Origin of the sequence: Micromonospora echinospora (assembly GCF_014203425.1) — a bacterium.
Lineage (GTDB): Bacteria > Actinomycetota > Actinomycetes > Mycobacteriales > Micromonosporaceae > Micromonospora > Micromonospora echinospora_A.
Map to the genome: position 1 here is coordinate 6,000,375 of NZ_JACHJC010000001.1, position 54,397 is coordinate 6,054,771.

At 73.5% G+C, this 54,397-nt stretch carries 60 protein-coding genes, 1 pseudogene and 1 riboswitch (1 of these 62 running past the window's edge); of the genes and pseudogenes, 33 read left to right on the forward strand and 28 right to left on the reverse strand.

Annotated features, from left to right (window positions below; translation table 11 throughout):
- Window positions 1-149, reverse strand: the start of a protein-coding gene (locus FHU28_RS26845; RefSeq protein ID WP_184687255.1) for a DUF3145 domain-containing protein. It extends 343 nt beyond the left edge of the window; the window shows 149 of its 492 coding nt (coding positions 1-149); its start codon is at window positions 147-149; its stop codon lies off the left edge, out of view.
- 330 nt (window positions 150-479) lie between these two features.
- Here FHU28_RS26845 and FHU28_RS26850 point away from each other — a divergent pair, with 330 nt between their 5' ends.
- Entirely contained in the window at window positions 480-809 is a 330-nt protein-coding gene (locus tag FHU28_RS26850) for a hypothetical protein (RefSeq protein WP_026268296.1), read from the forward strand.
- A 37-nt stretch (window positions 810-846) separates the two neighbouring features.
- Here the strand turns inward: FHU28_RS26850 and FHU28_RS26855 are convergent, their stop codons facing one another.
- On the reverse strand, window positions 847-1,476 hold the full coding sequence (locus FHU28_RS26855) for a carbonic anhydrase (protein WP_184687257.1): 630 nt from the start codon (window positions 1,474-1,476) through the stop codon (window positions 847-849).
- Window positions 1,477-1,625: 149 nt separating this feature from the next.
- On the opposite strand from FHU28_RS26855, the gene FHU28_RS26860 reads away from it, so the two are divergent.
- From FHU28_RS26860 to FHU28_RS26875, 4 genes are all read left to right on the forward strand, one after another.
- Window positions 1,626-2,531: an alpha/beta fold hydrolase gene (locus FHU28_RS26860; protein ID WP_184689955.1), complete on the forward strand. Its 906-nt coding sequence runs from the start codon at window positions 1,626-1,628 to the stop codon at window positions 2,529-2,531.
- 124 nt (window positions 2,532-2,655) lie between these two features.
- Entirely contained in the window at window positions 2,656-4,773 is a 2,118-nt protein-coding gene (locus tag FHU28_RS26865) for a HelD family protein (protein ID WP_184687260.1), read from the forward strand.
- Window positions 4,774-4,867: 94 nt separating this feature from the next.
- Entirely contained in the window at window positions 4,868-5,782 is a 915-nt protein-coding gene (locus FHU28_RS26870) for a cation diffusion facilitator family transporter (protein ID WP_073831277.1), read from the forward strand.
- A gap of 143 nt (window positions 5,783-5,925) precedes the next feature.
- Window positions 5,926-6,058: riboswitch (cyclic di-AMP (ydaO/yuaA leader) on the forward strand.
- Between the two features lie 4 nt (window positions 6,059-6,062).
- Window positions 6,063-7,139, forward strand: coding sequence for a coiled-coil domain-containing protein (locus FHU28_RS26875; protein ID WP_184687262.1), 1,077 nt, complete (start codon window positions 6,063-6,065; stop codon window positions 7,137-7,139).
- Here the strand turns inward: FHU28_RS26875 and FHU28_RS26880 are convergent.
- Both FHU28_RS26880 and FHU28_RS26885 read right to left on the reverse strand, forming a co-directional pair.
- Window positions 7,136-7,672 carry an SRPBCC family protein gene (locus FHU28_RS26880; RefSeq protein ID WP_260413124.1) on the reverse strand — a complete coding sequence of 179 codons (537 nt, stop codon included), beginning with the start codon at window positions 7,670-7,672 and terminating at the stop codon, window positions 7,136-7,138. The genes FHU28_RS26875 and FHU28_RS26880 overlap by 4 nt on opposite strands.
- Before the next feature lie 41 nt (window positions 7,673-7,713).
- Window positions 7,714-8,073, reverse strand: a complete 360-nt coding sequence (locus FHU28_RS26885; RefSeq protein ID WP_013475611.1) for an STAS domain-containing protein — start codon at window positions 8,071-8,073, stop codon at window positions 7,714-7,716.
- 433 nt (window positions 8,074-8,506) lie between these two features.
- On the opposite strand from FHU28_RS26885, the gene FHU28_RS26890 reads away from it, so the two are divergent.
- The 4 genes from FHU28_RS26890 (at window position 8,507) to FHU28_RS26905 (ending at window position 10,864) form a co-directional block, all read left to right on the forward strand.
- A complete protein-coding gene (locus FHU28_RS26890) occupies window positions 8,507-8,911 on the forward strand; it encodes a hypothetical protein (protein ID WP_030503623.1) in 405 nt (134 codons plus the stop codon).
- 173 nt (window positions 8,912-9,084) lie between these two features.
- Window positions 9,085-9,759, forward strand: coding sequence for a BON domain-containing protein (locus tag FHU28_RS26895; protein WP_184687264.1), 675 nt, complete (start codon window positions 9,085-9,087; stop codon window positions 9,757-9,759).
- Window positions 9,760-9,818: 59 nt separating this feature from the next.
- The gene (locus FHU28_RS26900) at window positions 9,819-10,313 is read left to right on the forward strand and encodes a redoxin domain-containing protein (RefSeq protein ID WP_184687266.1); all 495 of its coding nucleotides are present in this window, start codon (window positions 9,819-9,821) and stop codon (window positions 10,311-10,313) included.
- Entirely contained in the window at window positions 10,313-10,864 is a 552-nt protein-coding gene (locus tag FHU28_RS26905; RefSeq protein WP_184687268.1) for a DsbA family protein, read from the forward strand. The genes FHU28_RS26900 and FHU28_RS26905 overlap by 1 nt, the downstream gene beginning before the upstream one ends.
- A gap of 1 nt (window position 10,865) precedes the next feature.
- Here the strand turns inward: FHU28_RS26905 and FHU28_RS26910 are convergent, their stop codons facing one another.
- Window positions 10,866-13,637 carry a helix-turn-helix transcriptional regulator gene (locus FHU28_RS26910; RefSeq protein WP_184687269.1) on the reverse strand — a complete coding sequence of 924 codons (2,772 nt, stop codon included), beginning with the start codon at window positions 13,635-13,637 and terminating at the stop codon, window positions 10,866-10,868.
- A 160-nt stretch (window positions 13,638-13,797) separates the two neighbouring features.
- On the opposite strand from FHU28_RS26910, the gene FHU28_RS26915 reads away from it, so the two are divergent.
- The 5 genes from FHU28_RS26915 (at window position 13,798) to serS (ending at window position 19,432) form a co-directional block, all read left to right on the forward strand.
- Window positions 13,798-14,223 (forward strand): hypothetical protein, encoded by a 426-nt coding sequence (locus tag FHU28_RS26915; RefSeq protein WP_184687271.1) that lies wholly within the window; start codon window positions 13,798-13,800, stop codon window positions 14,221-14,223.
- Window positions 14,220-15,356 (forward strand): alcohol dehydrogenase catalytic domain-containing protein, encoded by a 1,137-nt coding sequence (locus FHU28_RS26920; protein WP_184687273.1) that lies wholly within the window; start codon window positions 14,220-14,222, stop codon window positions 15,354-15,356. Before FHU28_RS26915 ends, FHU28_RS26920 begins: the two co-directional genes overlap by 4 nt.
- A gap of 31 nt (window positions 15,357-15,387) precedes the next feature.
- Window positions 15,388-16,563, forward strand: coding sequence for a saccharopine dehydrogenase family protein (locus FHU28_RS26925; protein WP_184687275.1), 1,176 nt, complete (start codon window positions 15,388-15,390; stop codon window positions 16,561-16,563).
- A 31-nt stretch (window positions 16,564-16,594) separates the two neighbouring features.
- Window positions 16,595-17,716, forward strand: a complete 1,122-nt coding sequence (locus tag FHU28_RS26930) for a DNA polymerase III subunit beta family protein (RefSeq protein WP_184687277.1) — start codon at window positions 16,595-16,597, stop codon at window positions 17,714-17,716.
- A 432-nt stretch (window positions 17,717-18,148) separates the two neighbouring features.
- A complete protein-coding gene (gene serS, locus FHU28_RS26935; RefSeq protein ID WP_116507786.1) occupies window positions 18,149-19,432 on the forward strand; it encodes a serine--tRNA ligase in 1,284 nt (427 codons plus the stop codon).
- On the opposite strand, the gene FHU28_RS26940 is transcribed toward serS, so the two are convergent.
- Genes FHU28_RS26940 through FHU28_RS26955 form a run of 4 tightly spaced genes read right to left on the reverse strand, consistent with a single transcriptional unit; the run spans window position 19,419 to window position 24,162 of the window.
- Complete coding sequence (locus FHU28_RS26940) at window positions 19,419-20,390, reverse strand: cytochrome c biogenesis CcdA family protein (RefSeq protein WP_184687278.1); 972 nt, start codon at window positions 20,388-20,390, stop codon at window positions 19,419-19,421. The two genes, serS and FHU28_RS26940, sit on opposite strands and share 14 nt — an antisense overlap.
- Window positions 20,387-20,980 (reverse strand): TlpA family protein disulfide reductase, encoded by a 594-nt coding sequence (locus tag FHU28_RS26945; protein WP_184687280.1) that lies wholly within the window; start codon window positions 20,978-20,980, stop codon window positions 20,387-20,389. The genes FHU28_RS26940 and FHU28_RS26945 overlap by 4 nt, the downstream gene beginning before the upstream one ends.
- Window positions 20,981-21,001: 21 nt before the next feature.
- Window positions 21,002-22,465 (reverse strand): NADH-quinone oxidoreductase subunit NuoF family protein, encoded by a 1,464-nt coding sequence (locus FHU28_RS26950; RefSeq protein WP_184687282.1) that lies wholly within the window; start codon window positions 22,463-22,465, stop codon window positions 21,002-21,004.
- A complete protein-coding gene (locus FHU28_RS26955; RefSeq protein WP_184687284.1) occupies window positions 22,462-24,162 on the reverse strand; it encodes a ferric reductase-like transmembrane domain-containing protein in 1,701 nt (566 codons plus the stop codon). Before FHU28_RS26955 ends, FHU28_RS26950 begins: the two co-directional genes overlap by 4 nt.
- Before the next feature lie 292 nt (window positions 24,163-24,454).
- Between FHU28_RS26955 and FHU28_RS26960 the strand changes: the two genes are divergently transcribed.
- Together FHU28_RS26960 and FHU28_RS26965 are read left to right on the forward strand one after the other, a co-directional pair.
- Window positions 24,455-25,900, forward strand: a complete 1,446-nt coding sequence (locus tag FHU28_RS26960; RefSeq protein ID WP_184687286.1) for an alpha-amylase — start codon at window positions 24,455-24,457, stop codon at window positions 25,898-25,900.
- Window positions 25,901-25,973: 73 nt separating this feature from the next.
- Window positions 25,974-26,864, forward strand: a complete 891-nt coding sequence (locus tag FHU28_RS26965) for a L,D-transpeptidase (protein WP_184687287.1) — start codon at window positions 25,974-25,976, stop codon at window positions 26,862-26,864.
- A 7-nt stretch (window positions 26,865-26,871) separates the two neighbouring features.
- Here FHU28_RS26965 and FHU28_RS26970 read toward each other — a convergent pair whose 3' ends face one another.
- The 4 genes from FHU28_RS26970 to FHU28_RS26985 are packed head-to-tail and all read right to left on the reverse strand — an operon-like array spanning window position 26,872 to window position 30,376.
- Window positions 26,872-27,492: a response regulator transcription factor gene (locus FHU28_RS26970; protein ID WP_184687289.1), complete on the reverse strand. Its 621-nt coding sequence runs from the start codon at window positions 27,490-27,492 to the stop codon at window positions 26,872-26,874.
- A complete protein-coding gene (locus tag FHU28_RS33140) occupies window positions 27,489-28,640 on the reverse strand; it encodes a sensor histidine kinase (RefSeq protein WP_184687291.1) in 1,152 nt (383 codons plus the stop codon). The genes FHU28_RS26970 and FHU28_RS33140 overlap by 4 nt, the downstream gene beginning before the upstream one ends.
- A 21-nt stretch (window positions 28,641-28,661) precedes the next feature.
- The gene (locus FHU28_RS26980; RefSeq protein ID WP_184687293.1) at window positions 28,662-29,462 is read right to left on the reverse strand and encodes an ABC transporter permease; all 801 of its coding nucleotides are present in this window, start codon (window positions 29,460-29,462) and stop codon (window positions 28,662-28,664) included.
- A gap of 23 nt (window positions 29,463-29,485) precedes the next feature.
- Window positions 29,486-30,376, reverse strand: a complete 891-nt coding sequence (locus tag FHU28_RS26985; RefSeq protein ID WP_184687295.1) for an ABC transporter ATP-binding protein — start codon at window positions 30,374-30,376, stop codon at window positions 29,486-29,488.
- Window positions 30,377-30,487: 111 nt separating this feature from the next.
- Between FHU28_RS26985 and FHU28_RS26990 the strand changes: the two genes are divergently transcribed.
- The 3 genes from FHU28_RS26990 to FHU28_RS27000 all read left to right on the forward strand — a co-directional run bounded on the left by FHU28_RS26990 (window position 30,488) and on the right by FHU28_RS27000 (window position 32,059).
- Window positions 30,488-31,339 (forward strand): alpha/beta hydrolase, encoded by an 852-nt coding sequence (locus FHU28_RS26990; RefSeq protein ID WP_184687297.1) that lies wholly within the window; start codon window positions 30,488-30,490, stop codon window positions 31,337-31,339.
- A 94-nt stretch (window positions 31,340-31,433) separates the two neighbouring features.
- Window positions 31,434-31,643, forward strand: a complete 210-nt coding sequence (locus tag FHU28_RS26995; RefSeq protein WP_043329142.1) for a type II toxin-antitoxin system VapB family antitoxin — start codon at window positions 31,434-31,436, stop codon at window positions 31,641-31,643.
- On the forward strand, window positions 31,640-32,059 hold the full coding sequence (locus FHU28_RS27000) for a PIN domain nuclease (RefSeq protein WP_184687299.1): 420 nt from the start codon (window positions 31,640-31,642) through the stop codon (window positions 32,057-32,059). Before FHU28_RS26995 ends, FHU28_RS27000 begins: the two co-directional genes overlap by 4 nt.
- A gap of 68 nt (window positions 32,060-32,127) precedes the next feature.
- Here the strand turns inward: FHU28_RS27000 and FHU28_RS27005 are convergent, their stop codons facing one another.
- The 3 genes from FHU28_RS27005 to FHU28_RS27015 form a co-directional block, all read right to left on the reverse strand.
- Entirely contained in the window at window positions 32,128-32,280 is a 153-nt protein-coding gene (locus FHU28_RS27005; protein ID WP_184687301.1) for a hypothetical protein, read from the reverse strand.
- Between the two features lie 62 nt (window positions 32,281-32,342).
- Window positions 32,343-32,582 (reverse strand): hypothetical protein, encoded by a 240-nt coding sequence (locus tag FHU28_RS27010; protein ID WP_221454573.1) that lies wholly within the window; start codon window positions 32,580-32,582, stop codon window positions 32,343-32,345.
- A gap of 11 nt (window positions 32,583-32,593) precedes the next feature.
- A complete protein-coding gene (locus FHU28_RS27015; protein ID WP_184687305.1) occupies window positions 32,594-32,908 on the reverse strand; it encodes a DivIVA domain-containing protein in 315 nt (104 codons plus the stop codon).
- Window positions 32,909-33,274: 366 nt separating this feature from the next.
- On the opposite strand from FHU28_RS27015, the gene FHU28_RS27020 reads away from it, so the two are divergent.
- From FHU28_RS27020 to FHU28_RS27040, 5 genes and pseudogenes are all read left to right on the forward strand, one after another.
- Window positions 33,275-34,153, forward strand: coding sequence for a helix-turn-helix domain-containing protein (locus tag FHU28_RS27020; RefSeq protein ID WP_184687308.1), 879 nt, complete (start codon window positions 33,275-33,277; stop codon window positions 34,151-34,153).
- Window positions 34,146-34,346 (forward strand): DUF397 domain-containing protein, encoded by a 201-nt coding sequence (locus FHU28_RS27025; RefSeq protein WP_184687311.1) that lies wholly within the window; start codon window positions 34,146-34,148, stop codon window positions 34,344-34,346. Before FHU28_RS27020 ends, FHU28_RS27025 begins: the two co-directional genes overlap by 8 nt.
- A 38-nt stretch (window positions 34,347-34,384) precedes the next feature.
- Window positions 34,385-34,546, forward strand: a pseudogene (locus FHU28_RS27030) (Scr1 family TA system antitoxin-like transcriptional regulator); the annotation flags it as partial.
- A 34-nt stretch (window positions 34,547-34,580) separates the two neighbouring features.
- Complete coding sequence (locus tag FHU28_RS27035) at window positions 34,581-34,787, forward strand: DUF397 domain-containing protein (protein WP_184687314.1); 207 nt, start codon at window positions 34,581-34,583, stop codon at window positions 34,785-34,787.
- Window positions 34,788-34,870: 83 nt separating this feature from the next.
- Window positions 34,871-36,010 (forward strand): site-2 protease family protein, encoded by a 1,140-nt coding sequence (locus FHU28_RS27040; RefSeq protein ID WP_184687317.1) that lies wholly within the window; start codon window positions 34,871-34,873, stop codon window positions 36,008-36,010.
- Between the two features lie 2 nt (window positions 36,011-36,012).
- Here FHU28_RS27040 and FHU28_RS27045 read toward each other — a convergent pair whose 3' ends face one another.
- Window positions 36,013-37,239 carry an FAD-binding protein gene (locus tag FHU28_RS27045; RefSeq protein WP_184687320.1) on the reverse strand — a complete coding sequence of 409 codons (1,227 nt, stop codon included), beginning with the start codon at window positions 37,237-37,239 and terminating at the stop codon, window positions 36,013-36,015.
- 67 nt (window positions 37,240-37,306) lie between these two features.
- On the opposite strand from FHU28_RS27045, the gene FHU28_RS27050 reads away from it, so the two are divergent.
- On the forward strand, window positions 37,307-37,678 hold the full coding sequence (locus FHU28_RS27050; RefSeq protein ID WP_184687323.1) for a hypothetical protein: 372 nt from the start codon (window positions 37,307-37,309) through the stop codon (window positions 37,676-37,678).
- Window positions 37,679-38,027: 349 nt separating this feature from the next.
- Here FHU28_RS27050 and FHU28_RS27055 read toward each other — a convergent pair whose 3' ends face one another.
- Window positions 38,028-38,957 carry an LLM class F420-dependent oxidoreductase gene (locus tag FHU28_RS27055; RefSeq protein WP_184687325.1) on the reverse strand — a complete coding sequence of 310 codons (930 nt, stop codon included), beginning with the start codon at window positions 38,955-38,957 and terminating at the stop codon, window positions 38,028-38,030.
- Window positions 38,958-39,044: 87 nt separating this feature from the next.
- Between FHU28_RS27055 and FHU28_RS27060 the strand changes: the two genes are divergently transcribed.
- Window positions 39,045-39,353 (forward strand): ArsR/SmtB family transcription factor, encoded by a 309-nt coding sequence (locus FHU28_RS27060; protein WP_184687328.1) that lies wholly within the window; start codon window positions 39,045-39,047, stop codon window positions 39,351-39,353.
- A 3-nt stretch (window positions 39,354-39,356) separates the two neighbouring features.
- The gene (locus FHU28_RS27065) at window positions 39,357-39,878 is read left to right on the forward strand and encodes an SRPBCC family protein (protein WP_184687331.1); all 522 of its coding nucleotides are present in this window, start codon (window positions 39,357-39,359) and stop codon (window positions 39,876-39,878) included.
- A gap of 9 nt (window positions 39,879-39,887) precedes the next feature.
- On the opposite strand, the gene FHU28_RS27070 is transcribed toward FHU28_RS27065, so the two are convergent.
- Window positions 39,888-40,271: a hypothetical protein gene (locus FHU28_RS27070; protein WP_043329122.1), complete on the reverse strand. Its 384-nt coding sequence runs from the start codon at window positions 40,269-40,271 to the stop codon at window positions 39,888-39,890.
- A 127-nt stretch (window positions 40,272-40,398) separates the two neighbouring features.
- Between FHU28_RS27070 and FHU28_RS27075 the strand changes: the two genes are divergently transcribed.
- Both FHU28_RS27075 and FHU28_RS27080 read left to right on the forward strand, forming a co-directional pair.
- Window positions 40,399-41,355: an ATP-binding cassette domain-containing protein gene (locus tag FHU28_RS27075; protein ID WP_184687333.1), complete on the forward strand. Its 957-nt coding sequence runs from the start codon at window positions 40,399-40,401 to the stop codon at window positions 41,353-41,355.
- Window positions 41,352-42,176, forward strand: a complete 825-nt coding sequence (locus FHU28_RS27080) for an ABC transporter permease (RefSeq protein ID WP_184687335.1) — start codon at window positions 41,352-41,354, stop codon at window positions 42,174-42,176. The genes FHU28_RS27075 and FHU28_RS27080 overlap by 4 nt, the downstream gene beginning before the upstream one ends.
- Before the next feature lie 16 nt (window positions 42,177-42,192).
- Here the strand turns inward: FHU28_RS27080 and FHU28_RS27085 are convergent, their stop codons facing one another.
- Window positions 42,193-43,020, reverse strand: a complete 828-nt coding sequence (locus tag FHU28_RS27085; RefSeq protein ID WP_184687337.1) for a tetratricopeptide repeat protein — start codon at window positions 43,018-43,020, stop codon at window positions 42,193-42,195.
- Window positions 42,968-45,343 carry an AfsR/SARP family transcriptional regulator gene (locus FHU28_RS27090; RefSeq protein WP_184687339.1) on the reverse strand — a complete coding sequence of 792 codons (2,376 nt, stop codon included), beginning with the start codon at window positions 45,341-45,343 and terminating at the stop codon, window positions 42,968-42,970. Before FHU28_RS27090 ends, FHU28_RS27085 begins: the two co-directional genes overlap by 53 nt.
- Before the next feature lie 47 nt (window positions 45,344-45,390).
- Here FHU28_RS27090 and FHU28_RS27095 point away from each other — a divergent pair, with 47 nt between their 5' ends.
- Window positions 45,391-46,083: a hypothetical protein gene (locus tag FHU28_RS27095; RefSeq protein WP_370013352.1), complete on the forward strand. Its 693-nt coding sequence runs from the start codon at window positions 45,391-45,393 to the stop codon at window positions 46,081-46,083.
- 23 nt (window positions 46,084-46,106) lie between these two features.
- Here FHU28_RS27095 and FHU28_RS27100 read toward each other — a convergent pair whose 3' ends face one another.
- Window positions 46,107-46,877 (reverse strand): GNAT family N-acetyltransferase, encoded by a 771-nt coding sequence (locus FHU28_RS27100; RefSeq protein WP_184687341.1) that lies wholly within the window; start codon window positions 46,875-46,877, stop codon window positions 46,107-46,109.
- Window positions 46,878-47,034: 157 nt separating this feature from the next.
- Between FHU28_RS27100 and FHU28_RS27105 the strand changes: the two genes are divergently transcribed.
- The gene (locus tag FHU28_RS27105; RefSeq protein WP_116507828.1) at window positions 47,035-47,502 is read left to right on the forward strand and encodes an SRPBCC family protein; all 468 of its coding nucleotides are present in this window, start codon (window positions 47,035-47,037) and stop codon (window positions 47,500-47,502) included.
- Window positions 47,503-47,626: 124 nt separating this feature from the next.
- On the opposite strand, the gene FHU28_RS27110 is transcribed toward FHU28_RS27105, so the two are convergent.
- Window positions 47,627-48,211, reverse strand: a complete 585-nt coding sequence (locus tag FHU28_RS27110) for a GNAT family N-acetyltransferase (protein WP_116507830.1) — start codon at window positions 48,209-48,211, stop codon at window positions 47,627-47,629.
- Between the two features lie 108 nt (window positions 48,212-48,319).
- On the opposite strand from FHU28_RS27110, the gene FHU28_RS27115 reads away from it, so the two are divergent.
- A complete protein-coding gene (locus tag FHU28_RS27115; RefSeq protein WP_184687343.1) occupies window positions 48,320-48,754 on the forward strand; it encodes a hypothetical protein in 435 nt (144 codons plus the stop codon).
- Between the two features lie 143 nt (window positions 48,755-48,897).
- On the opposite strand, the gene FHU28_RS27120 is transcribed toward FHU28_RS27115, so the two are convergent.
- Window positions 48,898-49,488, reverse strand: coding sequence for a hypothetical protein (locus tag FHU28_RS27120; protein ID WP_260413128.1), 591 nt, complete (start codon window positions 49,486-49,488; stop codon window positions 48,898-48,900).
- Window positions 49,485-49,991 (reverse strand): SigE family RNA polymerase sigma factor, encoded by a 507-nt coding sequence (locus tag FHU28_RS27125; RefSeq protein WP_184687345.1) that lies wholly within the window; start codon window positions 49,989-49,991, stop codon window positions 49,485-49,487. Before FHU28_RS27125 ends, FHU28_RS27120 begins: the two co-directional genes overlap by 4 nt.
- A 108-nt stretch (window positions 49,992-50,099) precedes the next feature.
- On the opposite strand from FHU28_RS27125, the gene FHU28_RS27130 reads away from it, so the two are divergent.
- Window positions 50,100-50,891: an AAC(3) family N-acetyltransferase gene (locus FHU28_RS27130; RefSeq protein WP_116507838.1), complete on the forward strand. Its 792-nt coding sequence runs from the start codon at window positions 50,100-50,102 to the stop codon at window positions 50,889-50,891.
- A 51-nt stretch (window positions 50,892-50,942) separates the two neighbouring features.
- Here FHU28_RS27130 and FHU28_RS27135 read toward each other — a convergent pair whose 3' ends face one another.
- Genes FHU28_RS27135 through FHU28_RS27145 form a run of 3 tightly spaced genes read right to left on the reverse strand, consistent with a single transcriptional unit; the run spans window position 50,943 to window position 53,379 of the window.
- On the reverse strand, window positions 50,943-52,010 hold the full coding sequence (locus FHU28_RS27135) for a hypothetical protein (protein ID WP_152037853.1): 1,068 nt from the start codon (window positions 52,008-52,010) through the stop codon (window positions 50,943-50,945).
- Window positions 51,977-53,041 carry a S1 family peptidase gene (locus tag FHU28_RS27140; RefSeq protein ID WP_184687347.1) on the reverse strand — a complete coding sequence of 355 codons (1,065 nt, stop codon included), beginning with the start codon at window positions 53,039-53,041 and terminating at the stop codon, window positions 51,977-51,979. The genes FHU28_RS27135 and FHU28_RS27140 overlap by 34 nt, the downstream gene beginning before the upstream one ends.
- A complete protein-coding gene (locus tag FHU28_RS27145; protein ID WP_152037854.1) occupies window positions 53,038-53,379 on the reverse strand; it encodes a CU044_2847 family protein in 342 nt (113 codons plus the stop codon). The genes FHU28_RS27140 and FHU28_RS27145 overlap by 4 nt, the downstream gene beginning before the upstream one ends.
- Between the last annotated feature and the right edge of the window lie 1,018 nt (window positions 53,380-54,397).

Below are 54,397 nucleotides of genomic sequence, written 5' to 3' on the forward strand. Positions count from 1 at the left end.
CACTCGGCGCGACGAGCGCCCGGATCGGCGGGCTGCGCCGTCCAGTGCAGGTTGACCGGCGCGGCGAGGACGCGCGCGATCGCCCACTCGACGTGCGAGCACACGGCGAGCGGGGTCGAGTGGACGTATACGACGCCACGCGTTGGCACGGTGACCTCCCGGTGAGCCGAGGTGCGTCTTCCCCTACGACCTCGTCCTACCAAGTGGTACCTGGCACCCATGATGACTCGTGTGGCTGGTGGTGCGCCAGCGAATCGGAAAATTCGCCAGGGCCCGGCGGCGGGAAATACCCGGGCGGCTGACCCGGTTGTGCCCTCTGACGCCGCGATGACCAGCCAGGTGTCGTGGTCGTGTACAGTTCTCTGGGCGGTTCTCTGTGCCGCCGTACATCTTCGCGGGCCGGCGCTCAACCCGGGCGTCACTCGCACAGCCCCCGGACGGCCTTCCGTCCCCACCGTACGTCTGCAAGGAGTACCTCCGTGGCGAGCAACACCTCTAAGACCGCGCGCGCGTCCGTCCGGGCCGGCCAGGCTGGCCAGGGTGGCGCCCTCAGCGTGCTGGGCGAGTTCAAGTACCTGATCCCGCTCAACGGCGGCAAGCACGCCTACGTGCGCAACCTGACCAACGGCAAGACCGCGCACCTGCGCACCGACTCCGAGGCCTTCGTCGAGGAGATCCGCGTGCTGGCCGCCGCCGGCCACGCCGCCAAGATCCGCGCCGAGATCAACGGCCTGGCCGCGTCCTACCCGGACCACGGCTGGGACGCCACCGAGAAGCGCCTGGTCGAGGCCGGCGTCTTCGAGGGCTGAGCGCCCTCACCCGCACCACCGAAACCGCCCGCCGGGATCACCCCGGCGGGCGGTTTCGCGTCTGCTCCTGCGGCAGCAGCGTCACCTCGCCCGTGGCCAGGTCGTAGAGCGCGCCCTCCACTGCCAGCTCACCGGCGTCCACCGGCCCGGCCAGCCGGTCGTCGCAGCGCAGCGCTGCCACGGTGCGCCGGACGTGGCGGCGGATCGCCAGCGGATGCGCGTCCGGTTCGTCCACGCCGACGTCGGTGACCGCCGGGGCGATCCGGTCGACCACGTACGCCAGGTCGCCGCCGGGGTGCCGCCCGGTGCGCAGCGCCTCGACCGCCGAGCCGACCGCACCGCAGCGCTCATGGCCCAGCACCATCACCAGGCGTACGCCGAGCTGCCCCACCACGTACTCGATCGAGCCGCGTACGGCCCGGTCGAGCACGTGCGCCCCGGTACGGATCACGCAGATCGAACCGAACGTCTGGTCGAAGATCGCCTCCAACGGCACGCGCGAGTCGATACAGCCCAGCACCACCGCGTACGGCTGCTGGTCGCCGGAGGCCACGGCGGCGGCAGCGGTGACGTCGTGCCCGTGCACCGGCTGGCCGCTGACGAAGCGACGGTTGCCGGCGAGCAACTCGGCCAGCGCGGCGCGCGGGCTGCGGGCGGCGGACGGCATGCCCCCAGCCTGGTCACCGATCCGGCCGCCGTGGGGCCGGACGCGAATCTTCTCCCCGCCCCGGTTGCCGTGGTGTCATGACGGGTAACGCCGGTGTCACCGCCGGGACACCCGGTGGGCGCAAACCGGACGGCTCGGGGGTGGACGACATGGAACTGCGGCTTCCGGACGGCGTACGCCTGCACGTGACAGTCACCGGTCCGGTCGACGCCGAGGTCACTCTGGTGATGCTGCACGGCTGGACGCTCGACGGGCGCAGCTGGCACCGCCAGGTCGCCGACATGCGGGAGCGGTTCGGCGACCGGGTCCGCCTGGTCACCTACGACGCGCGCGGCCACGGCCGGTCGAGCTGCATGGCGCTGCGTGACGCCACGCTGGCCCAGCTCGGCGACGACCTCGCCGCGGTGGTCGACGAGATCGCCCCGTCCGGGCCAATCGTGCTGGTCGGGCACTCGATGGGCGGTATGACGGTGATGGAGTACGCCCACCGACACCCCGACCGGTTCGCCGCGCGTACCGCCGGGCTGGTCTTCGTCTCGACCACCGCCGAGGGGCACACGCACACCGTCTACGGCCTCTCCCCCCGCATCACCCGGCTGATCCGGCTCGCCGAGACCACCGGCGCCGGGGTGCTGGCCCGGTGCGGCGGCTGGCGGCCACCGCACGCGCTGCTGCGCGCGCTGCGCCCGAGCATCCGCTGGATGCTGTTCGGCGACCGCTGCGACCCGGCGGACATCCGGCTGGTCACCTCGGCGGTGGCCCGCGCCACGCTGCGCTCGATCGGCGGGTTCCGCGCCTCGATCGGGGCGCAGCACCGGCTGGAGACGCTCGCCGCGCTCGGCGGGCTGCCCGCCGCCGCGCTGGTCGGGGACCGGGACCGGCTCACCCCGCCGCCGTGCGCCGAGTCGATCGCGGCGGCGCTGCCCACCACGGAGCTGACCGTGTGCCCGGGCGCCGGCCACATGCTGATGATGGAGCGCCCGGACCAGGTGAACGACGCCGTGGCCGGGGTGCTGGACCGGGTGCTGACCGGCCGCCCGACGACCCGCCTCTGAGCGTCTCCCGCTCCCGAACGGCACTGACGTACGCCACGCGGACGGCATGCCCCGGCGCTGCGGTTGCCGAGGGCCCGTACCCTCATTCAGCCCGTCGTGCCGTCCGACCACAGGAGCGCCCGCGTTGACCGACCAGACCACGCTGGACCGGGAGATCGCCTCCGAGCAGCGCCACCTCGACCGGGTGTACGCCCGGCTGGCCGAACTGCGCCGGTCGGCGGCCGACGCCGAGCGGGAGGGCTACCAGCTGGCCCGGGTCGGCAACTTCGGCGCGCTGGTCGAGCGGGACGCGATGGTCTTCCACGCCGCTCAGCGCCGGCACGTGCTCGACGCCGAGCACGAGGGACTGGTGTTCGGGCGGCTGGACCTGCGTACCGGGCAGGTGCTGCACGTCGGGCGCCTGGGTGTGCGGGGGGTGGACGCGGAGACGCTGGTGGTGGACTGGCGGGCCCCGGCTGCCGCCGCGTTCTACCAGGCAACGCCCGCCGAGCCGCGCGGCGTGGTGCGCCGGCGCACGATCCAGTCGGCCTCGGAAAAGGTCACCCGGATCGAGGACGACCTGCTGGACCCGGAGGCCGCGCCGCCGGAGATGGCGGTGGTCGGCGACGGGGCGCTGCTGGCCACGCTGTCCCGGGCCACCGGCCGGGGCATGCGGGACATCGTCGCCACCATCCAGCGCGAGCAGGACGAGGCGATCCGCTCCCCCGGCAACGGCGTCACGATCGTCTCCGGCGGCCCGGGGACGGGCAAGACGGCGGTGGCGTTGCACCGGGCCGCGTACCTGCTCTATTCCGACCGGGCCCGGTACGCCGGCGGCGGCATCCTGGTGGTCGGCCCGTCCGGCGTGTTCGTCGAGTACATCGCCTCGGTGCTGCCCTCGCTGGGCGAGGAGACCGCCACGCTGCGCTCGCTCGGCTCGCTGTTCCCGGGCCTGTCGGCGTCCCGGACCGACCCGCCGGACGTGGCGGCGGTGAAGGGCTCGCTGCGGATGCGCCGGGTGCTGGAGCGCGCGGTACGCGACGCGGTGCCGGACTCCCCGGCCGAGCTGCGCCTGCTGTACCGGGGTGAGCTGCTGCGCCTGGAGCGTCCCGCGCTGGACGCGATCCGGGACCGGACGCTGGCCCGGGGCGCGCGCCGCAACGAGGTACGCCGGGCGGCGTTCGACGCGGTGCTCGCCGCGCTCTACGCGCAGGCCCGCACGCTGCGGGTGGGCCGGCTGCCGGAGCAGCCCGCGTTCGAGGACGAGATCATCGAGCGGCCGGAGTTCCGCGAGTTCCTCAAGGCGTGGTGGCCACGGCTGCACCCACGGCACGTGCTGGACTGGCTGGCCCGCCCGGACCGGCTGCGCCGCTACGCCGGGGGGATCCTCTCCTCGGCCGAGATCCGGCTGCTCGGGCAGGCGTACCGCACGCTCGCGACCGACGGGCTGACGGTGGCGGACATCGCGCTGCTGGACGAGCTGGACGCGCTGCTGGGCAAGCCGGTGCAGCGGGCCCGGCCCAAGCGCGACCCGTACCAGCTCGCCGGTGGCGTGCGCGAGCTGAGCACGTACGCCGATCGGCAGCGCGCCGCCCGGGCGGCGGCCCGGGAGCGGCCGGCCGACTACCGCGACTACGCCCACGTGGTGGTGGACGAGGCGCAGGACGTCTCGCCGATGCAGTGGCGGATGGTCGGCCGGCGCGGGCGACTGGCCTCCTGGACCGTGGTCGGCGACCCGGCGCAGACGGCCTGGACCGGCGACCCGCAGGAGCTGGACCGGGCCCGGGACCAGGCGCTGGGCCGGCGCAAGCGGCACCGCTACGAGCTGACCACCAACTACCGCAACTCGGCGGAGATCTTCGCGGTGGCGGCGGCGGAGATCCGCCGGCTCTACCCGGATCTGCCGCTGCCCGACGCGGTCCGGTCCACCGGCGTGCTGCCGGTCGAGCGCGTGGTGCCCGCCGCCGAGTTGCCGGCGGCCACCGTCGAGGCGGCCGAGGCGCTGCTCGGACAGGTGGAGGGCACGGTCGGCGTGATCACACCGGTGCCGCGCCGGGACGAGGTGGCCGGCTGGCTGGGCGCGCGCGGCGCGGGCCGGCTCCAGGTGGTGACCAGCCTCCAGGCCAAGGGCATGGAGTACGACGGCGTGGTGCTGGTGGCGCCGAGCGAGATCCGGGCCGATCCCGGGTCGGGCGTGCGCACGCTCTACGTGGCGCTGTCCCGGGCGACCCAGCGCCTCACCACGCTCGACCCGGTGGGGTGAGGAGCCGCGCCGGCACCACCCACAGTTCACTTGCATACATAGCGATGTGAACATACATTGGGCCCGGCCGGTACGCGGCAGGAAGGGTGTTGGCGTGGGCGCAGGTCATGACCACAGCGGCGCGGTGGCCAACGCGGCACACCGCCACCGCGGCCGCCTCTGGGCCGCGTTCGCGCTGCTCGCCGTCCTGATGGTGGTCGAGGCGGTGGCCGCCTTCACCACCGGCTCGCTCGCCCTGCTCTCCGATGCCGGGCACATGTTCACCGACGTGCTCGGCATCGGCATGGCCCTCGCGGCGATCACCGCCACCCGGCGCGCCGGCACCGACCCGCAGCGCACGTTCGGCCTCTACCGGCTGGAGGTGCTAGCCGCACTCGCCAACGCCGTGCTGCTCGGCGCCGTCGCGGTCTACGTCCTGGTCGAGGCGGTACGCCGCTTCGGCGAGCCGCCGGAGGTGCTCGCCGGCCCGATGCTCGTGGTGGCGGTGCTCGGCCTGCTCGCCAACATCGTCGCCTTCGCGCTGCTGCGGGCCGGGTCGAAGGAGAGCATCAACCTGCGCGGCGCGTACCTGGAGGTGCTCGGCGACCTGCTCGGCTCGCTCGGCGTGATCGCCGCGGCGCTGGTCATCGCGGTCACCGACTGGTGGTGGGCGGACCCCCTGGTCGCCGTCGGGATCGGCCTGTTCATCCTGCCGCGCACCTGGCGGCTCGGCCGGGCCGCGGTGCGCATCCTGGTGCAGGCAGCGCCGGAGCACCTGCAGGTGACCGCCGTGCACGACCGGCTGGCCGCGGTCCCCGGCGTGGCCGAGGTGCACGACCTGCACGTCTGGACGCTCACCTCCGGGATGGAGGTGGCCTCGGCGCACCTGACCACCGACCCGGGCGTCGACCCCGGCGGGGTCCTTGCCGCCGCGCGGGCCGCGCTGCACGAGGACTTCTCCATCGATCACGCCACGTTGCAGGTCGAACCCGGAGCGTCCGCGGGCGTGTGCGGAAAGACCGAGTGGTGATTAGGACAGACTTAAATCACTGCGGCTGCTGTACAGTAATGTCGGTTTTGCCCCATCATGCGGCACCACGCATCGGAGCCGCGCCCGGGCAGCGCCGGTAGGCTCGGTCGCGGCCGCAGCCTCCGGCGCCACCGGCGCAGGTGGGGTGGCCGTCGCCTAATCGCCCGAAGGGGGCGAGCCGGGGAACCACGTACGTGGGGTGCATCCGCGTCAGCGGTAGGGATCTTCCGTCCCGAACCCGTCAGCTAACCCGGTCGGCGGTTGACGGAAGGACATGTGAATGCCCCCAGTGGCACCTGTACGACGGACGGCCGCCCGATTGGCGGCCCTGCTCGTCGCGACGCTGACTCTCGGCGTCGCGACCGTTCCGGCCTCCCCCGCCTCGGCGGCGCCCCGGACCGCCCTGCTCGCCGCCGCACCCGGCGACGACGAAGGCGGCACGCCGGAGCTGCGCGCCCAACTCGACGCGGCCAGCAAGGGCTGGCTGGAGGCGAAGGCCGCGCTGAACCAGTCGGTGAACCGCCAGAAGCAGCTGAACGACCAGCTCAAGACGGTCGGTGTCGAACTGGCCGCACGCGACGCCAAGGTCGGCGAGATCGCCGGGGTGGCGTACCGCGCCGGCCGCCTCGGCACCGCCGCGGCGCTGCTCGACAGCAGCAGCCCGGCGGGCTTCATGGACCGGGCCGCCACCCTGGAACAGGTCGCCGCGCACGAGGACCGCACGGTGCGCGACCTGATCGCCACCCGCGACGAGGCCACCCGCACCCGGGCCGCGCTCGACGCCGAGATCCGCGAGCAACGCAAGCAGGTCGCGGTGATGGGCAAGCGCAAGGAGCAGGCCGAGCGCGCGCTCGAAGTGGCGAACGACAGGGCGTCACGCAGCAGCAGTGGCGGCGGCGGCGGCGTCCAGGGCACCTCCAACAAGAACGCGAAGCCGGCGCCGCGCAACTCGGACGGCTCATGGCCCGCGGAGTCGTGCAGCGTCAACGACCCGACCCCGGCCAACGGCTGCATCACCCCGCGGACGCTGCACGCGCTACAGCAGGCCAAGGCGGCCGGCTTCACCCGGTACGTCTCGTGCCACCGGCCCAGCGGCTCGGGCGAGCACCCGAAGGGGCGGGCCTGCGACTTCGCCGCCCAGAAGAACGGCTTCGGGGGCGTGGCCACCGGCGGTGACCGGACGTACGGCAACAACCTGGCCGCGTACTTCGTGCGCAACGCCGACCCGCTCGCCGTGCTCTACGTGATCTGGTTCAAGCAGATCTGGCTGCCCAGCAGCGGGTGGAAGGCGTACAGCGGCGGCAACGGCGATCCGTCCAGCGACCACACCAACCACGTGCACCTGTCGGTGTACTAGCGCGCTCCCGGGGGGCCGGCCGGATCGGGCCGGCCCTCCAGCGTCGCGCCGAGACGGGCCGCCAGGCTCAGGTGAGCCGCCCGGGCCTGACGGAACGCGTACCCGAACAGCGGCGCCGGCGCGGTCAGCGTGATCTCCACGTCGATGCGCACGGTGCCGTCGGGCTCGTCGCGCAGCCGGGTGTGGTTGCGCACCGTCGTCGCCGGCTGCTGCCGGGCCACCGTGACCACCTCGTCCTCGCTCGCGACCAGCACGTCCGCCTGGTACGTGACCGGGAAGTGCAGCGGGCCCAGTTGCAGCCGGTCGGTGATCGCGTAGCTGGCCAGCGCGCCCGGCCGGGCCGGCAGTTGCCGGACCCGGACGATCAGCGGATGCAGCTCGCCCTGGCGACTGAGGTCACCCAGCAGGGCCACCGCGTCGGCCCGGCCGCACCGGGCCTGCACGGTGTAGCTGAAGCTGTCGCTGCTCTGCAAGCGGGCCCCCTCGCCGTCGTACGTCGCGACGATCGTCCCGTACGGACGCCGGACTGGCAACGGGTAGAAGGTCCCCTGGCCGGAGGGGGTGTGAGCGGCGCTCAGGCGCCGGGCAGCACCTCGGGGGTGTCGTCGGCGAACCACGGTTCGGGAGCGCCGAAGAGGCCGAGCAGGCCGGTCACCCAGAGCTGCCGGTGCACGAACCGGCTCGGCTCGGTGACCACCAGCTTGACGCCGCTGACCTCGCAGGTCTGGAAGCCGGCGACCATGGCGCTGATGCCGACCGAGTCGATGAACGTGACGAGCCGCATGTTCAGCTCGATGCGTGCGGGACGGCCCTTCGCGAGCACCTCGGCGATCGCTTCCCGCACCTCGTACGCGGTGTCGACGTCGATCTCCCCACGGGGCGCGATCTGGACGACACCACCCGGCCGCACCGACTTCACGATCGACAGGCTCACGCGAGCACCTCCACTCGCCCTTGACGGGCGCCTCATCAGTACGCGGGCCGCGACCGAGAGTATTCCTCCAACGGCTCGGTCGCCACCCCCCGGGATGAGCAATTCGCGAACTGGGCACACCTGGGCGCACCCAATCCGGACCTCCGGGTTCCAGTTTCCCCTTCGACGCGGGCCACGACCGGCCGTACGGCCGGTCGGACCCGTCGATCCGCCGACCAGGGTAGCGGGCGCGCGCACTTCGCGACGACACCCCGCTCTCGGCGCGTTCGGGTGGTTCGTCCCGGTTTGAAAGCCTGCTAGCCGCCCGCGCCCCACTGTGGGTTTGCCGCCGCCGCGCGCGGGGCACTGCCCGGGGGAGTCAACCCGTGACGCGCCGGATGGACACCGGAGTCCGAAGTGGCCGCCGGCCTTCGGCACCCGAGGAGGTAGAACGATGTTCGGATCCAACCTGCTGGACCGCCGGGGCAAGGCCGAGCGGGTCGCCGACCAGGCGTGGCAGCACCTGCTCTCCGCGGCCGGCTCCGCCGGTGACAGCGTGCGCGACGCCACCCGCGCCGCCCGCCGCAACTCCTCCGGCTTCGCCGACGACGCCACCGACCTGGTCGGCTCCGCCGCCGAGGAGGCGCGCCGGCGTGCCACGCTCGCCTTCGACGCGCTGGCCGGGCGTCGGCCCGCGCTGCCCTGGACGCTGCTGATCGCGGCGGCGCTCGCGGGCGCGGCGATCGGCTGGGCCGCCGGCACCGCCGCGCGCGCCGCGGGCAGCCGCGACCGCGCCGCGGACGAGATCGAGTTCGTGGACGTGGACCGTCCGAACTCCCCGGCCGGCCTGGACGGCTGAACCGCACCCGACCGGCACGGTGGCCGCTCCCGGTACTCCCGGGGGCGGCCACCGTGTTTGCGTGGTGCGCTCCCCCTCACCCGGACCGGGTGAGGGTCGGTCACCCGGGACACGCGCAGGATCGCGGGTGCGGGACCCGTGCCCGCGCCGCCGTCGACGGGAGGGAGAGCCGGATGGCCACCGACACGATCACGCGTACCGACCGGGACATCCAGTCCGCGGTGCTCGACGAACTGACCTGGGAACCCCGGGTCGGCCCCGACGAGATCGGGGTGACTGTCACCGAGGGCGTGGTGACGCTGACCGGCAGGGTGGACAGCTACGCCAAGAAGTGGGCCGCCGAGCGGGCCGCGCACCGGGCCGCCCGGGTCCGCGCGGTCGCCAACGACCTCTTCGTCCAGATCGCCACCGCCGCCGGGCGGGAGGACCCGGAGATCGCCGTAGCGGCCGTACGGGCGCTGGAGTGGGACGCCTTCGTGCCGGTCGAGGCGCTGCAGGTGACAGTCTCCGACGGCTGGGTCACGCTGCACGGCGACGTCGAGTGGGAGTACCAGCGGCGCGCCGCCGAACGGTCGGTCGCCCGGCTCACCGGCGTACGCGGGGTGAGCAACGGGATCGCCGTGCGCCCGGCGGTACGCGCCGACGGGCACGACCTGGCCGAGCGGATCGTGGACGCGCTCGCGCGCAACGCCGCCACCGAGGCCGAGACCGTCGACGTCCGGGTGCACGGCGACACGGTGCTGCTGGGCGGGCAGGTCCAGTCGGCCGGCGAACGCGCGGACATCGAGCGGGTGGTGTGGAACGCCCCCGGCATCCGGGAGGTGCACAACCACCTCGTCGTGCGCTGAGCCGAACCACCCCGCCCGGGTGAGCCCGCCTCACCCGGGCGCCGGCCATTGTGGGAGGCATGAGTGATCCGAACGGGCTGATCACACCCGGGCGGGCCGCCCCCGGCTTCACGCTGCCGGCGGCGCCGGACGGGCGACAGGTGGGTCCCGGGCAGTTCCGGGGCCGTCCGGTGGTGCTGGCCTTCTATCCCGCCGACTGGTCACCGGTCTGCGGCGAGCAGATGGCCCTCTACCAGGCGGCCCTGCCCGAGCTGGAGCGGTACGACGCGGTGCTGCTGGGCATCTCGGTGGACAGCGTCGACTCGCACCGGGCGTTCGCCGAGAGCCAGGGCATCCGCTTCCCGTTGCTCGCCGACTTCGAGCCCAAGGGCGAGGTGTCGCGCCGATACGGCGCGTACGCGCCGCGTGGGCAGTCCGACCGGGCGCTCGTGGTCGTCGACCCGGACGGCCGGGTGGCCTGGAGCCACCTGTCCCCGCCCGAGGTGAACCCGGGCGTGGACGGCATCCTCGACGCCCTGGAGCGGCTCAACTCGGATCGGCGGGTGAACGCCTGATGACCACGCCACTTCAGGTCACCACCGCGCGGCTGCGGACCTCGGTGACCGACAGCGACCACGTCCGCGGGCCGGTGGACGCGCCGGTCACGATCGTCGAGTACGGCGACTTCCAGTGCCGGTTCTGCGGCGCCGCGTACCCGAACCTCACCGAGGTGCTGCGCCAGCGGGCCGACGTGGTGCGCCTGGCGTACCGGCACTTTCCGATCGCCAACATCCACCCGCACGCGGAGAGCGCGGCGGAGACCGCCGAGGCGGCCGCCGCCCGGGGCCGGTTCTGGGAGATGTACGACTGGCTCTTCCAGCACCAGGACCAGCTCGACCCGGTGCACCTGTCGCTCGGCGTCGAGCAGATCGGACTGTCGCCGGACGAGATCGCCGCGGAGGTCGGCCGGCAGGAGTACGCCGACCGGGTCCGGCGGGACTTCGTCGACGGCATCCGCAGCGGCGTCAACGGCACCCCGACCCTGTTCGTCAACGGCGTCCGCCACGACGGCGGTTACGACGTTGCCGAACTGCTGACCGTGGTGGACGCCGCCGCCGACGTCTGAGTCAGATCAACCGCAGCTCGCGCGCCCGCCGGACGGCGTCCCGCCGGCGGGTCGCGTCGAGCTTGCGGTAGATGTTGCGCACGTGCGTCTTGACGGTGTTCACCGACAGCGACAGCTCGGCGGCGATCTCCACGTTGGACAGGATGCTCTGCAGGTACCGCAGGATGGTCAGCTCCCGCTCGGTGAGCGGCTCGTCCAGCCCGCGCGCCGGACCGTCCGCCGCCCCGGCGACCGGCTGTGCGTCCGCGCCCCGGACCAGCTCGCTCACCGTCGCCCAGTACGCGGTGCCGGAGTCCAGGTGCGCGGCCAGCAGGTCCCGTACCCCCGGGTCCGCCCGGGTGAAGACGCGCCGGAAGCCGTCCGGCTCGGCGAGCGCCAGCACCTCCTCCAGCACCCGCCCGGCCCGCCGGGCGTCCCCGGCCCCGCCGGCCAGCGCCGCGTCGAGCAGCCCGGCGGCCAGCCGTACCGGCAACGGCCAGTCCGCCGCGCCGGGCCCGGCCCAGTCGGGCACCGCCCGTTCGGCCGCGCGGGCGTCACCGGCACGCAGCAGCAACCGGGCGGACGCCAGCGCCGGCGCCGGCCCGTCGCCAGTGGCGTCGAGCAGCGCCCGGGCGCCGTCGGCGTCACCCGTCACCGCGCGTACCTGGGCCTCCTCGGCGGCCAGCCACCCGCCCAGCTCCGGGCCGGGCGCCACCGCCCGCGCCCCGGCGAGCGTGCGCAGCGCGCCGCCCGGGTCGTCGTTGTCGGTCAGCAGCCCGGCCCGGCAGAGCGCGGCCAGCGCCGCGCCCCCCGGCTCCGCGGCGGCCGGCCCGGCCAGCGCCAGGTGGGCCGCGGCCTCCGCCGGCCGGTCCCGATGCCAGGCCACGAGCGCCAGCGCCAGGTACGCGTAGCCGCAGTCCGACCGGGCCGACCAGCCCTGACAGGCCGGCATCGCCAGCGCCTCCCCGGCGAGTTCCTCGGCCGCCCGCAACGCGCCCTGGGCCGCCTCCAGCGCCGCCGAGCGGCTGACGCAGAGCAGCTCGGTCCGCGGCCGGCCGGCCCGGCGTGCCGCCTCCCGCGCCTCGGCGAACCGGGTACGGGCCACCGGCAGCTCCCCCTCGGCCAGCGCGACCAGCCCGTGCGCGGCGCCCGCCACCGCGCGTACGTCGTCGCGCTCGGCCGACCCGGCACGCGGATCGGCGGCGGCGTCGGCGGCCGGGCCGGAAGCGGTGGCGAGCAGGCGGTCGGCAGCCTCGCGTACCGCCTCGTGGTTCCCGCCGAGGCGGGCCAGACTCAACTCCAGGGCGGCGGCCAGCCGGCGGAACCGGTCGCGGCGCGGCGCGGGCAGGTCGTCGGCGTGGGCCAGCGCGCGCCGCAGCTGCCCGTCGGCGGCGGCCGGATCACCGGCGTACGCCCGCTCCGCCGCGGCGGCCAGCGCCAGCTCGGGATCGCGGCGGACCGCGTTCGCCGGCGGCTCGGGCGGGGGCGCCGCGGCCGTCGGCTCGTCCGGTGCCAGCTCCGGCCAGCGGCTGATCAGCAGCTCGGTGGCGGCGGTCCACTCGCCGGCGGTCAGCGCGTGCCGCACCGCCTCGGCCGGCCGGTCGTGGGCGGCGTACCAGTCCGCCGCCCGCCGGTGCAGCTCGCGCACCTCGTCGGCGGGCAGCCGGCCCAGTTCGTCCCGGAGCACGTCGGCCAGGAGCGGATGCGGCCGGTACCACTGCGGGTTGCCGCCGTCCTGGTGGAGGAAGCCGCCCTCCCGGGCCGCCTCGGCGAGCACCTGCCCGGCGTCGGCCCGCCCGGTCAGCACGGCGGCGAGGTCGGCGCGGACCGCGACGGCCACCGCCACGCGGCGCAGGACGTCACGGGTCGCCGGGCCCAGCGGCGCGAGCACCTCGTCCCGCAGGTACGCGGCGACGTCCGGCTGGTCACCGCCGAACCGGTCCACCGCGCGGGCCGGATCGGTCCCGTCGGCCAGCGCGAGCGCGGCGAAGCGCAGCCCGGCGGCCCAGCCGGCGGTGCGCTCGGCCAGCCGGGGCACCGCCGGGGCGGGCACCGGAACGCCGTGCGCGACCAGCAGGTCGGCGACCTCGTCGGCGGTGAACGCCAGCTCGTCCGGGCCGATGAGCGTCAGCTCGCCGGCCAGCCGCCAGCGGTGCAGCGCCAGCGGCGGCTCACGCCGCGCGCCGGCCACCAGCCGCAGTCGCCCGTCGGCGTGCTGGAGCAGGAACTCCAGCCCGGACAGGGCCGCCGGGTCGGTGACCCGGTGCAGGTCGTCGAGGACCAGCAGCACCGGCCGTTCCCGCGCGGCCAGCGCGACGGCGAGCGACTCCAGCTGCTCGGGCCGGGGCGGGCCGTCCGGCACCGGTGGCGGTGGTCCCTCGTCCGGGTCCTCGGCGGCGGCCGTACGCAGGGCCGCCGCCAGATAGCCCCAGAGCCGCCGTGTCGTGTCGCCCTCGCCCACCGTCACCCAGGCCGGCGCCGGGCCGTCCCGCTCCGCCCGCGCCCAGGCGGACAACACTGTCGTCTTGCCCCAGCCGGCCGGCGCGAGCACGAGCGTCACCGGCCCGCTCGCGCCCCGCTCCACCCGCTCCACCAGGCGGGGCCGCAGCAGACCCGGCTCGGGTGGCGCCGGTGGCGTCAGGCGGGATGTCAGCAGCGGTGGGCCGCCCGGCAGCGCACCACCGGCCAGGTCGGGTGAATCGATGCCGGCGGTACGCAGATCGGGCGTACCGGTGATCTCCCTGGTGTCGTGCGGCGCGGCCACGAATCGGACCTGGTCGGCCTCTTCCGGCATGCATCCCTCCCCCTGTCGGTGCGGGCAGCGGTTACCCGGACCGGGCCGGTTCACCCCTTCCGGGCGAACCCGGCTCACCCGGCCCCGGCCCACCCTGGAGGCACGCGGGCGGCCGGCCGGGCAGCGCCGGCCGCCCGAGCCCGGGACCTCGGGAGGTCAGGTGGCGCGGATCAGACGGCTCACGGTCGGCGCGCTGGCGCTGGCGGCCGGCGGGGCGCGGAGGCTGGCCGACCGCCTGCCGCAGCGGGCCGCAACGGATCCACGGCCGGGACGGTGGCAGAAGGTGACGGTGGCCGCCGAGCCCGAGCGGGTGCTCCCGGCCGGACGGTGGCCCGAGCCGCTGCGTCGTCTCGACGGGGCGGTCGAGGTGTGGGCCCGCCCGGCGCCCGGCGGTCGCGGCACCGAACTGGCGATCCGTCCGCTGGGCGGGGAGTGCACGCTGCCGGGGTTCGCCGCGCACCTGGTCGGCGACGACCCGGGCCGGTACCTGCGCCACGTGCTGCGGCAGACCAAGCAGCTCCTGGAGACCGGCGAGGTGCTGCGCGCGGACCGCTCGCCGCTGGAGCGGCCGGGGCCGGTGCGATGAGGGCGCTGTGCTGGGCCGGGGCCGACGCGGTGGAGGTGCGCCGCGTCCCGGACCCGGAGCTGCGCAACGCCCAGGACATGATCGTCCGGGTGCGACGCAGCACGACCTGCGGCGCGGACCTGCCGCTCCTGGGCGGGCGGGTGCCCGAGGCGTCCGCCGGGGAGGTGCTCGGACGCGAGTTCCTCGGCGAGGTGGTCGAGGTCGGCCCGGAGGTACGCCGGCACCGGGTCGCCGACCGGGTGGTGGTGGGCGCCGCGGTGGCCTGCGGCGCGTGCTGGTTCTGCCGGCAGGGGCTGCTCGCCTGCTGCGACAACGGCACGAGCGGTGTGACCGCCGAGCCGGAGTGGGGCCAGCCGTCCGCGGGCGGTTTCGGCCGGCCGGCCCGGCTGGGCGGGTTCGCCGGTGGCCACGCCGAGTTCGTCCGGGTGCCGTACGCGGACGTGGGCGCGTTCGCCGTACCGGAGTCGGTGAGCGACGACCGGGCGGTGTTCGCCGCCGACGCCGCGCCGGCCGGCTGGTACGGCGCCGAACTGGGCGAGGTCGCCCAGGGTGACGTGGTGGCGGTGTGGGGCGCGGGCGCTGTCGGTCAGCTCACCGCCGGGGCGGCGGTGGCCCGGGGGGCGGACCGGGTGATCGTGGTCGACGACCGGGACGACCGGCTGCGCATGGTCGCCCGGCACGCCGGGGTGGAGGCGCTCAACCACAGGTACGTGGACGTGCTCGCCGAGCTGCGCGAACGCAGCGGCGGCCGGGGCCCGGACGTGTGCGTCGACGCCTCCGGGATGCCGGCCGAGCCGAGCCGGTGGCCGCTGACCGAGGCGGACGGCGGGGCGGCGCTGCGCGAGGCGGTGCACGCGTGCCGCAAGGGCGGCGTCGTGGTGGTGCTCGACGCCCGGCCCGGTGTGGTGGACCGGTTCCCGCTCGGCGCGCTCACGGACAAGGGCCTCGCCGTCCGCGCCGCCCGGCGGCGGGGCGCGACGGCCATCCCGGAGCTTCTGGCGCGGATGGCCCGCGACGAGCTGGTGACCGAGCATCTGGCCACGCACCGGATGCCGCTGGAGCGGGGCGCCGACGGGTACGCGTTGTTCCGCGACCGGGCCGACGGCTGCGTGCGGGTGGTCTTCACGCCGTGAAGGTGAGCGCCGTGGATGGCACACTCGGCGGATGCGCGCAGACCGTCGGTACGACCTCGTCCTGTTCGGCGCCACCGGCTTCACCGGCGGGCTCACCGCCGAGTACCTGGCCCGGCACGCGCCGGAGCGGCTGCGCTGGGCGCTGGCCGGGCGTAACCCGGACAAGCTGGCCGCGGTGCGGGAGCGGCTCGCCGCGATCGACCCGGCCCTGGCCGAGCTGCCCCTGCTCACCGCCGACGTGACCGACCCGGCGTCGCTGCGGGCGGTGGCCGAGTGCGCCCGGGTGGTGGCCACCACCGTCGGCCCGTACGTGCACCACGGCGAGCCGCTGGTGGCCGCCTGCGCCGCGGCCGGCACCGACTACCTCGACATCACCGGCGAGCCGGAGTTCGTCGACCGGATGTACGTGCGGCACCACGCCGAGGCGGTACGCACCGGGGCACGCCTGGTGCACGCCTGCGGCTTCGACTCGATCCCGCACGACCTGGGCGTCTGGTACACGGTCAAGCAACTGCCGGCCGACGGGCCGATCGCCGTGGACGGCTACGTGCGGGCCGGTGGCCGGTTCTCCGCCGGGACGTACCACTCGGCGCTCACCGCGTTCTCCCGTACCGGTGAGACGAGCCGGGCGGCGCGGGCCCGGCGGGCGATGGAGCCCGGCCCGGACGGGCGCCGGGTCCGCGCGGTGCCGGGCAAGGTCGGCCGGGTACGCGAGTTCGGCCAGTGGGCGGTGCCGCTGCCCACCATCGACCCGCAGGTGGTCCGCCGGTCCGCGGCGGCCCGCCCGGAGTACGGGCCGGACTTCCGCTACCGGCACTTTGCGGCCATGAAGCGGCTGCCCACGGTGCTTGTCGCCGGAGTCGGGCTGGCCGGTGTGATGGGGCTGGTGAAGGTGGCGCCGACGCGGCGCTGGCTGCTCGGGCGGCTCGCCTCCGGGCAGGGGCCGACAGCCGAGCAGCGGGCGAAGTCGTGGTTCCGGGTGCGGTTCGTGGGCACCGGCGGCGGCCGCCGGGTGGTGACCGAGGTGGCCGGCGGCGACCCGGGATACGACGAGACCGCCAAGATGCTCGCGGAGTCGGCGCTCTGCCTGGCCTTCGACGACCTGCCGGAGACCGCCGGGCAGGTCACGCCGGCCGCGGCGATGGGTGACGCGCTGCTGGACCGGCTGGTCCGCGCGGGCATCACGTTCCGCACGCTGCCGGCGTGAGGTTGACCCTCGACCCGGTCGAGGTCACAGGATGACGGCCGTGGAGAGCGAGCTTCGCAGCATCGGCGAACTGGCCCGGGCCAGCGGCTTGACGGTCAGCGCGTTACGGTTCTACGACCGTTCCGGCGTGCTGCCCCCGGCCCGGGTGGACCCGGTGACCGGCTACCGCTGGTACGCCGAGGAGCAGGTGGCCCCGGCCCGCCTGGTGGCCGGGCTGCGCCGGGTGGGGATGCCGCTGACCGGCATCGCCGAGGCGCTGCGGCACCGGCACCGGCCGGCCGAGGTGCACCGCCTGCTGGACGCGCACCTGCGCCGCCTGGAGGACGGCCTGGCCGACGCGCGTCGTGAACTCTCCCGGATCCGCAGCCTGATCGACCCGGAGGAGACCACTGTGACCACCCGCCTCGTGCTGTCCCGCACCGACCTCGCCGCCGCCGTGGACGCCGTACGCTTCGCCGTCGGCGCCGACCCCGCGCTGCCGGTCCTGTCCGGCGTGCTGCTGGAGGTCGCCCTCGACGGGGTGCACCTGTTCGCCACCGACCGGTTCCGGCTCGCCGTGGCCCGGGTCGGCGCCACTGTCGACGGCCCGCCGGTGAGCGTGCTGCTGCCGGTGGCTGCCGTCGACGAGCTGCGGGCGCTGCTGGACGCCGCCGGATCGCTGTCGGGCCTCGACGGCTCGGACGTTGCCGAGGTCGTCGTCACCCCCGACGGGGTGACTGTCACGGTGGCGGGCCGGCCGCTGACCGCCGTCCCGCTGCCGTACGACTTCCCGGACTACCGGCGGCTGCTGCGGGCGCAGCTCGGCGACGCGCCCGCGTACCGGATCCCGTTCGACGGCGCGGCGCTGCGCGCGGCGCTCACCGCCGACGGCGTCCCCGTCTGCCGCCGGGCGCACGAGGGCGTCGAGCACGAGGTGGTGGCGCTCGGCCTGGACGGCCGCGGCGAGCTGCGCCTGGTCGACCCGAACGGCACGGACGGCGCGGACGGCGCGGGTGCGCTCCGGGTGGCGGTGAACCGGGAGTACCTGCTGGACGCGCTGGGGTCCGGCGACGGCCAGCTCGTGCTGGAACTGGACGGCCCGATCACGCCCCTGGCGGTGCGGCGGGCCGACGACGCGGACGCCTTCTCGGTGCTGATGCCGGTACGCCTCTGACGCTCAGCGCTCGCCGGCCTCCCTCCCCCACGCTCCAGCGACAGACATCCGTGACAGTGCGTGACATCACTGCTGCCCCCGCTGCTTCACCCCTTGCGGACTTTGCTCTGCAGCCATCGGCGCGACGCTGACGCTCCGTCGAACGCCGCGTCGGTGGCTGCAGAGCAAAGTCGCCCGAGGGGCAAACCCGCCCGAGAGTGGATCCGTGAGATTGACCAGGTCAGCGCGACCACGAGCGGATGCGGGGCCACGCACGCACCAGAGCGCCGTTACGCACTGTGAGCACATCCGATCGCCAGCACCACCACCACGCACCGTCACCGGAACGGGCCTCGCGGCGGCGGGCTGCGCGGGCCGGGCCGGGGCGGCGAGGGCGCGACGGTAGCATCTGGAGGTCCCACCTGACTGCCTGGACGGAGGCGTACGAGCAGCATGCTCGACATGGAGTTGATCCGGAAGGATCGCGAGGCGGTGGCGACCGCGCTGGCGAAGCGTCTGGATCCCGCCGAGGTCACCCGGGCGCTGGACGACATCCAGCGGCTCGACCAGGAACGACGCGCCCTGATCACGGAGATCGACGCCGAGCGGCAGCGCCGCAAGGCCGAGGCGCGGGCGTACGCGGAGGCGAAACGGTCCGGCGGCACGCCGCAGCCGGTCGCCCCGGAGGCCGAGCGCAAGCAGCTCGCGGAGCTGGAGTCCCAGCTCGACGAGGTGCAGTCCCGGCTCCGCTCGGCGATGAGCGAGCTGCCGAACCTGCCCGCCGACGACGTGGTCGCCGGGGGCAAGGAGGCCAACCGGGTGGTGCGGACGTTCGGCGAGGCGCCCGCCATCGAGAAGGTACGCGACCACGTGGAGCTGAGCCGCGCGCTCGGCCTGGTCGACCACGAGCGGGGCGTGAAGCTCGGCGGCTCGGGCTTCTGGATGTACACCGGTATGGGCGCCCGGCTGGAGTGGGCGCTGGTGAACTGGCTGATCGAGCAGAACATCCAGGCCGGCTACGAGTTCCTGCTCCCGCCGCACCTGCTGCTGGAGAGCGCCGGTTTCGCGGCCGGGCAGTTCCCGAAGTTCCACGACGACGTCTACCACATCGACAAGCAGTCGTCCTCGCGCGGCCAGTTCCTGCTGCCCACGGCGGAGACGGCGATCCTCGGCGCGTACCAGGACGAGATCCTGGAGACGCCGAAGCTGCCGTTGAAGGCGTTCGCGTACACGCCCTGCTATCGCCGTGAGGCGGCCGGTTCGCACTCCGACGAGCGCGGCACGGTGCGCGGCCACCAGTTCAACAAGGTGGAGATCTTCCAGTTCACGCTGCCGGAGCAGGCGGGCGAGGCGCTTGAGGCGATGGTCGGGCACGTCGAGGGCCTGGTCGGCAAGCTCGGTCTGCACTTCCAGACCAGCCTGCTCGCCGCCAGTGACGCCAGCGCCTCGATGAAGAAGACGCTCGACGTCGAGGTCTGGATGCCGAGCACCGGCAAGTACAAGGAGGTGTCGTCGGTCTCCTGGGCCGGTGACTACCAGGCCCGCCGGGCGGCGATCCGCTACCGCGAGCCGGGCGCGAAGCAGACCCGTTTCGTGCACACGCTCAACGGCTCGGCGCTCGCCACCAGCCGCCTGTTCCCGGCCATCCTGGAGCAGCACCAGCAGTCCGACGGCTCGGTGGTGGTCCCGGAGGTCCTGCGCGACAAGCTCGGCACCGACCGCCTCACCCCGCGCTGACCCGCTCCCCCGCCGCCGTCCCCGCCTCTCCCCCGCGATCTTGCACTTGCGGCCCACGAGAAGTCCGGTTCACCCCTTCCGCCCGGGCCCCAACTGCAAGATCGTGGGAGCGAGGGCGGGACGGGCGGGGGTGGGACGGGCGAGGGCGGCGGGTGAGGGGCAGGGCGGCCAGGAGCAGGGCCGCGAGGACCGCGGCGAGCACGGCGGGGCCGGCGGTGTCGAGGGCTCGTACCAGGGTCTGCTGGACCTCGGCGGCGGCGCGGATCACCGGGTCGGTGAAGGCGTCGTACCGGCCCTCGGCGAGGCGCACCTCGTACCAGCCGTACCAGGCGACGTAACCGCCCGCGACCACGAGCACCAGGCCGCTCAGGCGCGGCGCCCACGCGCCCGCGCCGCGCAGTCGCGCCACGACCCGGCCGCGCAGCAGCGCCACGGCGAGCGCGGCCACCCCGACCACGAGCGCCATCCCCAGCGCGTACGCCCCGAACAGCGCCAGCCCGCGCACCGGCGACCCGGCCCGCAGGCTGGTCACCACGATCGCCAGGAACGGCGCGATCGCGCAGCTCAGCGACGTGAGCGCGTACGCCGCGCCGAACAGCACCATCGACGGCCAGGTGCGGGTGAGCCGGGGCGCGGCGCGCAGCGGGCGCGGCGCGGGCAGTCGCCGTCCGGCGAGCAGCCAGCACCCGGCCAGCGTCAGCAGCACGCCGAGCGTGACAGTCAGCCACGGCAGCCGGGGGCGCAGCCAGTCCGCGGCCGGCGCCACGGCCAGCCCGAACGCGCCGAACACCAGCACGTACCCGAGGGTGAGCGCGGCCGTCGCGGTGAGCGCGCGGCCGACCGCGCCGCGCCCGTCGGCCACCAGCAACGACAGGTACGCGGGCAGCATCGCGAAGCCGCACGGGTTGACCGCGCCGAGCATGCCCGCGGTCAGGGCGAGCAGCAGCGCGCCGGTCATCCCCGGGCCAGCGTCTCGACCTGCCGGGTCAGCGCCTCACCGTCCAGGAATCCCTGGTGGACGACCCGGCCGGTTCGGTCCAGGACGACGAACGTGCTCTGCTCGGTCACCTTGAACCGGCGCCACAGCGCGCCCTTCCGGTCGTCGATCTGGGTCGTGCCGGCCAGGTCGAACTCGGTGACGAAGTCCTTCATCGCCTTCTGCTCGCCGAGCCCGGCGACGCCGACGATCGGGACCGTGTCCCGGTAGGCGGGGGCGATCTCGGCCACCGTCCACGCCTGGCTGGCGCAGGTGGCGCACCAGGGCGCCCAGAACCAGAGCAGCACCGGCCGCCCGGCCAGGTCGGCGGCGGAGAACGCCGTACCGTCGAGGGTCTTGCCGGTGAACGACAGCGTGGCCGGCACCGCGGCCGGTGGCGCGGACGTCGGCCCGCCCGGCGTCGCGACCGGGGACGCGATGTCCGACGGCGCGGCGGCCGGGGCCGCGGGGGGCACCGCGCCGGCCTCGGGTCCGGCCGCGCAGGCCGTGGCGGCGGCGAGCGTGGCGGCCAGTACGGCGGCGGTGAGGCGGCTGGCGGCGCGCGGTGGCATCGGCGGCTCCTGGAGTGGTCGCTACTCGGCCCGGACCAGCCGGAGCGCGAGTTCGGGACAGACCTTTACCGCCTTGAGCGCGCCCTCGCGCAGCCACGTCGGCACCGGGGTGGGCGGGAACGCCGGGTATCCGTTGCCGTCGAGCCGGATGAAGTCCGGCACCACGTGCGCGCAGAGCCCGTGCCCGTCGCAGCGGGACCAGTCCAGCGTGAGCTTCTGCGGGTTGGCGTCGGGCGCGCCGGGCAGGCCCATCGTGCCCTTGACCCGCTTGCCGCAGCCCTCGCCGGTGGCGTGCAGCCGCAGGTCGTCGGCGAACACCTCCATGGCGGACAGCGCGAACCGGGCGGTGCCGTCCGGGTGGCTGCACGCGCCGCGTCCCTTGACGTCGCCAGCCGCGGCCCGGACCAGTTCGACCGGGGCGCTGCCGGAGACCGCGAGGTCGACCGAGCGGGCCAGGTCGGGCAGGCCCATCTTGCACGGGCCGCACTGCCCGGCGGACTCGCCGGCCAGGTAGCGCACGACCTGGGCGGCCTCCCCGAGCGGGCAGGTGTCGGCGCCGAGCGGCACGATGATGCCGGCGCCGAGCGTGCCACCCACTGCGGTGAGCCCCTTGCGGGACACCTCGGCCCGGTCCGCCGCCGCCGCGGTGATCCACTTTCCGTGGTAGCCGCCCATCAGGATGCCGGGGCCGGGCGGGACCTCGCACAGGTCGAGGATCTCGCGCAGCGGGGTGCCCGCGGCGCACTCCACCACGGCGGGCCGCTTCGCCGACCCGGTGACGGTGAGCAGCACCGTGCCCGGCTCGTCGTCGGTGCCGAGCGCGGCGTACTCGTACGGGCCGATGCGGGCGGCGACGGCGAGCTGGGAGTACGTCTCGGCGTTCGACAGCAGCGTGGGCAGCCCGCCGACGCCGGAGTCGCTGGAGCGCTTCTTGGTGCCGGGCGGGATGTGCGGAAGGCCGTTGATGCCGTTGACGAGCGCGCCGCCCTCGCCGGAGATGAACCGGTGCGGCACCGTGACGATGGTGGTCGGCACCGGCATCCGCCGTTCCTGCAACGCCTCGGCCAGCGAGGGCCGACCCACGTCGTCGTCGGCGACGCCGATGACGATCTCCTCCGCGTCCAGCGCGAACGCGGCCAGCGCGGCGCCGTCCAGGATCAGGTGCGGGGCGCGAGTGAGCAGCACCTTGTCCTTCCAGCTCGCCGGTTCCCCCTCGGTGGCGTTGACCACCACCACGGCGGAGAGGTCCTGCCGCTCGCAGGACTCCAGCACCGCGCGCAGCTTGCGGGCGAACGGGAAACCCGCGCCGCCCTTGCCCTTGAGGTCGATCGCCTCGGCGAGCCGCAGCAGCGCCGCCGGTTCCATCGGGCCGATCGGGCCGTGCACCTCCTCGTGGGCGAGCAGGTCGAGCCGGCCGAACTCGGCGAAGCCGGCGGTCAGGCGGGGCTCGCCGACGCAGGCTACCGGCGGGACGGTCCGCGTCACCGGGCCTCACCCCGCAGCCCGGCCCAGTACGCCCCGTCGACCGCGTCCGCGTCGGCCCGCTTGCGACGAGACCGGCTGTCCTTGCCGGCCCGCATGGCGCGGCGGGAGGCGAGGTCGACAAGCGTCGGGGTGTCGTCCACGAACGCCTCGTCGGCGTCGTAGCGGGCCGGCGGGCGCCAGTAGTCCGGCTCCTCCGGCACGTCCTCCTCGTCCCGGTAGCGCCGGCCGGACCCGCTGAGCGGCTCCGCCGACATCGGGGTGCCGGAGATCGGCCCGGCCGAGATCGGCTCACCGGAGACCGGGCGGGTCTCCCAGCGGCGCGGGCTGTCCCACGGCTCCTCCGCCTCGTTGCCGACACGCGGCGGCGCGGAGTAGCGGGCCACCTCGGCCGGGCTGGCGTAGCGGCTGCTGTCCGGCGGGGCGGAGTGGCGGCCGCCGGTGTCCGGGGGCGCGGAGTGGCGGCCACCGCTCTCCGGCGGCGCCGAGTAGCGGGCGGCTACGTCCTCGTCGGCCCGGGAGCGGCGACCGGCCCGTTCCTCGTCCAGCCGGGACCGGCGGCTCACCCGCTCCTCCTCGGTCCGGGACCGGCGGCCCGCCGGCTCCTCGCCGGACCGGCGACGACGGCGGGACCGTTCGCCGTCGGACCGGCGTGCCGGCACCAGTTCCTCGTCCCGGTCGAGGAGGACCGGCTCGCGCTCCTCCTCGCGTACCCGGACGGCGACCCGCTCCTCGTCGCGGCGGCGGGCGGCGGCCGCACGGACCGGTTCGCGCAGCGACCCGGGTTCCGGCACCACGGGTACGGCGAACCGCTCGGGGTCGCGCCGCCGGGCGGTGCCGGCCGGCGCGGTCCAGGTGGCGGTCGCCTCGGCCCAGCGGCCCCGGCCGGCGCCGCTGTCCTCCTTGGTGGTGGCCTTCTTGCGGGTGATCGCGGCGAACACGCCGGTCCGCTCCTCGCCCTTGCCGGCCATGGCCTTGTTGAGCGCGGCGGCCTGATGCTGTTCCCGGCTGCGCTTGCCCAGGTGGACGGAGAGCCGCACCATCAGCGCCAGCACCACGGCCAGCACGCAGGCGAGGTAGCTGAGCAGCACCCAGGTCGCCGCGGGCCGGCCGGCGTTGAGGCCGTGCACCAGCGCGAACGGCCAGGACACGTAGGCCATCGAGTGCAGTGCCCGCCAGAACCACTTGGGACCGACTCCGGCGAACCGGACCCGGACGATTCCGGTCCAGAGCACGCCCACCATCAGCAGCGCGGCGACTGTGCCCAGTCCGACGTAGAGGCCGGTGCCGCCGATGAACGGCACCACCGCGTCGGTGGGGCCGGCCCGGCCGATCGCCACCTTGGTGATGACGTGGAAGACCAGTCCGGCCACGCCGAGCACGCCGGTGGCGCGGTGCGCCGACTGGAGCAGCACGCGGTGCCGGATGAGCAGCACCAGGCGGTCGGTGGCGAGCAGGCCCAGCATCACGGTGATGCTGAGCGCGACCAGGGCGACCACCCCGGCGAAGAACTCGGTGAAGAAGAATCCGTACGAGTACATGAGCCCGCCGGCACCGGCCAGCTCCACTCCGGCCCACGCGAGGCCGAGCGCGGAAGCGGTCAGCGCCGCGATCGCGGACTTCGACATGGTCCGGACACCACGGCTGCTGGTGGTGGTCCGGACGGTCGTCGTCTTCTCGTTCTGCTGTGCCCGGGCCATCTGCTCCTCGATCGTCTCACGGCGGCGCCCCCACCGACCGACCCTGCTCCCCACTCAGGTACGGAGCGACGGCGCGGACGGATCACCTCCGGTGGCGAATTTCTCGGCGGGTTTTTCGAACCGTCCGCACCGGACGCGCGTGTAGCGCCTGACGCAACGACGAATGCGCATGCGTTGACAGTCCTTGCAACATTCTCGTAACCTTGCCGCAAAATTTCAGCGCGGGCTGCAAGAAGCCAGCACTGAGACAGGCTCCACTCCCCCGCACCCCCGCACCCCCGCAGGAGTCCTGATGCACCGACGCCGATTCCGCGCCGCGGCGCTCGCCCTGGGCCTGGCCGCGAGCCTGCTCGTCCCGATCACGGCGGCGGCTCCCCCGGCCACCGCCGCCACCCCGGGCGCCAAAAAGGTCATCGTCCAGCTCTTCGAGTGGAACTGGACCTCGGTGGCCGCCGAGTGCACCAGCACGCTGGGCCCGAAGGGCTACGGCTACGTGCAGGTGTCCCCGCCCCAGGAACACGTCAACAGCAGCCAGTGGTGGGTGTCCTACCAGCCGGTCAGCTACCGGATCGAGTCCCGCAAGGGCACCCGCGCGCAGTTCCAGTCCATGGTGAACACGTGCCACGCGGCGGGCGTGAAGGTGATCGTCGACGCCGTGGTCAACCACATGTCCGGCCAGGAGAACGGCGGCACCGGCTGGGCCGGCTCGTCGTACGGCCACTACAACTACCCCGGCGTCTACTCGGCGCAGGACTTCCACTACTGCGGGCGCAACGGCAACAACGACATCGCCAACTACAACGACCGGTACGAGGTGCAGAACTGCGAGCTGGTCAACCTCGCCGACCTCAAGACCGAGTCGGAGTACGTGCGCGGCCGGCTCGCCGCGTACCTCAACGACCTGCTCTCCCTCGGCGTCGACGGTTTCCGGCTGGACGGCAGCAAGCACATGCCGGCCGCCGACATCGCCGCGATCAAGGCCAAGCTGAACCGCAGTGCGTACCTGGTGCAGGAGGTCATCTACGGCGCTGGTGAGCCGATCCAGCCGACCGAGTACACCGGCAACGGTGACGTGCACGAGTTCCGGTACGGCAAGGACCTGGCCCGGCTGTTCAACAACGAGCGGCTGGCGTACCTGAGGAACTTCGGCGAGTCCTGGGGCTACCTGTCGAGCGCGAAGGCGGTGGTCTTCACCGACAACCACGACACCCAGCGCGAGGGCGGCGTGCTCACCTACCGCGACCGCGGCACGTACGCGCTGGCGAACGCGTTCATGCTGGCCTGGCCGTACGGCACGCCGGCGGTGATGTCGAGCTTCACCTACAGCGGCCGGGACCAGGGTCCGCCCGCCGACGGCAGCAACCGGATCACCAACGTCACCTGCTACTCGGGCTGGGAGTGCGAGCACCGCTGGCCGGTCATCGCCAACATGGTCGGCTTCCGTAACGCCACCGAGGGCGCCGGGGTCTCCAACTGGTACGACAACGGCTACCAGCACATCGCGTTCAGCCGTACCGGCAAGGGCTACCTGACGATCAACGACGAGGGCACCGCGGTGAACGGGCGCTCGTACTACACCGGGCTGCCGGCGGGCCGCTACTGCGACGTCGTCCACGGCACGTTCAGCAACGGCTCGTGCAGCGGGCCGGTGATCACCGTGGACTCGTCCGGCTGGTTCGCCGCGAACGTCCCCGCCCACGACGCGATCGCCATCCACATCGGCGCGAAGCTGAGCTGAGCCACCCGCACCGCGAAGCCCCCGTACCCGTAGTACCGGGTACGGGGGCTTCCGGTCAGTTACAGTCAGTTTTGTGCTGTTCGACCGGTTTGCCACGCGCCGGCCTCCCGGCTGGCTGATCGCCGCGCTCGCCGTACCGCTGCTGCTCGTCACCGCGCTGCTGGTCGGCCGCGCGCTCACCGTCACGCCCGCGCGCCCGTCCGCGCCGGTCGCCGCCGCGCCTTCGGCCACGACCGCCGCGCCGAGCCCGTCGCCGTACGAGTCGGTGCCGCCCGCCGCGCCCCCGCCGGACGACCTGCCGGTGGTCACCTACGACCCGGCGCCGCGCGGCTTCCCGCCCGACCCGGACCCGGCCGACACCCGCCCGCTCAGCGAAGGGCTGCGCCCGAACCGGAACGTGGCCGCGTACGACGCGCCGGGCGGCCGTCCGCTGGCCTTCCTCGCGCCGACCATCAGCGGCGTACGGCTCACCGTGCCGATCGTCGAACGCCGCTCCGGCTGGACCGCCGTGCTGCTCCCGTCGGCAAACCGCACCATCGCCTGGCTGCCCTCGGGCGGCTGGACCACTGTGGCGCTGCGCGACCAGATCGTGGTGGAACGGCGCACCCACCGGCTCACCTGGCAGCGGGACGGGCGCGCGATGCGCACCTGGCCGGTCAGCCTCGGCATGTCCGGCCAGCTCACCCCGCTGGGCCGCACGTTCGTGCTGGGCCGCACCCCGCCCCCGGAGGCCGTCTACGGCGGCGTCGACATCTTCGCCCTCGGCGCGATCCCCGACGACCCGGACGCGGTGCCGACCGGCCTGCGCGGGGCCCACATCGGACTGCACAGCTGGCACAACGACGACACGCTCGGCAGGAACGTCACGAACGGCTGCATCCGGCTGACCCGCAGCGCCCAGCGCCTGCTCCTGACCGAGGTCGAGCCGGGCACCGCCTTCGTGGTTGTCGACCGCCTGCCCTGAGTCGGGCTCAGCCCAGCAGCCAGCCGTTCGCCTCGGCCACCCGCACGGCGTCGGCCCGGTTACGGGCGCCGGTCTTGCCGATCGCGGCGGAGAGATGATTGCGAACAGTCCCCTCGGACAGGTGCAACGTCGCCGCCAGCTCGGCCACCGTGCCGCCACCACGCGCCGTACGCAGCACCTCGGTCTCCCGCTCGGTGAGCGGGCTCGGCCCGGTGGCCAGCGTCTCGGCGGCGAGCGCCGGGTCGACCACCCGCAGCCCGGCGTGCACCCGCCGGACCGCGTCGGCGAGCTGCCGGGCCGGGGTGTCCTTGACCACGAAGCCGTTCGCGCCAGCCTCCATCGCCCGGCGCAGGTAGCCGGGACGGCCGAACGTGGTCACCACCAGCACCCGGCAGGACGGCAGCGCGGCCCGCAGCGCGGCGGTGGCGGCCACCCCGTCCAGGCCCGGCATCTCCACGTCGAGCAACGCCAAGTCCGGGCCAGCGCGCAGCGCCTCCGGCACCACCTCGTCGCCGCGGCTCACCTCGGCCACCACCGTCAGGTCCGGCTCCAGCGACAGCAGCGCCGCCAGCGCGCCCCGGACCAGCGCCTGGTCGTCGGCGAGCAGCAGCCTGATCGGCTCGGTCACGGGTGCGTCCCTCCGTCCGGATCCGCCGCAGGCACCGTCACCCGGAGCAGGAAACCACGCCCGTCGTCCGGCCGCGCCACCGTCACCGTCGCGTCCAGCCGCCCGGCCCGCTCGCGCAGCCCGGCCAGCCCGTGCCCGGCCGTGCCCCGCGGGTCCGCCGGCCCTCGGCCGTCGTCGCGTACCTCCACCGCCGACGGTTCCACCCGGATGACGCAGCGCCGCGCGCCGCTGTGCCGCACCACGTTGGTCACCCCCTCACGGACCGCCCAGCCGAACAGCTCGTCGCGGTCCACCGGCAGCGGCGGCACGGACTCCGGCAGCTCCGCGACGACGCCCGCGGCAGCCAGCGCCGACCGGGCGCCGGCCAGTTCGGAGGCCAGATCCACCCCGCGATACGCCCCGACGGTGCCCCGCACGTCGGCCAGCGCCTCCCGGGCCAGCCGCTCGATGTCGGCGATCTCGGTGGCGGCCCGGGCCGGGTCCAGCGGCAGCAGCCGGCCGGCCAGTTCCGCCTTGACCGCCACCACAGTGAGCGAGTGCCCGAGGATGTCGTGCAGGTCCCGGGCGGCGCGGACGCGTTCCTCGGCCACCGCCAGCCGGCGGATCTCCTGCTGCGCGGCCTGGAGTTCGCCGTTGCGCTGGGCCAGCCGGCTCACCCCGAACATGGCGAACGAGGCGAGCAGCACGGCGAAGACCAGCGTGCTCTCGTGCTCCCAGCCGGGCACCAGACGTGCGGTCACCGGCGGCGTCGCCGCGGCGAGCACCACCACGACCAGCGCTTCCGCTGACGGCAGCAGGAACACTGCGGCGGCGGCCACGAACACCAGTGTGGTCAGCCAGTCGCCGCCGGTGCCCGGGATCCCGGCCAGGCCGAGCGCGAGAAGCACGGCGATCAGCAGCCGGGCCCGGCCGGGCGGCACCGGCAGGTTGCGCTGCCGGCGGGCCCGGGCCCACTGGAAGATCAGCACGTACGCCACGGCGAACGCGACGAGCGAGCCGATCCCGACCAGCAGCCGCCACATCTGCGGCTGGTGCAGTGCGGTGGTGAACGGGATGTTGAGGAAGAACAGCCAGACCGCCGCCAGCAGCCAGCCGGTGAACCGCCAGTGGCGGTTCGCCGGCCGGACCGGGCCGGCTGGTGGCGTCACGCCGATCACGCTAGACCTCGCTCAGACCCGTGTGGTGTCGCGGCGGAACAGGCGGGCCGCGCCGAGTACGAAGAACACGGTCCAGGCGGTCACGTTCGCCACCGCCGCCCAGTCCACCCCGGTGCCGGTCAGTGGCGCGCGTGCGAGCTGACCGACCCCGTACACCGGGGTGAACTTGGCGATCTGCTGCATCGCGCCGGGCAGCAGCTCCAGCGGGACGAACAGGCCGCCCAGCATGGCCAGGATGGCCAGCGCCGGGCCCATGAACTGCATGACGTTCTCGGCCGGGGCGAGGTAGCCGACGAACAGCCCGAACGCGGCGAACACGAGCGCACCGATCCAGGCGGTCAGCCCGGACTCGACCCAGACGTGGGCCGGCAGCCGCACCCCGGAGGCGGCGCCGACGGCGAACTCCACGAGTACGCCGAGCAGGCCGAGCACCATCGCGGTGGCCACTTTCGTCGCCACGTACGCGGCGGGGCGCAGCGGGGTGAGCCGCAGTTGCCGGCTCCAGCCGAGCGCGCGTTCGGTGGCGACAGCCGCGCCGGCGCTCGTGGTGGCCACCATCGCCGCGTACACGGCCAGGCTGATCATGATCCAGCCGGTGACCGGCAGCCCGTTGTCGAGCTTCTCGCCGCGCGTGGGCAGCCCGAACAGCAGGAAGAACACGGCCGGCATGACCAGGATGAACAGCAGCGTACGGCGGTTGCGCAGCACCCGGCGGATCTCGATGGCGAGCACCGGCGCGCAGAACCCGCCGAGCGCGGGCGGCCGACGGTCGGCCGCGCGGGCGCCGGTGGTGGACGAGGTCGTGGCGGTCATGGCAGGACTCCCCGAGGGTCGATTCAGGCGGAGGCGGTCAGGGTGAGGAACGCGTCCTCGAGGTTGCGCGAGGTGATCTCCAGGTCCCGGGCGCCGGTGCGGGTCAGCAGGTGCCGGGCCACCACATCGGAGTCCTCGGTGTGCACGAGCACCGCGTCACCGCGTACCTCGACCGACCGCACGCCCGGCAGCGCGGCGAGCGCGGCCTGGTCGGCGCCGGGCAGCGTGGCACGGACCACCCGCCCGGCGGCCAGGTTCTTGATCTCGGCGGTGGTGCCGTCGGCGACCACGCGGCCCTGGCGGATCAGCACGATCCGGTCCGCGTACGCGTCGGCCTCGTCCAGGTAGTGGGTGGCGAACAGGACGGTCCGGCCGGAACGGGCGTCGGCCCGGATCGCCTGCCAGAAGTCGCGCCGGCCCTCGACGTCCATGCCGGTGGTCGGCTCGTCCAGCACCATCAGGTCCGGGTCGGGCAGCAACGCGAGCGCGAACCGCAGGCGCTGCTGCTGACCGCCCGAGCACTTGCCCACCGCACGGTCGGCGATCCCGGCGATGCCGGCGCGCTCCAGCACCTCGGCCACGGGCCGGGTGTGGCCGTAGAAGTGCGCGGTCATCCGTACCGTCTCGGCGACCGTGAGGTCCTTGAGCAGGCCGCCGGTCTGCATCACGGCGGCGACCCGGCCGAGCCGGACGGCGTCGGCCGGTTCGCCGCCGAAGAGGCGGACGGTGCCGGTGTCCGGGCGGGCCAGCCCGAGCAGCATGTCGACGGTGGTGGTCTTGCCGGCGCCGTTGGGGCCGAGGAACGCCACCACCTCACCGGGGGCGATCCGCAGGTCGAGCCCGTCGACGGCGGTCACCGGTCCGAAGGTCTTGGTGAGTCCGGCCAGGTCCACGGCCGGTGCGGAATCGGTCATGTCCCGATGCTCCGGCGTGCGGTGTCCGGTTCCCCGGAGCGGCAGTCACCTTCCGGCCGTGACATTTGTCAGGGCGGAGTGAGGACCGCGGCGGGCGGGGTATGCCGCGGCATGAGCGCACCGACGGGACGGGTCGACACGATCGTGCTCATCCACGGCCTCTGGATGACCTCGCGGAGCTGGGAGCACTGGGCGCAGCGGTACGCCGCACGCGGCTTCCAGGTGCTCACGCCCGCCTGGCCCGGCATGGACCGCGAGGTGGAGGAGCTGCGGGCCGACCCGGCGCCGATCGCCGCCCAGCGGATCGCCGACATCGCCGAGCACTACGCGGCGATCGTCCGGGACCTGCCGCGCCCGCCGATCATCATGGGCCACTCGTTCGGCGGCCTGGTCGCCCAGTTGCTGCTGGACCGGCGCCTCGGCGCCGCAGTGGTCGCCGTGCACCCCGCGCCGGTACGGGGCGTGCTCAAGCTGCCGCCCAGCACGCTGCGGTCCGGGTACTCCATCCTGCACAACCCGGCCAACCGGCACCGCGCCGTGCCGTTCACGCCGGAGGACTTCCGGTACGCCTTCGGCAACACCATCAGCCAGGAGCAGTCCGACGCCGCCTGGGAGCGGTACGCCGTACCGGGCGCCGGGCACGTGCTGTTCGAGGCGGCGTTCGCCAACCTGGACCCGAACTCGGCCAGCGCGATCGACAAGAAGCGCAGCGACCGCGCCCCGCTTCTCATCACCGCGGGCGGCGAGGACCACGTGGTGCCCGCAACCTTGGCCAGCTCGATCGCCAACCTCTACCGGAGTTCGACGGCGCTCACCGGCTACCGGGAGTTCCCCGGCCGGTCGCACTTCGTCGGCGGCGAACCGGGCTGGGAGGAGGAGGCGGACTACGCGCTGGAGTGGGCGGTCGAGGCGGCGAACGAGTTCTCCCCGACAGTGGTCGCCGAGGCCCCTCGACGGCGCTGACCCACCGGGAACCATCCCGCGCTCGTATAGATATCAAGATCTGCCGAACTTGATATCATCGACTCGTTCGACTGGCCGGACGAGGAGGCGCAGAGTGTCCCGAACCATCCTTGACGTCGACGACGACCTCCTGGCCGAGGCCGCCGAGATCCTCGGCACGGGCACCAAGAAGGCCACTGTCAACGCCGCGCTGCAGGAAGTGGTCAACCGGGAGAAGCGCCGGGAGTTCGCCGACTGGCTTAAGAGCGGCGGCCTGCCGGACCTCACCGACCCGCAGCAGGCGTCGAAGCCCGAAGCGGCATGACGCAGGAGCGCTACCTACTCGACAAGTCTGCGCTGGCCAGATGGCCGAAGCCCGCCGTGGCACCCGTCCTGGACGAGTTGTCCGAGCGCGGTCTACTGGCGGTCTGCGGGGCGGTCGAGATCGAGGTGGTGCACAGCGCCCGCTCGGCCAAGGACGCGCAACGCGCCCGATGGCTGCTTCGCGGCTTCGACTGGCTCGCCATGCCGGACGACATCTGGGATCGAGCCATCGACGTGCAGGTGCAGGCGCTGCACAAGGGCAACCACCGGGCGCTCTCGATGGCCGATCTGCTGATCGCCGCCACCGCCGAACGGCATGGCGCAACAGTCCTGCACTACGACGGCGACTTCGACCTGATCACCGCCATCACCGGGCAGCCGACGACGTGGGTCGTCCCGGCCGGAAAGGCCGACTGACCGGCTACGGCCCTCGAGGTCGGGTAGCGCCGCCGCGAGCAGCGCCGCGGTGTCCGGGACGAGCCCGTTCACGCGCCGGCCGCCCCGTCGCCCCCGAACTGGCGCAACCACTCCATGTTCCGGTCGTGCTGCTCGTCGGTGATCGGCGGCTGTTGTGCCAGCCTCCGGCGGGCCCGCTCGACGTCCTCGTCGGTCACCGCGTAACCGACGTTATCGGCCACGGCTCGTGCATACTCCGCTTCCGGTACGGCACGAGCGCGTCCGCCCCTGGTCCGTCGGGTGCTCATCGCGGCCGGAACCGCCGGGAGCACTCACCGTCGTGTCCGGGCCGGAGCAGACACCGCTGTCCACCGGGCAGTAAGCGGTCGCAGAACACCCAGTGGCGAACGTTCTGGTCGTCCTCCGCCGAGACAGTGGTGCCGCCGGGCTCGGTCTGTGGCAGGACGTGCGTCCAGTGCGCCACCACCCGGGCCAGCCGCTGAGCCGAGAGCAGGTCGTTGACGACGACCGGCAGGTGGATCATCCAGCGCTCGGTCACCTGTCGTACCCCCGTTCGTTGCGTGCCCGGGCCTGCTCCGACTGCCAGCGGCGCAGCGCGTTCTTGATCCGGTCGGTCTCCCGGCGGCTCTGCGCCAGCGCGTCGTAGACGGCGGCCAGGTCACCGGCGACGCGGTCGAGGAACTCCCGCACCTCCTGCGGGTCGAGCCCCCGCCGGCCCAGCTGGGTCGTCCGGAAGCTCCGCTCACGGACCTGCCAGGGGCGCAGGGGCTGGTAGGCGGACGAGCGGTAGCAGGTCGATCCGAGGACCGACCGCCGGCGACGCCGGACACGCCGGAGGAAGACGCGCATGACAGGACCTGCCTCTCACCGTCGAGATCGAACCGTGGAAGGGCGGGCCCACCGGCCCGCCCCGCACCGGCGGACCCACCCCGGCACCTGCCACCGCAGCCTTCGACCAGCAGTACGTCAGCAGGGCTCACATGGCCACTGAACAGCGAGAACTCCACAGTGGTCGCAGAGGCAGTGAAGCACTGGACCAATTCAATTGCAACATTGCAATAGCAGCTCGACGATAGCGACCTGGCCGAAGAGAAGTACTCGCTGTGACGTGTCTATTGATTGTGAGACAACACGGCGCTTCAATTGGACGTCCGCTAGTTGAGGAACAACCGCAGTCGGAGGCAGCGCGTGTCACAAGGAGTCACTGGCTCGACGATGTTGCGACGGCAGATCGGCCGCAAGTTCGAGTCACTGCGCAAGTCCGCAGGACTGACGATGGAGCAGGCTGCGGAACGTCTGGACCGAGCACGGGCGACGCTGCATCGGATCGAGAACGGTGCCGAGCACGTCCGCTTCCGGCAGGCAGACGTACAACAGATGCTCGACCTATATGGGGCATCCACCGACGATCGTGAGCTGCTGCTTGCCCTGACGGCAGCCACCAGAGAGAACAAGAACTGGTGGCACGACTACGTCGGCTCGGGCCTACCGCGCTGGTTCCAGCTCTACATCGGGCTTGAAGCTGCCGCATCCAACATCCGGCAGTACGAAGCCGAACTGGTTCCCGGTCTGCTCCAAACACGCGCCTACGCCGAGGAGGTGTTCCGAACGCCTGGCGGCTCGATCGACGCGAAGGACAGCAGCGAGCGGCAGCGGGCGATCCAACTACGCGTCGAACGGCAGGCGCTCCTTACCCGGTTCTCCGCGCCGCAACTCAGCGTGATAATCAACGAGGCCGTATTGCTTCGACGAGTCGGCAGCGCCACGATCATGGCCGAACAGCTCCACCAGATCCTGAAGGCAGCAGAGCTACCCAACGTAACCATCCAAGTTGTGGAATTTTCCGCCGGGCTCCATGCCGGGGCCATGGCGGGAGCCTTCTCGATCTTGGACTTCCCGAAGGACAGCAATGGCAAGGAGGTGGAACCACCGGTGGCTTACCTGGAGGCAGCGACCGGCGCCATCTACCTCGACAAGCCGCACGAAATCGCCGCCTACGACACCATCTGGGCCGACATGACGAGCCGCGCCCTCACCGAGCCCCGATCGAAGAATCTGATCCAGCAAGTCGCAGAGGAGTACTCCCGTGCCTGACCTGACCGGTGCCGTCTGGCGCAAGTCGAGTCGCAGCAACAACGGTGGCAACTGTGTCGAGGTCGCCGACGGCCTGCCCGGCGTCGTGGGGCTACGTGACAGCAAGGACCCCGCCGGCCCGGCCCTCGCCTTCCCGCCTAGCAGTTGGACCGCCTTCATCCGGGCCGTCAAGAACGAGACGCTGGGCCACTGACCGGCCGTCTCGGCTGGTGGCAGGCGTACGACGACGTGCTGCCGGACGATGCGGACCGGCCCGGCCGCACCATCCAGATCCTGACCTTCGGCGCGGACGAGTACGGGTCGATGGGCAGCGCCTTAAGCGTGCTGACCTTCCCCGAGCCGGCCGATCCGGGGGTCGTCTACGTCGAGACCCGCGCGGGTAGCCTCACCCTGGGGGCGATCGACGAGCTATGAGAGGACGGCGCGGGTGGAAGAGGCCAACCAGGCGACGGTGACCTGGCGCAAGAGCACCCGCAGCAACGGCTCCGGCGACTGCGTTGAGGTCGCCGACAACCTGCCCGGCGTGGTCGGACTCCGCGACAGCAAGGACCCCACCGGCCCGGCCCTCGCCTTCGACCAGGCAGCCTGGTCGACCTTCGTCGCGAGCGTCAAACAGCGGTCGTTCCGCCGCTGACGTCCTGACGGCTTCGCCCTGGTGCCCTGTGAGATGCCACCCGGCCCTGGTGTGCGGGTGGGTGTGCCGGGTATGACGGGAACATGAGGGCGAGTTTCCGTCTGGGTCGGATCGCCGGCGTACCGGTCGGCGTCAACTGGAGTGTCCTGGTCATCTTCGTGCTGATCGCGTGGGCGCTGTCGGCGAGCCTGTTCCCCGCCTCGTACCCCGGTCACTCCCCCGTCGCCTACTTCGCGGCCGGTCTGGCCGCCGCTGTGGTCTTCTTTGTCGGCCTGCTCGCCCACGAGGTGGCGCACGCGGTCGTCGCCAAGCGCAACGGCATCGAGGTCGAGGGGATCACGCTCTGGCTGTTCGGCGGCGTCGCCGAGCTGAAGGGCGAGGCGAAGGACCCGGGCGCCGAGCTTCGGATCGCCGGGGTCGGGCCGCTGGTCAGCCTGGTCCTCGGCGTGTTCTTCGCGGCGATCGCGGTGGCCGTCGCCGCAGCGGGTGGGCACGGGCTGCTGCTCGGCGCGCTGGCCTGGCTGGCGGGCATCAACGTGCTGCTGGCGATCTTCAACGTGCTGCCCGCCGCCCCGCTGGACGGCGGGCGGCTGCTGCGCGCGGCGGTCTGGAAGTTCACCGGCGACCGGACGAAGGCGTCGGTGGTGGCGGCCCGCGCGGGCTGGGTGCTCGGCGTCGTGCTGATCGGGCTCGGCCTGTGGCGGTTCCTGACCGGCGCCGGGTTCGGCGGGCTCTGGCTGGCGCTGATCGGCTGGTTCCTGCTCGGCGCCGCCGGCCAGGAGGAACGCGCCGCCCGGATGGGCGACGCGCTGCGCGGCATCCGGGTGGGCGACGTCATGACGCCGCAGCCGCAGACCGCGTCCGGCGACCTCACGGTGGCCGACTTCGTCGACCACTACCTTTTCGCGTACCGGCACTCGGCGCTGCCGCTCACCGTCGACGGCAGGCCGGTCGGTCTGGTCACGCTCGCTCGGGTACGCGGCATCGCGGCGGATCGCCGCGCCTCGACCACGCTGGCCGAGGTGTCCTGCCGGGCCGACGAACTGGTTCTCGCCCGCCCGGACGAGCAGCTCACCGACCTGCTGCCCCGCCTCAACGAGTGCACCGACGGCCGGGCACTCGTGGTGATCGACGACCAGTTGGTCGGCATCGTCTCGCCCAGTGACATCAGCCGGGCGGTCCAGCGCGGCAGTCTGCGCCAGCAGACGCCGGCCGGGCGCTGAGGTCAGTCCCGGGGGAAGTAGCGGTCCATCTCGGCGGTGCGGAACTTCCCCTTCGGGTCGAACTCGCGCAGCAGCGTGGCAAAGTCCTCATGTCGGGGGTACGCGGCGGCGGGATCGCGCTCGAACAGCTTGCCCCAGTGCGGGCGCGGCGCGAACGGGGCGAGCCGCTCCTCCACCTCGGCCAGCACCGGCGCGACGGCCACCGGGTCGCCGATCCAGGTGAAGTGCAGCGCCAGCGAGTCGCGCCGGAAGTTCGGGCTCAACCACAGCTCGTCGGCGGCGATCGTCCGCAGCTCGCAGATCTGGAGCACGGCGGCGATCCGCTCGGCGATCGGGTCGAGCGCGGCGAGCGCCGCCGTCGCGTCGCCGCGGGCGACGTGCCACTCGGACTGCAGTTCGTCGCCGCTGCTCGGGGTGAAGCCGAGCCGGAAGTGCGGCAGCCGCTCGTGCCACGGCCCCGGCTCGCCGAGCTGCGCGGTGCAGTGCTCCGGTGACATGCCGGGCACCGGGTGCCGGGGCGAGTCGGCGGCCACCGTGTCCAGCCAGTCGGCGGGCGGCGGGGCCTGATCGGCGTACTGCTTCACCCACACCTGGTCCAAGCGCTCCGAGCGCCACGAGGTGAAGACGCTGACGCTGTACGCGGCGTCGAGCGCCTCGTCCAGCGCGGCGCGGGGCAGGCCGAGACGGACGTGCTGGCGCACCGCGTACGTGGGCACCACGTCGAGCGTGAGCCGGGTGACCACGCCCAGCGCGCCCAGGTTGACCACCAGCCCGGCGAACCGCGGATCGCTGCGGTCGACGGTGATCAGGTCGCCGTCGGCGGTGACCAGTTCCAGCCCGGCGACGGCGGCGGCGAGGTTGCGGTTCCGCGCGCCGGAACCGTGGGTGGCGGTGGCGACCGAGCCGGCCACCGAGATGTGCGGCAGCGACGCGAGGTTCGCCAGCGCGTACCCCTGAGCCTGGATCGCGGTGGCGAGATCGCCGTAGCGGACGCCGGCCGCGACCGTGACGGCGCCGCGGTCCGGGTCGAGCGCGACGGTGGGCGGCAGGCCGTCCAGCGCGATCTGGGTGCCTGTGGTGTCGCCGAGCCGGTTGAACGAGTGGCCGGTGCCGACGGCCCGGACCAGGTCGGCCTCCGCGACCAGCCGCCGCAGCTCGTCGGTCGAGGTCGGCCGCGATCGGGTACGCGCCGACCAGCTGACGTTTCCGGCCCAGTTGGTGTCCGTCATGCGCTGCATCATCCGCCATCATGCGCCGGCAGGGTTGCCCCGGCCACTCGGCGGGAATCCTGGCGAGATGAGCAGCTACCGCGACCCGAGCCTCCGCGGCGACGTGTACCCGTCGGAGGAGGAGATCGACCCGACCGGCGTGGACCCCGACCTCACCGGCACCACGCCTCCCGCGACCGCCCCGGTTCCGGGGCCCACGCCGGAGCCCGAGCCCGCCCCGGTGCCCCACCCGGGGCCGCCGCCGCGTCAGGCGTCGGGCCGGTCGATCGTGACCCGGCACCTGGACGGCTCCGTCGAGGTGGTGACGGACCTGGACGGCGACGGTGTGGCCGACGTCGTGCAGGTCGACCTGGACGGCGACGGCGTGCCCGACGTGACGTACCTGGACATCGACCGCGACGGCCGCCTCGACACCGTCCGCCGCGCAACCCCACGCTGACGCGCCCGGCGCTCGCGCGACTCGGCGACGATCTTGGAGTTCCGACGCCCGGATTGTCGCGCGCGCGAGGCTCGGCTCCACGATCTGGGGGGGGCGCCCACACCGTTGATCATGCAGTTACTGCCCCGACAAGAGCCGTAAATCCGGCACCGAAAGGGCCGCAACTGCAAGATCGCGGGGCTTGTGGGGGTGGTGCGGGAGCGCCTCCCGTAACGTGAGATTGTCGTTTCGCGAGGTGGGACCGATGGAGATCTTGGTAAGAAAGGGCCCCTATGGGGGCCGTTTGGTACCAAGATCTCGACGGGAGGCGGGAGGCGGGAGGCGGGACGGGCGGCGCGCCCCGGGCGGGTCAGACGTGGGGCATCACCTCGGCGGCTACCAGCTCCAGGTGGTCCAGGTCGGTCAGGTCGAGCACCTGGAGGTAGGCCCGGGAGCTGCCGGTCTCGGCGTACCGGCCGAGCGTCTCGACCACTTCGGCGGGTGTGCCGGCGGCGCCGTTGGCGCGCAGCTCGTCCGGGTCGCGGCCGATCACCTCGGCGCGGCGCTTCACCTCGGCCTCGTTGCGGCCGCAGCAGAGCACGAGCGCGTTGGACCAGGCCATCGTGGACGGGTCGCGGTCGATCTCGGCGCAGGCGTCGCGCACGCGCTGGAACTGCGCCACGGTGTCCTCGACCGAGGCGAACGGCAGGTTGAACTCGTCGGCGTAGCGGGCGGCCAGGCGGGGCGTGCGCTTCGGTCCCATGCCGCCGAGCAGGATCGGCGGGCGGGGGCGCTGCACCGGCTTGGGCAGCGCGGGCGAGTCGCTGACCGGGTAGTACGTGCCGGGGAAGTCGAACGTGGAGCCCGCCGGGGTGGACCAGAGCCCGGTGATCACCGCGAGCTGTTCCTCCAGCCGGTCGAACCGCTCCCCCAGCGGCGGGAACGGGATGCCGTACGCGGCGTGCTCCTCGGCGTACCAGGCGGTGCCGATGCCCAGCTCGACCCGGCCGCCGCTCATCTGGTCGACCTGCGCCACGGTGATCGCCAGCGGACCTGGTAGCCGGAACGTGGCGGCGGTCATCAGCGTGCCGAGCCGGATCCGGGTGGTGTCGCGGGCCAGCCCGGCGAGCGTGGTCCAGGCGTCGGTCGGGCCGGGGTCACCGCTCACCGAGCCCATCTTCAGGTAGTGGTCGGAGCGGAAGAACGCGGCGAAGCCGGTCTCCTCCGCGCGCCGGGCCACCGCGAGGAGCAGGTCGTAGGTGGCGCCCTGCTGGGGTTCGGTGAAGATCCGCAGTTCCATGCCCCGAGCATATGGAGCCGGCCGGCGCGAGGCAGCGCGACCTACCATTCCTTGCCAGACATATAACCGATGAGGCATATTGAAGCTGTGACAGTCGACGCCTTCGCCGTGCTGGCCGAGCCCTCCCGGCGCCGCATCCTGGACCGGCTGCGCCGGGCGGAGAGCAGCGTCGGCGAGCTGGTGGACGCGCTGGGCATGAGCCAGCCGGCCGTCTCCAAGCACCTGCGCGTGCTCCGCGACGCCGGCCTGGTCACCTGCCGTACTGCGGCGCAGCGGCGGATCTACCGGGTCGACATCACGCCGCTACGGGCAGTCGACGACTGGCTCGGGCCGTACCGGTCGATGTGGACCGCGCACCTCGACGCCCTGGAACGCCACCTCGACAGTCAGGAGTGACAGATGGACCGCGACACGTTCCGTCCCGGCCCGCTCGCCCGGGTGGAGCTGACACCCGAGAACGAACTGGTGTTCGTCCGCGAGCTGCGGCACCCGCCGGAGAAGGTGTGGACCGCGCTCACCGACCCGGATCAGCTCGCCGGGTGGGCGCCGTTCCTGACCGACCGCGACCTGGGCCGTACCGGTGACGCCGTGCTCAGCACCGTCGACGGCGACCAGAGCTACCCGGCGCCGGCCCGGGTGCTGCGCGCGGACCGGCCGCACCTGCTGGAGTACACCTGGGGCGACGACAGGCTCCGCTGGGAGCTGACGGCGAACGGCGACGGCACCACGCTCACGCTGCGCCACCGGGTCGGCGGTCCCGACCTCGCCGCGATGACGGCCGCCGGCTGGCACCTCTGCCTCGACGTCGCCGCGCGTCTGCTCGACGGCGACCCGGTCGGCCCGATCCGGGGCGCGGAGGCGAAGGACTTCGGCTGGGCGGAGCTACGCGACGCGTACGCCGAACGCCTGGACCGCGACTGACGCCTGCCCTCACCCGGTCCGGCGGCGCAGCCAGCCGGCGGCCCCGCCGACAAGCGTCGTCCCGATGGTGGTGCCGATGGCCACCAGCGCCGCCCCGACCGCCCACAGGCCGGTGTCGTCGGTCGAGGCGGCGTGCACCGCCCACGGCACGGTGAACGCCACTGTCATCACTGTTGCCACCAGCCAGATGTTCAGCCACCAGCCGGCGACGGCGGCCAGCGCGCCCAGGGTCAGCACCGCGGCGGCGACCTGCCAGACCGCGTACGGCCCGCTCATGTCGCCGGTCTGCGGGTCCACGGTCCAGCCGGACTCCCAGCTCAGCCAGGCCACCCAGGCGCCGGCCGTGGCCAGCGCCAGGAACAGACCGCCGAGCAGCGTACGTCTCGTTGTCACGCCTTCGATCCTGCCCGGGCCGGCGGGGCGGGCGAATGAGCACGCGTACTCGATTTCGCCGCCGCGCACACGGCGGTGTGCGCGGCGTGTGCGCCCGGTGCCAGCGGCCCCGGTCATCGTCGGCGTCATGAGTTACGCATTCGAGGCAGAGGGCCTGGTCAAGCGGTTCGGTACGACGACCGCGCTGGCCGGGATCGACCTCGCCGCACGCCGGGGGACCGTGCTGGGGGTGCTGGGGCCCAACGGTGCCGGCAAGACCACAGCGGTGCGGATCCTCGCCACACTGTTGCGCCCGGACGAGGGGCGCGCCATTGTCGGCGGCCACGACGTGGTCACCGACGCCGCCCGGGTACGGCGGCTGATCGGGCTGACCGGCCAGTACGCCTCGGTCGACGAGGACCTGACCGGTACCCAGAACCTGGTGCTGATCGGCCGGCTGCTCGACCTGAGCCGTCGGGAGGCCCGGGCGCGGGCGGCGGAGCTGCTCGCCTGGTTCGGCCTGACCGACGCGGCCGGACGCCCGACCAAGACGTACTCCGGGGGTATGCGCCGTCGCCTGGACCTGGCCGCGAGCCTGGTCGGCCGGCCGGAGGTGATCTACCTGGACGAGCCGACGACCGGCCTGGACCCGGCCAAGCGGGAGGAGATGTGGGGCGTGGTCCGCTCACTTGTCGACGACGGGTCGACGGTGCTGCTGACCACGCAGTACCTGGACGAGGCCGACGCGCTCGCCGACGAGATCTCGGTGATCGACCACGGCCGGGTGATCGCGCACGGTACGCCCGGCGAGCTGAAGCGGATCGCCGGCAGCCAGACGATCGTGGTCCGGCCGACCGATCCGGGCCGGATCGGCGCTGTCGCCGAGATCCTGCGCGCCGCCACCGGGGCCGATCCCGAGCTGCCCCGGCCGGGCGTGCTCACCGTGCCGGTGGACGACGACGCCACGTTCACCGCAGTGGTCCGCCGGCTCGACGAGGCCGGCATCGGGGTGGTCGAGCTGGCGTTGCGGCTGCCCAGCCTCGACGAGGTGTTCTTCACGTTGACCGGCCACGGCGCCGAGGAGCCCACGGAGGTGGCGGCATGACCACGACGACCCGTACGGCGGCGACGCCGTCCCGGACCGGCGCCACCCACACCGCGGCCCGTCCGTTCGGGCTGGTCCGGCACAGTCTCGCGCTGGCCGGCCGCAGCCTGGTCAAGACGATCCGGACCCCGGAGCAACTGCTCGACGTCACGCTCCAGCCGATCGTCTTCGTGCTGATCTTCGTCTACCTGCTCGGCGGCGCGGTCGCCGGCTCGCAGCACGAGTACCTGCAGTTCCTGCTGCCCGCGATCATGGTGCAGACCGTGCTGTTCGCGTCCATCGCGACCGGCGTCAGCCTCAACACCGACGTAGAGAAGGGCGTCTTCGACAGGTTCCGCAGCCTGCCCATCGCCCGGTCCGCGCCGCTCGTCGGCTCGGTGGTCGGCGACCTGGTCCGGTTCGTGGTCTCCATCGTGGTGCTGCTGGGGTTCGGGTACGCGCTCGGCTTCCGGATCGGCACCGATCCGCTGTCCGCGCTCGCCGCCTGCCTGCTCACCATCGCGTTCGCGTTCGCGGTCAGCTGGATCGGCGTGCTGCTCGGGGTGCTGATGCGCAGCCCGGGCGCGGTGCAGGGCACGGCGTTCCTGCTGCTGTTCCCGCTCACCTTCGGCACCAACATGATGGTGCCGACGGACACGCTGCCCGGCTGGTTGCAGTGGTGGGTCGGGGTCAACCCGGTGGCCGACGTGATGGAGGCGGCGCGGGGTCTGATGATCGGTGGCCCGGTGGCCGGGCCGGTGACCCGGTCGCTGCTCTGGACCGTGGCGATCATCGCGGTGTTCGCGCCGCTCGCCGTCCGCGCCTACCGCCGCCGAGCCTGACCGGACCGCACGACGATCACCCGGCCGGGTCGCCGCCCACGAACGCGAGGGCGTCGGCCCGGCTGCGGCCGTGACCCCGGGCGTACGCGGCGGCGTATCCGTCCTCGCCCAGCTCGGCGCGCAGCCGCTCGGCGAGCCGCTGCGCGTCGGGGTTGGAGCGGTCCGGCCGCCCGCGCAGCGAGTCGGAGACGCCGAGCAGTTCGGCCGCCCGCTCGTACCGGCCCTCCGCCTCCGCCAGCGCCACCCGGCCGACCGTGATGATCGCGACCACCGGCATGTCCCGGGCGGCAAGGCTGCGGGTGGTCGCCTCGTCGAGGCAGCGGCGCGCACCCGGCAGGTCACCGCGGGCAAGCGCCAGATGGCCCGTCTCGGCCAGCAGCAGGGCGCGGAACTGCGGGGCGACAAGCGGCGTCTCGGCTTGGCGGCGCATCGCCTCGGCGAGGCACTCCTGCGCCTCGTCCAGCGAGCCCTCGGAGCGGGCGATGCTGCCGAGCATCATCAGCCCGAACGCGCCGTCCCGGCCGTCCCGGTCGGTCACGAACCGGCGCAGCTCGGCCTTGGCGCCGGCCACGTCGCCGGAGCGGGCGCGGATGGCGGCGAGCCAGATCAGCTGGAAGCCCGGCTCCGAGGCCGGGTTGAGTTCCCGGGCCAGCCGCACCGACTCCTCCAGCGCCGCGGTCGCCGCGTCGAAGTCGCCGCGTTTGGTGAGCGCGTCCGCGTACTCGCTGAGCACGTGCGACAAGCTCATCCGCTCGCCGACCGCGCGCAGCTCCGCGGCGGCGACGGTCAGGTCACGCAGCATGCCCTCGGCGTCGCCGTCGTTCTCCTTGAACTTGCCGCGCATCCCGAGCAACGTGCCGTCGGTCCACGGGTCGGGGTGCCCGCGCGCCCGGTCGATCGCCGCGATCCCGGCCGCCGTGTCGTCGCCGAAGATCGACAGCATCGGTGCGAGCAGCCCCACGATCGGATGTTTGGTCCCCTCCGCCGCCCCGCAGGGTCGTGGTCAGCTCGGCGATCTGCTCCGGCGTCGGCCCCTGCTCGCCGCGTGCCAGCTCCGCGCCGATGCGGATGGCGAGCACCACCGCCCGCTCCTCCGCCGGCGCCGGGCCGGGCAGCGCCAGCGCGCGGGCCAGCACGTCACCGCCGATGCCGCCGTCGTCGCCCCAGATCACCAGCGGCAACGCCAGCCCCGCGCCGATCCGCAGCGCGGTGTCGGCGTCACTGGCGTCGCAGGCGTAGTGCAGCGCGCCGACGACGTTCTCCCGTTCCGCCTCCAGCAGCCGCAGCCACGGCAGCTGACCGGCGGTGCGCAGGTGCGGCTCCGCGGTCCGGACCAGCTCCCGGAAGTACGCGGCGTGCGCGGCGCGCGCCCCGGCCGTCGCCCCGGCGGCGGCGAGCCGTTCCAGCCCGTACTCCCGGATGGTCTCCAGCATCCGGAACCGCCCGTCGCCGACGACCTGGAGCAGCGACTTGTCCACGAGCGCGTCGAGCAGCGCGGCGGCGGCCGGGCCGGCGACGCCGGCGGCCGAGTCGGCGGTGACCGACGCCGGGAAGACCGCGAGCCGTTCGGCGAGCCGCCGCTCGTCGTCGGTGAGCAGCCCCCAGCTCCAGTCCACCACCGCCCGCAGCGTGCGGTGCCGGGGCAGCGCGGTGCGGCTGCCGCCGGTCAGCAGCCGGAACCGGTCGTCCAGGCCGGCCGCGACCTGCTGCGGCGACAGCGTGCGCAGCCGCGCCGCGGCGAGTTCGATGGCCAGCGGCAGGCCGTCGAGCCGCCGGCAGATCTCCACCACGGCCGCCACGTTGTCGCCGGTCACCGCGAACCCGGCCCGCACTGCTGCGGCCCGGTCGCGCAGCAACTGCACCGACGGGTACGCGAGCGCGTCGTCCGGCGTGGCGTCCGCCGGTGGCAGCCGCAACGGCGGTACGGGGTCCAGCGCCTCACCGACGATGCCGAGCGGCTCCCGGGAGGTGGCCAGCACGCGCAGTCCCGGGCAGCGGCCGAGCAGTTCCTCGGCGAGCCGGGCGGCGGCCTCGACGACGTGTTCGCAGTTGTCCAGCACGATCAGCGTCTCGTCGGCGGCAATCGTCTCCACCAGGCGGCCGAGCGTGTCGCGGGCCGGCTGGCGTACCGGTTCCAGCGTCCGGTCCCGGCGGCCGAGCGTGTCGAGCACGGCCCGGGGCACGTCCGCCGGGTCGGTGATCGGCGCCAGCTCGACCAGCCACGCCCCGCCGGGCACGCCGTCGGCGAGCCGGCCCGCCGCCACGCTCGCCAGCCGCGTCTTGCCTGCCCCGCCCGGCCCGAGCAGGGTGACCAGCCGGTTGCCGGCGAGCAGCCCGGTGAGCCGGCGCAGGTCCTCGTCGCGCCCGACGAACGTGGTGAGCGCGGCCCGCAGGTTGCCCCGCCGCGCCGCAGCCGTCGGCTGCTGCGGTGGGGCCGCCTCACCACGCAGCAGTTCCAGATGCGCGGCCCGCAACTGTGGCGACGGGTCGACGCCCAGTTCGTCGGCGAGCCGTTGCCGGATCCGCTCGTACGCCGCCAGCGCCTCGGCGGGCCGCCCGACGGCGGCGAGCGTGCGCAGGTGCAACTCGGCCAGCCGCTCCCGCAGCGGGTGCGCGGCGGTCAGCTCCTCCAGCTCGGCGACGATCAGCTCCGGTCGCCCGGTGCGCAGCTCCGCATCGATCCGGTCCTCCTGCGCGGTGAGCCGCAGCTCCGCCAGCCGCGCCACCGCTGCCGCCGCGTACGGCGCGTCGGTGACCTCGGTCAGCGCCGGCCCGCGCCACAGCGCGAGCGCGTCGCGCAACGTCGTCCGCGCCGTCGCCGCGTCGCCGTCGCGCAGCGCCGTCCGCCCCTGCCGGGTCAGCCGCTCGAACCGCCCGGCGTCCACGTCGTCCGGGTCGAGGTCGAGCCGGTAACCGGCCGGGCTGCTGCGTACGCCGAGGCCGGGCACCGCCCGGCGCAGCCGGGACACGAGCGTCTGCACCGCGTTCGCGGTGTCGGTCGGCGGCTCGTCACCCCAGAGCGCCTCGGCCAGCGCGGGCACGCTCACCGGCCGGCCCGGGTCCAGAGCGAGGCGGATCAGCAGCGCCCGCAGCCGCGCCCCGGCGACGTCGACCGGCCGATCGCCGTCGCGGACCTCAAGCGGCCCGAGGATCCCCACCCGCACCATGCCACTCTCTCATCCGCCGTCGAACCGATGGTGGCAAGATCGCGGGCGTGACGAGTGTGTCCCGCCCGCTGCCGCGGCTCGTGCCGGCCGAGGCGTTCGCGGACGTCCCCGCCGACCGGCTCTTGGCGGTGCTGGAGGCGGTCACGATGGTCCTCACGCTCCCCCACCGGGCCGCCGAGCGGGTGGACGCGCTGGTGGTGGCCACCGGCCAGGGCGAGGACTGGCGTCTCACCGACGCGATCCGCGCCTGGGAGACCGGCCCGGCGCTGCGGCACCTGCTGGTGGCGAACACCGACTCGGCCGAGCGGACCTACCGCCCGCTCACACTGGACCGGCTGCGCGGGCTCGGCCTGCGCCGGGTCGACGGGGTCGTGCTCCAGGCCGAGCCGGTCACCGGCACCGGCCGGCAGGCCACCTGGGTCGTGGAGCAGGTGCGGGCGCTGGGCATCGGCAGCGTCGCGCTCGTCGTCTCGCCGTACCACCTGGTCCGGGTCTATCTCACAGTGCTGCGGGCCTGCGACGACGCCGGCCTGCGGATCCCGATGGTTCCGCTGCCCGTGGCCGTCGCACCGGACGCCCCGGTGCCGGAGACCGGCGCGGCCGGGTACGACCTGGTGGCCGGCGAGGTCAGCCGGCTGCTCCGCTATCCCGGCCAGGGGTGGATCGCCACCCCGGAACGGCTACGCGACTACCTGCGCTGGCTCTGGTCCGAGCACCACCCTCTGCTCACCGGCGCCTGAACGTTTACCGCCCGGTCGGCGGGCTACGCGTCGGGGATCCGGACCGTGAGCACCCGGGTGAGAGTGCGGAAGCCGGCCGCGTCGTACATGCGGCGGGCCGGGTTGCCGTCGACCACCGACAGGCCGACGGACGGCAGTCCCGCCTCCCGCGCGCCACGCAACGCGTGGACGAGCAGCGCCCGGCCGAACCCGCGGCGCTGCGCGCGGGGCGCGACGCCGAGGTTGAGGATCCAGACGCAGTCGTCGTCGGTCCACGGCACCGGTCCGGCACACAGCACGTGCCCGGCGCTGCGGCCGTCCGGGTCGATCAGCCGGGCCGAGGCGGGCACCAGTGGCGGCACCGGCTCACCGGTGTCGAACATCGCCCGCACCTGTTCGGTGTCGCTGGGCTGCCAGCGGCCGTCCGGGTGGTCCGGGCCGTACGCCGCGTCCAGCCCTGTGGCGAGGTCGTCGTCCCAGCCGGGGGCGCCGAGCGACCAGCCGTCCGGCAGCGCCACCGGCTCGGGCACGTCGGTCAGGTCGTGCCGCATGTCAGTGGCGGCCCGGCTCAGCTCCAGCCCGTCGGCCACCAGCGCCGCCGCCAGCGCCTCGTCCGGCGTCTCCAGCCGATGCCCGGCGAGGTCATGCCGTACCTGCGCGACGAGCCGGGTGAGCGGCGCCTTGGGCAGCGGCCGGACGTCGGCCGCGACCCGCGTGCCGTCGTCATCCCGAAGCCGCATCCGGGCCAGCGGCGCGTCGTCGGCACCGAACAGCAGCGAGTCGTCAGGGGCGTCGGGGTGCGGTCGTACCGGCATTCGCGGCAGCGTACCGGGCGCACCCCGGTCCCGCTCCCCGTCGACCTTGGAGTTGTGGCGCCTGAATCGCCCTACTCGGCGACATTCGTCAACCACCACAACTCCAAGATCGACGAGTGCGCCCGCGAGCGGGTGGGCGCGGGCCTAGGGTTGGGGGGTGAGCAGGATCGATCGGGGCAGCAGGACGATCGCCGCCACTCCGGCAGCGGTGTACGGCGCGCTCGTCGACCGGGCCGCCCTGGAGGCGTGGCTGCCGCCGGACGGGATGCGCGGGCGGATCGAGCGGTGGGATCCCCGGCCCGGTGGCGGGTTCCGGATGGTGCTCACCTACCTCGACCCGGCGGGCAGCCCGGGCAAGACGTCGGACGCCACCGACGTGGTGGACGTCGGGTTCGCCGAACTCGTACCGGCGCGCCGGGTGACGCAGACGGCGGTGTTCCAGGCCGACGACCCGGCGTACGCGGGCACCATGACCATGACCTGGCACCTCGCGGCGGCCGGCGACGGCACCGAGGTGACAGTCACCGCCACCGGCGTACCGCCGGGCATCGACCAGACGGCACACGAGGAGGGCATCGCGTCCTCGCTGGCGCACCTGGCCGCGTACCTCGAACCGGGCGGCTGACCTCGGCGGACGCCGGGGTTGGCGGCGGTTTTTGCGGGCAGCCGCCGGCGGTGACCGGGCAGCGGGAGGGGCGCGACGGTGCTGCTCGGCGCGCTCTCCTCGTCCCGGCACACGCTGGGGGCCGTCAGGCGTCCCCGCGGACGCGGGCGTGCAGGTGCATGTCGTGCCGCCCGTCGTCGTGCACCGCCGCGCTGCGCTTCGTGCCCTCCAGCCGGAACCCGGCCTTGACCGCCACCCGGCACGACGCGACGTTGCCGGTCGAGTGGTCCAGCCAGAGCCGGTGCAGCCGGCCGTCGCCGAGCGCCCACGCGCTCACCGCCCGCAACGCGCCGGAGGCCACGCCCGCGCCACGGGCGGCCGGAACCACCCAGTACGCGCACCCGGCCTCGCCGTCGTCGAGGTTGAAGCCGCCCAGCACCATGCGGCCCACCACCGCGCCGTCGCGCGTCACCGCCCAGCTCGCGCCCGTCTCCTCCTGCCAGGAACGACGGAGGTGGGCGAACCACTGGAGGACCTGCTCCGGCGACGCGGGCCGGCGGGTGTGCCAGCGGCGGATCTCCGGATCCTGGTACGCGGCCAGGACGGCGGGCGCGTCCCCGTCCGCCCAGGGGCGCAGGACCAGGCCGCCCTCGGCGGGCAACGTCGGCTGCGGGCCGGTGGTGAGCGTGCCGGCGGGAACGGCGGGCGGTGTGGACACCGGGAATCGCATGCCCGACTCTCCCCCGCGAACCACCCCGCGTGTCAATCCGGTTCAGATCGTCAGCAACCCTCCGTTGCGAGTGTCGCGAGGGGCCAGCCGCCCGGCTAGGGTGCGCCGGTGGCAGTGACGGCAGCGGGCGCCTTCCGGCGTACGCCAGGGGAACGGGCCGATCAGCGACTCGCCTGGAATCGCGCGGACCAGCCGTTCTTCGCAGCCGGGGCCTGCCACATCCTGGCCTGGGTGTGCCGGGACACCTATCCGGACCGCCCGATCGGCCTCGCGGGGTTGCGGTTCGCGGGTCAGCGCCAGGTCTTCCACGTGTACGCGACCTGGGCGGACTGGGCGTTCGACCACGCCGGATGGAACCCGGAGGCGGACCTGCTCGCCGCCAACCAGGAGTTCGAGCGGCGCCCACTGGACCGGATCGCGATCACGGGCGACCTCGCCACGTTCTGCCGGGCCCAGCATCACCGCACGCCGCACCAGTACTTCGGTGACCCACTCGCCCGCGCCCGCGACTATGTCAACCGGCATCCCCCGCCGTGGGCGTGACATCGTCCGGGATCCGGTCGGCCCCGGGCCGGCGCGGCACCGCATACCGGATGTGGGCCCGCTGCCGGGGCGGGCGCGGACGGGCTGGACCCGCCGTCGTCGGGGCGGGCCCAGCCTCGCGCCGGTCCGGAGGGGCGCGTCGATCAGCGCCGCTTCGGGCTCGGTGACGGGACGACGGCGGCGTCGGGCCGTACGCCCGGATTGCTCGGGTCCTGCGGACCGATCGGGACCGGCGACGACGCGGCCGGCGGAGCCGGAAGCGCGCTGTCCGGCCTGGTCGGGTCCTCCGGGCTGACCGGGACGGGCGACGGCGCGGCCGGATTGGTCGGGTTTTCAGGGCCGACCGGGACCGGCGACGGCGCGGCCGGATTGGTCGGGTTTTCAGGGCCGACCGGGACCGGCGACGGCGCGGCCGGATTGCTCGGGTCCTCCGGGCCGACCGGGACCGGCGACGGCACGCCCGGCGGCGGATCGACGGGCTCGCTCCGGCCCGGCTGCGGGACGCTCGATCCCGGCTGCGGTGAGATCACGGCGTCGTCGCTCCGGCCGGCGTATGCGAACGGCGCGCTGATCACGAGCACCGCGAGGACGCCCGCCGCGCCTGCCGCCACCGTGTTGCGTCGACGGCTACGCGCGCGTCGTTCCGCCCTGGTCAATGAGTCCCGCACAGTCGGTGCCTCCTCGGCGATGTCGGTGAGGGTGGAGCGGAGCAGACCTTCGAACGGATCACTCATCGCTGCATCTCCAGAAGCTCGCTGTCCGGCAGGATCTGACGCAGTCGGGTGACCGCGCGGTGGGTCCGGCTGCGCACCGTCCCGACCGAGCAGCCCAGCAGTTCGGCGACCTGGGCCTCCGGCAGATCCTCGTAGTAGCGCAGGACCACGACGGTGCGCTGCGCCGGTGGCAGTTGCCACAGCGCCGCCCGCAGCGCCAGCCGGAGGTCCGTACCTCCGGCGGGGTCGGCCACCACCGGCTCGTGCCCGCCGACCGGCGACTCCCGGCGGCGGCGGAACCGTCGCCACCAGCTCACCTGCTCCCGGTACATGACGGCGCGGAGGTAGCCCTCCGGGTCGGCGTGCCGGATGGTCCGCCACTTCGGAATGATCTTCGACAGCGCCGACTGGAACAGGTCCTCGGCACTGCTGCGGTCACCGGTGAGCAGGTAGGCGACCCGTATCAGCGCCGGCGCCCGGCTCGCCACGAATTCGGCCAGCACCGCCCGCTCGTCCTCTTCCACCGCACCACCCTCTTCTCCTCTTTCACCAGTGACAGACGCGCGGGGAAGCCGCCGCTATCCCGAAATCGGCGAGCATGCTGCTCAAGGGTTCCGCCTACACTGCGCCGCGTGGACCAGGCCGCACCGCACACAGTCACCTCGATCGCGTACGACCTGCGCGCGCTCGGCGTCACCTCCGGTGACGTCCTGCTGCTGCACTCGTCGTACCGAAGCCTTGGCTTCGTCGCCGGGGGCACCCACGCGGTGGTGCTGGCGCTGCTGGAGGCGCTCGGTCCGGAGGGCACCCTCGTCGTCCCGACGCAAACGCGCGAGAACACGGATCCGGCCGGGTGGCGGCATCCGCCCGTACCGGAGGCGTGGTGGCCCGTCATCCGCGAGCAGACGCCCGGCTTCGACCCGGCGCGCACGCCGAGCCGGTGGATGGGCGCCGTCGCCGAGACGGTACGCACCTGGCCGGGCGCCCGCCGCAGCGATCATCCGCAGGTGTCCTTCGCCGCGCTCGGCGCGCACGCCGCCGACGTCGTGGACGGACACCGCCTCGACGACGCGCTGGGCGAGCACTCACCGCTGGGCGCGGTCTACCGGCTCGACGGCAAGGTGCTGCTGCTCGGCTGCGAACACAGCTCCAACACCTCGCTGCACCTGGCGGAATGGCGGCAGGCGTCGCCGCCGCGGGCGGTGACGGGCTCGGCGGTACGGCTGCCGGACGGGACGAGCCGGTGGACCGCGTGGACCGATGTCGTCACCGACGAGGACGACTTCGACCGGCTGGGCGCCGACTTCGAGGCCACCGGCGGTGCGGCGGTCGGCCGCATCGGAAGCGCGACCGCCCGCCTGATGTCCCAACGCGCGCTGGTCGATTTCGCGACCGCCTGGATGGCCGCGAACCGCACGGGCTGACCGCCGGCTCCGTCCGCCGCCCGGCATCACACGACGGACGGAGCGCTCGACTCACGAGTGGCGTTGTTCGTTTTCCTCCCCCGGGGGACGCTGCCGGATCGGCTCGGTCGTGTGACCTTCGGACGGCGGTGGCATCAGGAGAGCGGTCGGGTCCGCACCCGACGGGACAGCGGGTCCGCTCAACGCCGCGTTCCCGTCGGGATAGGCGGCGCCGCTGTGCTCTCGCAAGTGCTCGCGAAGCTGGGAGATCATGGCGTCCACCGACGACGGCTCGGTCACACCCTGGATGACCATCGCCTCGTTGGGCGCGATCCCCAGCCAGAGGTCGACAGCCACCCGGCCGGAGACGAGCAGTTTGATGATCTGGCGCTGTGTGTAGTGCCCGAACTGTGCACCCATGTTCGGCCCGTTGCCGATGGCTCCTGTGAAGACCCCACCGCTGTTGCCGTCGGAGCCGGGTTTCCACTGCTCGTTGAACACGCTCACCCGGTCCGCGGACGTCTCCATCCCGTCCACGTTGCCGAGCGCGTACTCCTTCGTGGAGTCGCGGATCGTGGCCCCGGTGGCGATGTCGAGCACGCACTCGTACACCGGCAGGCGCCAGTTCGACATGTAGACGATCATGATTTTGTACGCGGAGTAGCGGAGTTTGCCGTCCCGCCCCCTGTTCCAGTGGAACGGAAGAACCGAGAACAGCTCGGGAATTCCGTAGAAGACGAGATAGGGCCGCCTGCCCTGGGCAAGCTCAGTGGGGTGGATGTTCAGCCGCCGGTAGCCCATCTGCGCGATAGCTTCCTCGGCCCCGTACAGCCAGGCGTCCATCTCCTGATCGGTCGCCCGGGGATAGGCGCGCCTGCGCGCCTCCGCGTAGTTCAGGAGCCCGACGAGCCCCAGGACGACGAGCACGGCGCCGCCGACCCCGCAGAGGAACCCCAGGCAGATCGCCGCGTCACCGACGGCGAACATCACCAGGGCCATCAGCAGGAGTCCGCCACCGAATGCCAGCTTGACGTACTGGGCTACCGGTGTGGACGGCTCGGGCGCGAAGTACTTGCCGGCTCGCTCTGCGCGTTGTTCAGGATGCATCAGATTCCCTGGTTTCGGCTGAGCCCCTGCCACGTCGGGCACTCGACAGCAGGAACGTGGTTGATGATTTCGCGGGCGCGATCACTGCCGACGCCCCACAGCGCCGCCTGGAGGTCGCGAAGCCTGAAGCGGTCGGTCGGAATGCCACGGATTTCGTAGTAGTCTTCGATGATCAGCGCCCAGAGGGCTCGCAAATGGTTGCTCGTGTCGCCGGGCTCGATCTGAATGCCGATCTGCAGCAGATTCTCCATCGCCCGGATCACCTCGTACCGGTATCCGCCGGGGCGCCGGCCGCCGAGAGCGGCAAGCACCCGGTAGTAGTAGACATCGACCTCGCGTGGATACATGTTCACGAGGGTGTTGAAGCGCTCCAGGGCACGTGCGTACGCCCCGTTGTTGAGAGCAGCGATCGCCTCGACGAATTCCGGGTCGACGCGGATCTGCTCCGGGAGCAGATCCGCCAACGGCGGCCAGGCCTCGGCCAGCGTGGCAAGCGGGATGATCCACGAGATCCGCAGCCTCTTGTCCATGTCGGCGGTCGAAATCATGCCGACGACGCGGCCGGACGTGACGTCGACAATGGGGCCGCCGCTGTATCCGCGCTGGATCTGGCCGTCGAATCCGGGCAGACCGTTCACCTGAATGAGCTTCCCGGTCTCATCAGACCCGATCACCTGGACCCGGGTCCGCTGACCGCGGTCGTCCGCCGACGAATACTGTTCCGGAAAGCCGAGCGCGTCGAGCGGCGTCTCCGGCCGCGGCGGCTCACTGGGCCCGAGCGGCGCCGCGGGCCAGCTCTCCGGAACGTCGACGACTGCCACGTCGGTCCCGTCGTACCGGCCCGGGCTCCAGCCCGGAACCGCGTAGCGCGCGGAACAGACCTGGCCCGAGCCCCAACCCCCCGGCGCCTCCGCCCAACACCGGACTCGACCCTCGACCACGTGAGCGCATGTGAGGGCCACGCCCGGCGCCACGACGAATGCGGTTCCCAGCACCTCCGACGGAGCACCACCATTCGTCGTGGCCCGGATCCGCAGCCGCCAGGGTTCAGAGGAGGTGATCATTTCGGGGCGGAGTCTTCCCGTCGCCAGACCAGTTCGACACCGAAGTTTCCTTCGTACGCGGTCTTCGCGATGACGGCGTTCATCTCAGCCGTCATCTTCACGGCAAAGGTGAGCTTGACCTCGCTCGGCCCCAGGTCCTCGCGAAACACACGCATGGCCTCCATGGCCGCCGAGCGGACGCTCCGAAGTGACTCGTCGAAGGATCTCGGCTCGGTGCGGGCACTGCGGCCCACCGGCCCGATGCCGGCGTTTTCGCCATGGATCTCCAGCTCCTGGCCCTCGACCTCAACGAGAACCGGATCCGCTCCATGCACCGCAAATTGCCTGGTAACTGGCACAGCACTCCTTCAGCTGGAAGGAAAAGAGGGCATCGCGACAATGCAGACGACGCGCCAATGCGTCGGGGATCGACCGGCAGCACACCCGCAACTTGCGAGGATCTTTCAACCGGCTTGGAAATGATCCTGGCGTTCGTGCGCTGATGCCAGGATCAGACATTCGGCCGGTTCGATTGTCAGCAACACGACTACTGGTCTCTACTTAGGACTTCGGGTTGAGGATCGGATATGCACCGGCACAGGACTGGTGACCGGATGGGCGACCCGGACGCCTATTCATCCACCTTTTCCCGACGAGAGGGCACCGATCGGCTGACACCGGCTGAGCGGCGCTGATCCACCCGCGGCCGAGGGGCTCAGGGGATCACGTTCGGCGGCATCGAAGGCACCCCGCCTTCGGGTACGGTGACGCTTCACGAGTCGCGCCCTTACCGTCGAAAGCCTCGCCGTTCAGGAGGTGACGCGCGTGCGTAGGACCAGCCGCATGTTGTGCTGGCCGCTCAGCGTCTGCCTGATGGCGGCGCCGGCAGCCTGTACGTCCTCAAGCGGTTCCAGCCAGGATGAGGCCAGACCAGCCGCACCAACTGCGTCTCTGGGCACTGACCCCAGTGCGTCCCCGTCGACTGACGTGAGCGCCGGACAGGAGTCGTGCACTGTATCCATCGATGCGATCAAGGAGCCGCCGGCGGGTTATCGGCTCGTGGGAGAGGACGTTGCAGTACCTGCACGGCCGGTGCTTCAAGCAGAGGAATCGGGGGAACCGGACCCGGCAGCCCGGCTGTTCGCCAAGTGGGGGCTGGTCGTACGCGGCGGCGCAGTGGTTGATCTTCGGGTGGCAGCCGGCTGGGAGGACAAGGCGCGTCTCGGATGGGGCTCGTCAGTGGTGCCAGCCGTGAGCGCCCATGTGCGTGCCTGCGCACCTGTCGATGACCGACCTGAGTGGCTGGCCTTCGTCGGCGGCACGTGGGTTGCGCGACCAACCTGCCTACCGCTCACCATTCAGTCGCGGGGGCAGACG

Coding starts and splice junctions, on each gene's coding strand:
- FHU28_RS26855 (WP_184687257.1), bottom strand. CDS start 1,476: ATGCCGTCCGCCGCCCGCAGCCCGCGCGCCGCGCTGGCCGAGTTGCTC.
- FHU28_RS26860 (WP_184689955.1), top strand. CDS start 1,626: ATGGAACTGCGGCTTCCGGACGGCGTACGCCTGCACGTGACAGTCACC.
- FHU28_RS26875 (WP_184687262.1), top strand. CDS start 6,063: ATGCCCCCAGTGGCACCTGTACGACGGACGGCCGCCCGATTGGCGGCC.
- FHU28_RS26890 (WP_030503623.1), top strand. CDS start 8,507: ATGTTCGGATCCAACCTGCTGGACCGCCGGGGCAAGGCCGAGCGGGTC.
- FHU28_RS26895 (WP_184687264.1), top strand. CDS start 9,085: ATGGCCACCGACACGATCACGCGTACCGACCGGGACATCCAGTCCGCG.
- FHU28_RS26900 (WP_184687266.1), top strand. CDS start 9,819: ATGAGTGATCCGAACGGGCTGATCACACCCGGGCGGGCCGCCCCCGGC.
- FHU28_RS26905 (WP_184687268.1), top strand. CDS start 10,313: ATGACCACGCCACTTCAGGTCACCACCGCGCGGCTGCGGACCTCGGTG.
- FHU28_RS26910 (WP_184687269.1), bottom strand. CDS start 13,637: ATGCCGGAAGAGGCCGACCAGGTCCGATTCGTGGCCGCGCCGCACGAC.
- FHU28_RS26920 (WP_184687273.1), top strand. CDS start 14,220: ATGAGGGCGCTGTGCTGGGCCGGGGCCGACGCGGTGGAGGTGCGCCGC.
- FHU28_RS26925 (WP_184687275.1), top strand. CDS start 15,388: ATGCGCGCAGACCGTCGGTACGACCTCGTCCTGTTCGGCGCCACCGGC.
- FHU28_RS26930 (WP_184687277.1), top strand. CDS start 16,595: ATGACGGCCGTGGAGAGCGAGCTTCGCAGCATCGGCGAACTGGCCCGG.
- serS (WP_116507786.1), top strand. CDS start 18,149: ATGCTCGACATGGAGTTGATCCGGAAGGATCGCGAGGCGGTGGCGACC.
- FHU28_RS26940 (WP_184687278.1), bottom strand. CDS start 20,390: ATGACCGGCGCGCTGCTGCTCGCCCTGACCGCGGGCATGCTCGGCGCG.
- FHU28_RS26945 (WP_184687280.1), bottom strand. CDS start 20,980: ATGCCACCGCGCGCCGCCAGCCGCCTCACCGCCGCCGTACTGGCCGCC.
- FHU28_RS26955 (WP_184687284.1), bottom strand. CDS start 24,162: ATGGCCCGGGCACAGCAGAACGAGAAGACGACGACCGTCCGGACCACC.
- FHU28_RS26960 (WP_184687286.1), top strand. CDS start 24,455: ATGCACCGACGCCGATTCCGCGCCGCGGCGCTCGCCCTGGGCCTGGCC.
- FHU28_RS26980 (WP_184687293.1), bottom strand. CDS start 29,462: ATGACCGCCACGACCTCGTCCACCACCGGCGCCCGCGCGGCCGACCGT.
- FHU28_RS26985 (WP_184687295.1), bottom strand. CDS start 30,376: ATGACCGATTCCGCACCGGCCGTGGACCTGGCCGGACTCACCAAGACC.
- FHU28_RS26990 (WP_184687297.1), top strand. CDS start 30,488: ATGAGCGCACCGACGGGACGGGTCGACACGATCGTGCTCATCCACGGC.
- FHU28_RS27000 (WP_184687299.1), top strand. CDS start 31,640: ATGACGCAGGAGCGCTACCTACTCGACAAGTCTGCGCTGGCCAGATGG.
- FHU28_RS27010 (WP_221454573.1), bottom strand. CDS start 32,582: ATGATCCACCTGCCGGTCGTCGTCAACGACCTGCTCTCGGCTCAGCGG.
- FHU28_RS27015 (WP_184687305.1), bottom strand. CDS start 32,908: ATGCGCGTCTTCCTCCGGCGTGTCCGGCGTCGCCGGCGGTCGGTCCTC.
- FHU28_RS27020 (WP_184687308.1), top strand. CDS start 33,275: ATGTTGCGACGGCAGATCGGCCGCAAGTTCGAGTCACTGCGCAAGTCC.
- FHU28_RS27040 (WP_184687317.1), top strand. CDS start 34,871: ATGAGGGCGAGTTTCCGTCTGGGTCGGATCGCCGGCGTACCGGTCGGC.
- FHU28_RS27045 (WP_184687320.1), bottom strand. CDS start 37,239: ATGACGGACACCAACTGGGCCGGAAACGTCAGCTGGTCGGCGCGTACC.
- FHU28_RS27050 (WP_184687323.1), top strand. CDS start 37,307: ATGAGCAGCTACCGCGACCCGAGCCTCCGCGGCGACGTGTACCCGTCG.
- FHU28_RS27055 (WP_184687325.1), bottom strand. CDS start 38,957: ATGGAACTGCGGATCTTCACCGAACCCCAGCAGGGCGCCACCTACGAC.
- FHU28_RS27065 (WP_184687331.1), top strand. CDS start 39,357: ATGGACCGCGACACGTTCCGTCCCGGCCCGCTCGCCCGGGTGGAGCTG.
- FHU28_RS27075 (WP_184687333.1), top strand. CDS start 40,399: ATGAGTTACGCATTCGAGGCAGAGGGCCTGGTCAAGCGGTTCGGTACG.
- FHU28_RS27080 (WP_184687335.1), top strand. CDS start 41,352: ATGACCACGACGACCCGTACGGCGGCGACGCCGTCCCGGACCGGCGCC.
- FHU28_RS27085 (WP_184687337.1), bottom strand. CDS start 43,020: ATGCGCGGCAAGTTCAAGGAGAACGACGGCGACGCCGAGGGCATGCTG.
- FHU28_RS27090 (WP_184687339.1), bottom strand. CDS start 45,343: ATGGTGCGGGTGGGGATCCTCGGGCCGCTTGAGGTCCGCGACGGCGAT.
- FHU28_RS27100 (WP_184687341.1), bottom strand. CDS start 46,877: ATGCCGGTACGACCGCACCCCGACGCCCCTGACGACTCGCTGCTGTTC.
- FHU28_RS27110 (WP_116507830.1), bottom strand. CDS start 48,211: ATGCGATTCCCGGTGTCCACACCGCCCGCCGTTCCCGCCGGCACGCTC.
- FHU28_RS27120 (WP_260413128.1), bottom strand. CDS start 49,488: ATGAGTGATCCGTTCGAAGGTCTGCTCCGCTCCACCCTCACCGACATC.
- FHU28_RS27140 (WP_184687347.1), bottom strand. CDS start 53,041: ATGATCACCTCCTCTGAACCCTGGCGGCTGCGGATCCGGGCCACGACG.